This window comes from Neisseria sp. 27098_8_139, assembly GCF_041433195.1.
Classification (GTDB): domain Bacteria; phylum Pseudomonadota; class Gammaproteobacteria; order Burkholderiales; family Neisseriaceae; genus Neisseria; species Neisseria subflava.
Map to the genome: position 1 here is coordinate 173,015 of NZ_JAPWBA010000003.1, position 57,215 is coordinate 230,229.

Consider the following 57,215-nt stretch of genomic DNA (forward strand, 5'->3'; position numbering starts at 1 on the left):
ACCCAAATACAAAAGCAGCAGGCAGATTCCGTAAGTCAGGGCCCCGGCAATCCGATAGCCGTCCGCCGATTCCACCGCTTTCACCAGCATCAGCACCAAGGCCGCCACTGCCAACAAGAAACCGGCCAAATGGCTGTACGCATTAAATCTCTCGCCGTGATACATAAACCATTCTCATTTATAAAAGACCAAAGTGTACGCCAAGACAGGCGCTTCGTCAGAGAAATCGGGTTAAAAATAAGTTAAAGCGTAAAGGCCGTCTGAAAAACACGGCCTTGCAATATAACAAAAACATCTTTGCAACAAACAAACCATTCTTTCCCTTTTTCAGACGGCCCCTATATATTTCAAACCCGAACAACACGGCAACGCCATCCGCCCCTGCCGTGTTGTTTGCTTTATTATTCTTGCAAATATCATTTAACAACAAAAGCTTAATCAACCATCCTTACAAAGCGGCAAACAATAAAACATAAACAAACATGGTATAATAAACGCTTACAGGCAGAGATTTAGACAAAATCTCAGGTCGTCTGAAGGAGGAGAAACATGAATCGACGCGTTTATATCGTACATGGCTTTGAAGGCAATCCGCACGGCAACTGGTTTGACTGGCTTTGCGCCCAAGTCAAAAGCACCGGCGCACAAGCAATCTCCCTTACCATGCCCAATCCCGACAAACCAAGCACGACCGCGTGGCAGTTTACCCTTGACCAGCACATCGGCAAGCCTGATGCCCATACCTTCCTAGTCGGCCACAGCCTCGGTTGCATTACACTCCTTCACTTCCTCAGCCGCCAACAGCCGCAAAAAATCGGCGGTCTGTTGCTTGCCGCCGGTTTTGCCGATATGCTACCGCCCCTGCCCACGCTCGATGCCTACATTAAAGCAGCGTCCCCCGATTTCGACATCCTGCGCAAAATCGATATGCCCAAACACTGCCTGGTTTCCGACAATGACACCCATGTTCCGCCCGAACTGACTTTGGACATGGCGGCCAAACTCAAAAGCCCTGTTACCCATATTCCAGAAGGCGGCCATTTGATGGCTTCGGACGGTTTTACCCAACTGCCGCAGGCTTGGGAAGCACTGAAACCCATGTTGACCGAATAAATACACACTCTAATCCTGTTTTCAGACGGCCTTGACTGTCTTCCCTCCCCATAACAGACCGTCTGAACGACAATAAAAAACAACCTGCCCTTTCAAGCAGGTTGTTTCTTTTTATGCCTTATTGACGGCAAATTTAATATTGCACTGTCCATTCAATCTCGCCGCCGGCCCTCATCGGTACAAGATCGCCATCGCCGTAAGGTACGCTGGCAGGAACGGTTTGCGTTTGTTTGACCAATGTGATGGTATCGGTATTTTCAGGCAGACCGTAGAAACATGGGCCGTTTTTAGAAGCAAAGGCTTCCAGTTTGTCCAGCGCGCCTGCTTTCTCAAACACTTCGGCATAAAGCTCGATGGCCGTCATTGCGCTGAACATACCGGCGCAACCGCAAGCATTTTCTTTGGCAGTTTTAGCATGTGGCGCAGAGTCCGTGCCGAGGAAGAATTTGTGCGCCTTATCGCCGGTAACGGCGGCAACCAAAGCCTGACGGTGGGTTTCGCGTTTGAGTACAGGCAAGCAGAAATGATGAGGGCGCACACCGCCGACCAAAAGGTCGTTGCGGTTGAGCAGCAAGTGTTGCGGCGTCACAGACGCGGCCACATTATCGCCTGCTTCCAATACCAGTCGTGCAGCCTCGGCAGTGGTGATGTGTTCAAACACGACTTTGAGGTTGGGCACTTGCGCCAAAACCGGCTTCATCACGCGCTCGATAAAGGCGGCTTCGCGGTCGAAAATATCGATTTCAGGATCGGTTACTTCGCCGTGAACCAAGAACAAAATGCCCTGTTTCGCCATTTCTTCCAACACGGGGATCAGCTTAAACAAGTCGGTCACGCCGGAATCGGAATTGGTGGTCGCGCCTGCTGGATAGAGTTTGAAAGCCACAATACCGGCAGCCTTGGCTTCACGCACGAGTTCGGGAGTAGCGTTGTCGGTCAAATAAAGTGTCATCAACGGCTGGAAGGCGCTGCCTTCTGGCAGGGCGGCCATAATGCGCGCTTTGTATGCTTGGGCATCGGCGACGCTGACAACGGGCGGCTTCAGGTTGGGCATGATAACCGCGCGGCCCATTTGTCGGGCGGTGTACGGGGCAACGGCTTTGAGCGCGTCGCCGTCGCGCAGGTGTAAGTGCATATCGTCGGGGCGGATGATGGTCAGGGTTTGCATAGCTTACTTTCGAGTGGTTTGGTGTGATAATGTTTCAGACGGCCTTTATTCGGCGGTAACGGTTTCTATTAATTTGGTGTTTCAATCGTCAACCGGCCTAAGGCAAAACGGGGGCCTTATTGTCGTAAGAATGATGGGTCAAATAAAAAACAGCCTGTACCGGAAAATGCTCGGACGACGTTGTTTTGACGGTCAGCAAGGTTTCTTTCGGACTGCCGGACGCACGCCATGCGTAGGAAATCTGACGCATAGGCAATGGGGTTTCCGCCAAATTATCGGCACGCAATTCAGCGTTCAAACCTTGCGGCGGATTTTCTGCCAAAGCCAAAAATTGTTTGAAAATCAGATGGTCGTCGGCTTTAGCCGTGCGCACGCTGCAACTGTCTTCAGTCAGGCTCAAATAATAATCTGCGCCGTTTTCCGTTTTCTTCCAAATACTTAATGCCTCCAAATCCATCATTCCGGCAGGCAAATCGGCAATATCCTTTTTCGACAATAAAACCAGTTTGTTGGCATTGGCAAACTCGCCGACAAGGGCGGCATTGCCGTCTGCGGCCACGCAGCTTTGGCGGAACAAGTCGGTTACATTTTGGGCATAATCGACAGCGTTCTGCGGCGAAACGCCTTCATTGCCGCATGCACTCAGGCAGACAGCCAATACGGCGGCAGACAACGCAACGGCTTTAGACATTTCAGACGGCCTTTATTTGTGCTTCAACACCAGCTTGAACACGCCGTCGGCTTCGCTCGATTCCAACAAAACATGTCCGGTCTGACGGCAAAACGCTTCAAAATCGCCGGGCGCGCCGCCATCGGTGGCCAATACGGTCAGCACTTCGCCTTCCTGCATTTGCGCCAAAGCTTTTTTGGCACGCAAAATCGGCAGCGGGCATTTCAAACCAATGACATCCAGAGTTTGTGTATTCATGATGAAAACTCGTCATATTAATCAGAATTAACGTCAATTATACCGCACTTACTTGCACCCCACCCTGCAAGCCCATAAAATAAAGCCGTTTTTCACTTTGGAGCTGTCTATGCGCCGTTTTGCCCTTCTTGCCCTCAGCCTTGCCGCGACTCAAGCATTTGCTTTGGGTTTCAGCCAAAAGGATACGCTGACCAACACGCGTTATCAGGAAAGCCCTGAAGAAGTTGCCGCACGCGAGTTTAAAGAACACAAAGCCGAGTTGCCGCCCCTGCCCGATACCCAATCGGGCGATTGGTTCGACCTCTATGTCAACGAAACCTACGGCAAGCAGCCTAAAATCCTGCTCAGCAGCCTGCAAATCATGCCTGCGCCTGACAACAGCATCCGCTACGTCTTGAACGTGCGCTCCGACAAAGGCTACGACAACCTCTCCGTCGAAGGCCTCTATTGCGCCCGCACATCCTTTACTTACAGCAAAGACAAGCGTTCGTCTTACAAAGTATTCGCTTACGGCGACACAGTAAACCACCGCTGGATTGAGCCGCGCAAAGGCGATTGGAAGCTGATCGGCAATGCGTTCAGCCGTAACGACGCCCTGCATACCGCCCTGTATCAGGCATTCTGTATCGACGGCATGCCGACAACGGTCGAAGGCTTGGTACAACGTTTGAAAGAACGCGGCGGCCGTCACGGTACAACGCTGACCAACCACGACAAATAAACTGCTTTAATCAACAAAAAGGCCGTCTGAAATTTTTCAGACGGCCTTGTCTTTCAAGACGGCTTAGAATTTGTGATACAGGCCCACAGAAGCGGCTTTTTGTTCAACGCCGCCTTTGTTGGCTGCAGTCAGACGGGTTTTGTTGCCGACTTTCAAATACGCCAGTTGGGCAACTACGCCGGTGCGTTTGCTGAAAGTATATTGGCCGCCGACAACAACTTGGTCGAATTTATCCACCAATTTCTCGCCGCTGTTCACGCCCTTGGTAGGCCAGCCGTGTGCGTAAGTAATGCGTGGGGTCACATTGCCCAATTTGTAGCCGACAGTTACCGCTGCATCAACCACTTTCACGGCTTCAGATTTGCCTGAATCGGCAGTGATGTCACTACCCTTATACTCATTAAAACCATCGGTGAAATAACCTAAATATTCGTTGGCTGTCTCATGGCCTTTGGCATAGTGTACGCCGCCGCCGACAAAGAGATTGTCTTTGTCGTAATAAGTTTCAACTTTGGCGATTTGTGCCGCTTTGACTTTGCCGGAATTGTCGGTGTACGCGCCGTTGTAGTGGCCGTAAGCCGCATTGGCAGTAAAGCCGTTTTTAGAGAAGCTCACGCCGCCGGTGTATTGGTCCTTAGCCGCTTGGGTGTGCGTGTATTTATCTGAAGGATTGCGGTTGTCGCGCGGTGCGTAAGACACGTTGAATTTGAATCCGCCAAAATCCGGGCTGTCGTAGCGTACAGCAGCATTGCGGTTGCCGGTACGGGTAAAGATGCCCAAGCCTGCGGCATTGGTTTTGTACATCCATGGATCAATGGTGTCCATTTCGTTCAGCATATTGCTGAGTTTACCGACACGGACTTTACCGAATTTACCTTGCAAACCGATGAAGGAATCGCGATTGGCAAAACCTTGTGAACCGCCGGTAATGGCTGTTTTTTGTTCAACTTGCCAGATGGCTTTCAAATCGCCGCCGAGGTTTTCGCTGCCTTTAAAACCGATACGGGAGGTATTGTCATTGATGCTGGTTGCGGTAGAGCTGGTTTCAGAACCTGCGTCACCTTTGATTTTTACTTGACCAACGGTCACGCTGCTTTTGATTTGACCATACAGAATCACTTCTGCAGAGGCAGCCAGCGGCAAACCGGCAATAACCAAAGCGATAATCGATTTTTTCATTATTCTCTCCAAAACAAAGTTAAAATCTCGTGAAAACACGTATAGCAATATTAATGTTTTCCAACGCTACAAACAACTACTTTCATCTTGATAGACACTTTTATTCATTAGAGTTTAGACTTTTTACAACATTTTCAAATAAAACAGGCCGTCTGAAAAAAATTTCAGACGGCCTCTCCCATTCAAAGTCATGGCAAGGACAATCATCCCTATTATTGTAATCATTTAATCAAAAATGATTGCTTGATAAATGTTTGCCATATATCAACCCAATATTCCCAAATTACCACTATTATTAACTTTCTTCTTATGAAGAAGCTTTTTTATATCAATAATTTATTTGGTATAAATTTTTCCTTTTACCTAATATGAATAAACAGGAGCCCTTATGTTGAACAAACATCTCTTTTTATCTTTGCTAATGGCTGTCTCTACTGCAACGGTATCCGCCGAAACTCATCATGCGCATTGGTCTTACACAGGTGAAAACGATGCTGCACACTGGGGCGATTTGAGTGAAGACTTTGCTGTCTGCAAAACAGGCAAACAGCAATCTCCAGTGGACTTCTCCACAACAAAAGCAGTAAAAGGCAAACAACTGACATACCGTTACAACGTTGCCGACTACAAAGTAGAAAATAACGGCCACACCCTTCAAGTCACGCCGCAAGGCAAGGCCCAAACCATCGTGATTAACGGTAAAACCTATACCTTTAAACAATTCCACTTCCATACTCCGATCGAACATACTTTCAAAGGCAGACATTTCCCGATGGAAGCGCATTTCGTCCATCAAGCCGAAGACGGTACTTTGGCAGTCATCGGCTCTGTATTTAAACCGGGCAAAAACAATCCTGCCTTATCCGCACTCACTGCCAAAAAACTGAAAGCAGGCGAATCCGTAACGTTAAAAAACTTGAATATCCAAGCCCTGCTGCCTAAAGATAGCAAGTCCTTCCAACTGAAAGGCTCGCTGACAACGCCGCCTTGCAGCGAAAACGTTACCTGGGTTGTCTTAGAAACTCCGGTTCAGGCAGATGCGGCGCAGTTTAAAGCCATGCGCGACATTATCGGCGGCGAAAACAACCGTCCCGTACAACCTTTAAACGACCGTGAAGTCAATGGAGACAAATAACTGCTAAGGCCGTCTGAAAAAAAAGCACCCGGATAACGGGTGCTTTTTCAATCACATCAATCAGGCTTTTTTGTTACCCAACGCGGCTTTCACAAACGCGCTGAACAAAGGATGGCCTTTGCGCGGATTGGAAGTAAATTCCGGATGGAACTGACATGCAAAGAACCAAGGATGATTTGGCAATTCGATGGTTTCAACCAAACGCTCGCGGCCTGCGGATACGCCGCCGATGACCAAACCGGCTTTTTCCAACTGAGGAACATAATTGTTGTTGACCTCGTAGCGGTGGCGATGGCGTTCGCGGATATGTTCGCTGCCGTAGATTTTTGCGGCAAGGCTGCCCGGTTTGAGGTCAACTTCTTGCGCACCCAAACGCATGGTACCGCCCAAATCGGCAGATTCGTCGCGGGTTTCTACGCTGCCGTCGGCAGTTTGCCATTCGTCAATCAGGGCAACGACAGGCGCGGCGCATTTCAAGTCAAACTCGGTAGAGTTCGCACCTTTCAAGCCTGCAACATCGCGGGCGTATTCGATCAGGGCAATTTGCATGCCCAAGCAGATGCCCAAGTATGGTACGTTGTTTTCACGCGCATAGCGTACGGCGGCAATCTTGCCTTCCACGCCGCGCGAACCGAAGCCGCCCGGTACCAAAATCGCGTCCATGTCTTTGAGCATGGAAACGTCGCCATTGCCCTTCTCGATGCTTTCGCTGTCAACAAAGGTAATTTGTACGTCGGTTTCAGTGTGAATACCTGCGTGTTTCAGGGCTTCGATCAATGATTTGTAGGACTCGGTCAAATCAACGTATTTGCCGACCATTGCGATTTTGACGGTATGTTTCGGATTTCGAATCGCGTGAACGATTTTCTTCCATTCGGTCAAATCGGCTTGTTTGACATTCAGTTGGAGCTGCTCGGTAATAATGCTGTCAATGCCTTGGTTGTGCAGCATTTCAGGGCATTCGTAAATACTGTCCACATCGTAACTGCCTACGATGGCACGTTCTTCAACGTTACAGAACAATGCAATCTTACGGCGCTCGTCCGCAGGCATTTCTCTGTCCATACGGCAGATCAGGATATCCGGTTGCAAACCGATGCTCAACATTTCTTTAACGGTATGCTGGGTCGGTTTGGTTTTGATTTCACCGGCGGCGGCAATGTAAGGAACATAGCTCAGGTGGGCAAACAATGTATTGTTGCGGCCGAGCTGGCTGCGCATTTGGCGGATGGCTTCCAAGAAAGGCAACGATTCGATGTCGCCGACTGTACCGCCGATTTCGACAATCGCCACATCATAACCGGCCGCGCCTTCGTGGATACGGCGTTTGATTTCATCGGTAATGTGCGGAATCACTTGTACGGTACCGCCCAAATAGTCGCCACGACGCTCTTTGGCAATCACGTTTTCATAGACTTGGCCGGTACTGAAGCTGTTGCGGCGGGTCATGGTGGCGTTGATGAAACGCTCGTAGTGACCGAGGTCGAGGTCGGTTTCCGCGCCGTCATCGGTCACGAATACTTCGCCGTGTTGAAATGGGCTCATGGTACCCGGGTCAACGTTGATATACGGGTCGAGCTTAAGCATGGTCACGTTCAAGCCACGCGACTCGAGAATAGTAGCAATAGAAGCGGCGGCGATACCTTTACCCAAAGAAGATACAACGCCGCCGGTTACGAAAATAAATTTAGTCATGATGTGATACCCATGTTGGAATGTGTGATTTTAACTTGAAGCAGCATATTCTGGCAAACGGCAAAAGCTTCAGGCCGTCTGAAAATAACGTTTTCAGACGGCCTTATCATACTGTTTCTAGTATATCAGCGCAGCTCGCGGCGCAGGATTTTGCCAACGTTGGATTTTGGCAACTCGTCGCGGAATTCGATGTCTTTCGGCACTTTATAAGCAGTCAGTTCTTTGCGGCAGAAATCGATAAGCTCTTCCTTGGTCAAAGATGGATCTTTGCGTACGACGAAAACCTTAATCGCTTCGCCGGTTTTCTCACTTTCCACGCCGATACAGGCGACTTCCAAGACTTTGTCATTGCCGGCCACCACTTCTTCGATTTCGTTCGGATACACATTGAAACCGGATACCACAATCAAATCTTTTTTGCGGTCCACCAGCTTCAGCCAGCCTTTTTCATCCATCACGGCAATGTCGCCGGTCTCCAAAAAGCCGCGTGCATCGATTGCTTTGGCGGTTTCTTCAGGACGATTCCAATAGCCTTTCATCACTTGCGGGCCGCGCACCCACAATTCGCCCGGTTGTCCGATAGGCACTTCTTTGCCGTCTGCATCGCGCAATTCTATCTCAGTTGAAGGAACAGGCAGGCCAATACCACCGCTGTAAGCTTCGATATTCAAAGGATTACAACATACGCCCGGACTGGCTTCGGTCAAGCCGTAGGCCTCCACAATCGGCGTACCGGTGATTTTTTTCCATTTTTCCGCCACGGCTCTTTGCGTTGCCATACCGCCGCCCAAAGTCAGCTTCAAACGGGAAAAATCGACTTCGGCAAAATCTGGACGGTTGACCATCGCATTAAACAGGGTATTCACACCGATGAATACGCTAATCGGCTCTTTTTTCAATTCACCGATAAATCCTTTCATGTCGCGCGGATTGGTAATCAGGATGATTTTAGAACCGGTATTCGCAAAGATCATCAGGTTCACCGTCAAGGCAAAGATATGATACAGCGGCAACGCGGCAATGACCGTTTCTTTGCCTTCGTGCAGGCTGTTTTTAATCCATTCTTTTGCCTGCAACATATTGGCGCAGATATTGCCGTGAGTGAGGACGGCGCCTTTCGCCAAACCGGTCGTACCGCCCGTATATTGCAGCAAAGCAGTATCATCGCGCGTCAACTCGACTGGTTTGAACGAATTGGCCGCACCTTGCTTCAAGGCCGTCTGAAAAGTCACGGTATTGGGAATGCGGTATTCCGGCACCATTTTTTTCACTTTGCGGATGACGAAGTTCATCAACGCGCCTTTAATCATGCCGAACATCTCGCCGACCGACGCGACAATCACATGTTTGATTTGCGTACGCGGCAACACCAACTCCAACGTATTGGCAAAGTTCTCCAACACGACAATCGTTGTCGCGCCACTGTCTTTCAACTGATGCTCCAACTCGCGCGGCGTATAAAGCGGATTGGTATTCACTGCCACCAAGCCTGCCTGCAAAATACCGAAAAGCGCAATCGGATATTGCAAAACGTTCGGCATCATAATCGCCACACGCTCACCGCGCGGCAGTTTCAATACGTTTTGCAGGTAAGAAGCAAAATCGGTAGCCAACTTGCCCACTTCGGCATAAGTCAGCGTTTTGCCCATGTTTTGAAAAGCAGGTTTATCCGCGAATTTCTCGACACTTTGACGGAATACGTCGCTGATGGAGTTGTATTGAGAAATATCGATTTCAGAGTTTACGCCTTGTTCATAGCTTTTGAGCCAGAGTTTTTCCATATTGATCAGTCTTTTATTTAGTCGTTTTTTGAAATCGAGGCCGTCTGAAAGGCTTTATTTCAATCCGCCGCTTCGTTTTCAGACGGCCCTTTTATTAAGCAGTAATAATGACAGGCTTGTCGGTGGACATGATGATACCGCCGCCCAAGCACACATCGCCGTCATACAGTACCGCAGATTGTCCGGGAGTTACTGCCCATTGTGGATCGTCAAAGACAAGCTCGATGGTTTCATCATTCAAGTAACGCAACGTACAAGGTGCGTCAGCCATACGGTAGCGCGTTTTGCAGGTATAGCGTCCTTCTTTCGGGCGTTCGGGCAATGTGAAGCTCAAATCGTTCATCACCAGGCTTTGTGTATAAAGCAAAGGATGGTTATGACCTTGGACGACAATCAGTTCGTTTTTAGTCAAATCCTTGGCCGCGACAAACCATGGCTCGCCTGCGCCGCCGATACCCAAGCCTTTGCGTTGGCCCAGCGTGTAAAACATTAAGCCGACGTGTTCGCCGACTACTTTTCCTTCAGGGGTAACCATTTTGCCATTATTGGTCGGCAGGTATTTTTGCAGAAATTCGCGGAACGGACGTTCGCCGATAAAGCAAATACCGGTACTGTCTTTTTTGGTTGCAGTCGGTAATTTGAATTCTTCGGCAAGACGGCGGACTTCAGGCTTTTCTAACTCGCCCAATGGGAAAATCGCGCGCTCAAGTTGGAAAGGTTTGAGGCGGTACAAGAAATAGCTTTGGTCTTTGTTTTGATCCAAGCCTTTGAGCAGGTAATGCACGCCGTTGCGAACTTCTTTGCGGGCATAGTGTCCGGTGGCAATGGTATCGGCGCCCTGCTCAATGGCATAATCCAAAAAGCATTTGAATTTGATTTCGGCATTGCACAAGACGTCCGGGTTTGGCGTGCGGCCTGCGCTGTATTCTTTGAGGAAATAGGCAAATACATTGTCTTTATATTGCGCGGCAAAATTGACGATGTCGATATCGATACCGATGATATCGGCAACGGCAATGGCATCAAAGGAGTCTTGTTTGATGCTGCAATATTCGTCGTTGTCGTCATCTTCCCAGTTCTGCATGAACACGCCGCTGATTTGATGGCCTTGCTGTTTGAGCAGGGCCGCGGTAACAGATGAATCGACGCCGCCGGAGAGGCCGACGATGATGTTTGTTGGTGTGTTAGTAGTATTCATGAGGGGAATGTGGGTTTCAAATGCATTTTTTAAAGCGTGATTTTAGCACATTTTGATTTAACGACAGAAAAGGCCGTCTGAAAGCCTAATGACTTTCAGACGGCCTTTATATGAAAATTCAAGCAATTAGTGTTGATGCGCGCCACCGTGACCATGACCGTGACCGTGATCCATGCCGGATTGCGGTGCGGTTTTCACTTCCAGTTGTACGGTTTGAGGTTTGGCATTTTTGAATTTCAGGGTAACAGGTACTTTTTCGCCTTCTTTCAGCGGTTTTTTCAGACCCATGAACATAACGTGGTAGCTGCCTGGTTTCAGTTCGGTTACGCCTTTTGCTTCCAGCGGGATGCCGCCTTTAACTTCGCGCATGCGCATAACGCCGTTGTCGTTCACGTGAGTGTGTACTTCAATGCGTTCTGCAACAGGGCTGCTGCCTCCTACCAAGAAGTCTTGTTTGGCTTCATCGTTTTGGATTTTCATGAATGCGCCACCCATTTTCATACCTTCAACGGTAGAACGTGCCCAACCGTCTTCAATATGGATACCGGCTGCAGATACGGAAGTTGCCAAGCCTGCCAGAATCAGGGTTGCCATTAATTTTTTCATGTTTTGCTCCTTATGTTTGCCAAATGGCTGGGATATACAGCCTTCATCTTACAACCGAAGGCCGTCTGAAAACTTTGATATAGATTAAGTAATACTATCTAATCCTAATGAATTACCATATTACCACATTTCTAAGCAGTTAATGCAACAATCCAAACAATAAATAACATTAACAAAGCCATCAGTTGCGCGGCCGAACCGGCATCTTTGGCACGCTTGGCCAGCTCGTGTTTTTCAGTAGAGGTATGGTCAACAGCTGCCTCGATGGCGGTATTAAACAATTCGGTAATCAGTGAAATAAACGATGCGACAACAAGCACCATTTTGGTGACCGGGCCGAAATCAAGGAACAAAGCCAAGACAATTAAAATCAGGTTCAGCCAAAAAACTTGGCGAAATGCGCTTTCATAACGATACGCGGCAGCCAGTCCGTCTTTGGAATAACCAAACGCATTGATAATGCGCTTGATACCGTTTTTTCCTTTTTTCTCGGAAGCGTAGGAAGATGGTTTCATCATATACTCAACATAAAAAGGCCGTCTGAAAAAAACGGTCGGATCAATTTTCAGACGGCCTTTGGATTTATTGTTTTGCCCAAGATGCCACGACATCTGCGAACATGGCGGCAACGTCGAAATCTTTTTGCTTCATGATTTCTTGGAAGCCGGTCGGGCTGGTTACGTTGACTTCGGTCAGGTTGCTGCCGATGACATCCAAACCAGCAAGCAAAATACCGCGGTGCTTCAATTCAGGCGCAAGGGTTTCTGCAATCTCACGGTCGCGCTCGCTCAACTCCTGCGCCACGCCGCGGCCACCGGCAGCCAAGTTGCCGCGTGTTTCGCCATTTTGCGGAATGCGCGCCAAAGCATACGGAACAACTTCCCCGCCGATAATCAGAATGCGCTTGTCGCCATGTACGATTTCAGGAATATAACGTTGCGCCATGATGGTGCGTGAATCAAGCTGCATCAGGGTTTCCAAAATACTGCCGATATTGGGATCGGATTCGGTCAGGCGGAAAATGCCCATACCACCCATGCCGTCCAAAGGTTTGATGATGATGTCGCCGTGTTCTTTCAAAAAGGCACGGACATCGGCGGAACGTGTGGTAACCAAAGTCGGCGCGGTAAACTGGCTGAAGTTCAAAATCGCCAATTTCTCATTGAAATCGCGCATTGCCTGCCCGCTATTAAATACTTTTGCGCCCTGCTGCTGTGCCAACGTCAAAAACTGGGTCGCATACAGATATTGCATATCAAACGGCGGATCAGTGCGCATAATGACCGCATCGAAATCTTTTAAGGCCGTCTGAACTTTTGCCTCTGCTTTAAACCATTCATGATCGTCATCGTTCTTCGCGCCGACAAACTCAAATGCCGCTGCCTGAGCCACCACCAAGCCTTCACGGACGGACAATTCTCCGCTCAAGGTATGAAAAAGCTGCCAACCGCGCTTTGCCATTTCACGCATCATGGCGTAAGTAGTGTCTTTATAGGTTTTAAAACTTGCCATCGGATCGGCGATAAACAGGACTTTCATCAAAATTTCCTTGTAAACAGACAATATAATCATACCTTGTATTCTGCCTGCCTGAAAAGGTGGCAAAATATAGAAAAGGCCGTCTGAATTCTATTTTCAGACGGCCTTGAGGCTTTTAGGCAGCTGCCAAATGCAAGAGTTCGGCGGCATGGCTGCGTGTGGTATCGGTAATGATTTCGCCACCCAGCATACGCGCGATTTCCTCAATGCGCTGATGATGGTTCAAGACGCTGATTTCGCTGACGGTTTGTTCGCCTTCGCTATGCTTGCGCACCTGCCAATGGTTTTCACCGCAAGAGGCGACTTGAGGAAGATGGGTTACCGCCAAGACTTGATGTTTTTTACCTAAGGCACGCAAAGCTTTACCGACCATTTCAGCAACGCCGCCACCAATACCGGTATCCACTTCGTCAAAAATTAATGTCGGCACTTGCGTGTATTGGCTGGCAACCACTTGCAAAGCCAAGCTGATACGCGCCAATTCGCCGCCGGAAGCCACTTTATTCAAAGGACGGGACGGATTGCCTTTATTCGCCGCCACTTGGAATTGCACCTGCTCCAGACCATGTGCGGTCGGCGAAGACGGCAACAAGACGATGTCAAAACGTGCGCCTTTCATGGCCAAATGCTGCATATGCTCGGTGGTCTCTTCGCCCAAACGGCCAGCAGCCTGATGGCGCATGGCGGAGAGAATATGCGCGGCTTCGTGGTATTCGGCAAGATTGCGTGCGACTGTATTTTCTAAGACTTCCAAATCGGCAGCCGCTTGCAGGTTTTGCAGGCGCTCGTCGATTTCTGCCAACTTTTGCGGCAACTCTTCCGGCTCAATGCGGTATTTGCGCGCCATGCTCATCAATTCGCCCATACGGCTTTCTTGTACGGCCAATTCATTAGGATCGATATCGCTGCGACCGGCCACATCGCGCATATTGGCACTGATTTCCCCCAACTCAGCTTCAATACTTGCCAACATATTCAAGCTCTCGGCAAAGCGCGGTTCAATGTTTTGCAGATTGCCCAGCAGTTTTTGGCATTGGTAGATTTGACGTTGGATGCCGTTGTCCCCGTCTATACTGTCGCCTACTTGTTCGGCGGTTTGCAGCAACTCGGCCGAATGCACCAGGTTGTCGTGGCTTTGGCTTAAGGTTTCCCATTCATTGGGTTTAAGCTCCAATTGGTTCAATTCATTGAACTGCCATTCCAAACGCTCGCGTTCGATGGCCATGGTTTCTGCCTGCTCTTGCGCTTCTTGTAATGCCTTTTTCGCATTGACCCAATTCTGATAAAGCTGCTTGACTGTTTCTGCCTGCTCTTTGCTGCCGGCAAACGCATCCAACAGCTCACGCTGTGCGGACTCTTGATTCAATGAGTGATGGGCATTTTGGCCGTGAATATCGATTAACTGCTCGCCGATGGCTTTCAGTTGCGCCAATGTTGCAGCCTGATTATTGATATAACTGCGGCTTTTACCCTTGGCATCGATAATACGGCGGATGCTGAGCTCTTCCGCATCTTCTTCCAAAAGGCCTTGCTCCTGCAGCTGCGCTTTCAGTTCGGGCAAACCGCTGATGTCGAACAAAGCCGACAACTGCGCTTCTTTGGCGCCGCTGCGCACTTGGCTGTAATCGGCCTTATCGCCCAACAATAGGCCAATCGCATCCAGAGTAATCGATTTGCCTGCACCGGTCTCGCCCGTCAATACGGTAAAGCCGTTTTGAAAATCAAGATTCAGGTTTTCAACAATGACAAAATCACGCAAAGAAAGTGCCAACAGCATTGTAGTATTCCTTAGTAAATTATCCGCACCTATGCGGAATAGCTTTAGATAAGCTGATTATAACTAAGATTTTTTATAGTTTGAATCAGATTTTTCTTATAATTTATCTAAGATATTTATTTTAAACAAATTATTTTTTAAGCAGGCAATAAAAAGGCCGTCTGGATATTGCCACATGTTCAGACGGCCTAAATTTATTTTACTCTGCCAGCTCTACTTGTTCATGCCCCATCAATTCCTGCCCCACTCCGGCAAGCAGGTTCAGATAACGCTCATACTGCTTGAGCATATCGGCAATCAATTCTTTTTGCGTCATATATTGCACATCGTATCCATCGCGCCCATCCGAGAAATACGTCAACGGTATGAACGCTGCCGCATATTTGAAATGAGGTAGGCTGTCTTCACGAATCAACTGGTCGGTAATTTCCTGCTTTACGGATTTAATCCCATAGACAAAATCCCTTACCGTCCCTTTATGTACCACCAGCTCCACCGACGTCTCATCCTGTTGCAACAGGCAACGGATTTCTACGTCCATATTGTATTTTTCGGTCAATTCGTCTTTCAATTCCTGCATTGCCGGAAGCGCCGTATTTTTCATAAATTTGATGATATCGACTTCCTGCGTCTGATTCATCATTTGGCCAAGGCGTTCCCTCCAATGATCGCCCGACCAGAAAATACTGCCCGGATTGACGGCGGTTGCAAAACATTTGGCATCGTTGTTCAGGGCTTTCCACAAAGAAACCATCATAAAAATCATCAACACAGCAAACGGCAGAGACGCAATCAGAGTCATGGTTTGCAAGATAGGCAAACCGCCGGCACCCAGCAACACAATGGCCACAGCCGAAATCCATACGCCCCACATAACATCATGATGTTATACAACAATAAAGGCCGTCTGAAACACGATTGTTTCAGACGGCCTTTACATTCAAATCAGTTAATCAGTCTGCTTCCTGATTCAACTGCTTCTTCAGCCTCCTCATCGCCTGTCGGCGGCGTTTCCATCAAATCAGGCAACACCAGCTCGCCCAATTCAGTCAGCGGCGGCAATTCTTCCAAACTTTCCAAACGCAAATCGCTTAAGAATGTTGCCGTTGTCGCCCACAAAGCCGGACGGCCGACAGAATCACGGTGGCCGATGACTTCAATCCAGCCTCTATCCTGCAAGGTTTGCATGACATTTTGCGACACCGCCACGCCGCGTATGCCTTCGATATCGCCACGCGTTACCGGTTGCTGATAGGCAATAATCGCCAGCGTTTCCATCACGGCGCGGGAATAACGCGGCGCGCGCTGCTCTTGCAGGCTGCCCAGTCGTTCAAATGCGGCTTGGGCGATTTGGAAGCGCCAGCCCTCATGGGTATGCACCAGTTGCAAAGCCCTGCCCTGCCAACGGGCCTTCAGTTGCGCCAATACGTCAATCAGCTTGTCTTGCGACAACGGCGGCACGCACAATTCGCGCATGGCTTTTTCGTTTAGGGGTTCGATTTGCGTCAACAGCGCCGCTTCAATCAGCGCATCGGGAGAAAGTTTTTCAGTCATAATAAAATCAATGTTCAGACGGCATAAACAGCCAAAGGCCGTCTGAAAGACAATATGGTCAACGGTTTGTTACGCGCTCAAATGCGCTTTCAGTTTTTCTTCGTCCAAAAACCAATGGCAGATTTCGGTATCGCCATCCAGCAAAACAGGCACCAGCTCATTGTACTTTTCTTCTAAAACCGGATCTTCATCAACATCGACAATATCCAGCTCAAATCCAAACTGCTCCTGATAAGGCTTTAATTGTTCGCGCATTTTGTGGCACAGGCTGCAATATTCCCGAAACATCAAGGTCAGTTTCATGGCGGTTACTCTCGGAGGGACAAAAGCGGCCATTGTATAGCAAAATGCCTCCAAACCATACAGGCATGACAAAGGCCGTCTGAACAGGCGCGAAACGAAATCAAGGATTTCTGTCACGCCTTCAGACGGCCTTTGTGTATATTCTAAAATTAAGACTGAACGTTGATTCCGGCAGTCACGGTATTTTGGGCACTGCTTGCAGTCAAAAATGACGCTGCCAATTCGCCGCAACAACCGCAACAAGTCGCTACACCTAATTGAGCCTGCAAATCGCTCATGGTGGTTGCACCGGCGGCGATGGTCTCTTTGATGTCGTGGTCAGTAATGGCATTGCAGATGCATACGAACATGATGTGCTCCAATTATTTTGTTACCCTCTGTAATTGAGAGTAGGATTTATTCTTAAACGTAAATATAAATAAAAACGGTTTGCATTGCAATATTGACACAGCCCTTTTACTTTGAAATTTTTCTATGAAATTTTATATTTTGATTGATATTTTATAATTCTGAAGTTTGATAAGCTTTCAGACGGCCTTAATAACAAAAAGCGGCATCTTCGAGATGCCGCCTTTATTTATGAACGGGAATGGTGTTCATCGACCATGTTTTTCAAACGGATATTGGCAACATGGGTATAAATCTGCGTGGTGTTGATATCGGAATGTCCCAACATCATCTGGACTGAGCGCAAATCGACGCCGTGATTGACCAAATGCGTGGCAAAAGCATGGCGCAAACCGTGCGGGCTGAGCGAAGCAATACCGGCCGCTTCGGCATATTCTTTGACTATCATCCATGCAAGCTGACGGCTGATGCCGCTGCGTTTTTGGCTGACAAACACTTCGTCGCAGATTTTGTTTTTCAGCAACAACGGGCGTGATTCGTTGCAATAGCGTTCTACCCAATATGCCGCCTCCTGTCCCAATGGAACCAGACGCAATTTGTCTCCCTTGCCTATGGTACGGATACTGCCGCGATGTAAATCGATATCGCTGAGCGTCAATTTGACGGCTTCGGTCACGCGCAAGCCTGTTGCATACATGACTTCGAGCAAGGCTTTGTCGCGCAGTCCGTGCGGCGTTTCCACATCCGGCGCAGCCAGCAGCGCATCGATTTGGGCTTCGGTAATCAGCATGGGCAGTTTGCGTTCCGATTTCGGCGCTTTGAGAAAACGGGTGGGATTGTCTGCTCTTTGGCCCGTTTCTTCCAGCCAGCCGTACATGCGCTTGCAAGCCGACAAGGCCCGTGCTTGGGACGTGCTTTTTTCCCCCTCCGCATACACGGCATCAGACAGGGCAAATTCATCGGCACTCAACCAATCCTGCCCGTCCTCGGCCAAACGCGCCGCAACTTTAACCAAATCACGGCGGTAACTTTGCAGCGTATTGTGGCTGAGCCTGTCTTGCAGCCAAAGGGATTCAAGCAGCTTGTCTATTAAATCGTCCATATTCATCAAACTGTATTGAAAGGCCGTCTGAACGGCATGACTTTACATCCGTTCAGACGGCCTTAGGTTTTCAAGGTTCTATTAAGAAGCTTGAGAGATTGTATCCAGCACTTCCTGCGCGTGTCCGGCCACTTTGACTTTGCGCCACTCATGGGCGATTTCGCCGTTTTCGTCCAGCACAAATGTGCTGCGCTCGATGCCGAGGGATTCTTTGCCGTAAAGCTTTTTCAGCTTGATCACGTCAAACAGTTTGCAGACGGTTTCTTCTTTGTCGCTCAACAGTTCAAACTGGAAGCCTTGTTTGGCGCAAAAATTCTGATGCGATTTGACACCGTCGCGCGAAATGCCGACAACGGTATAGCCCAATGCTTTGAATTGCTCCAATCGAGCATTGAAATCTAAGCCTTCGGTGGTACAGCCGGGCGTGCTGTCTTTAGGATAAAAATAGACAACCAACGGCAAATGTTCGGCGGAGTTAAAATCGCTGCCGGAAGAAGATGGGAGTGTGAATTGATATTTTGACATATTATTCCTTTCAGACGGCCTAAACCTAGCCTGCGTTTATTTTTCGCTTAAATTCAAATAACTGCGCGTACCTTGAAAATCTTCCAATGCGCGCAACAAAAGCTGGAAGTGGTCGTCATTGCCAGCCAAATCCAACTCATCGGCATTGACGGTCAGCAAAGGTGCGCTTTGATACAAATGGAAGAAATGGCTGTATTCGTCATGCACCCGTCCCAAATAGCCTTCGGGAAACAAGCTGATAATGCCTTCGTGACGTTTTTGCAGGCGTTTGCGGTTGTTTTCGACGGCGGTTTGCAGATAAATCACCACATCAGGTTCCGCGTATTGCGGCAGAATGCGTTGCTTCATATCGGCAAAAAGCTGCTGCTCGTCATCATTCAAAACGATAGGCGTAAAAATACGGTCTTTTTCCGGCAGAAAATCAGCCACAACCATTCCGCCTTGCGCGCATTGTTCTTCAATAATATTCACGCTTTCAGCGCGGCGCGTCAGGAAGAAAAGTTCGGCAGCCAAGCCATTATTGGAAACATTGCTATAAAACTTCATGAGAAACGGATTGTGATCCGGGTTCTCCGACAACAGCAACGCGCTGAAATGCTCTGCCAAGCGGCGGCTCAAAGCGGTCTTGCCGCTACCGATGGCGCCTTCGACAACAATATAACGAGGATTCATAGTAACTCTTTGTAATGTGTTTCCCAACAATATTTTATAGCAAAAAAGGCGTGTCCAACACGCCCTTTCTTGTTTTCGTCCGTTTTTCAGACGGCCTTTATTCTTTCAGCAGGCGAATACCCTGCCCGCCCAAAGCCTGAGCCAAATCAGCCGCACGGCCATGCTCGCCCAACTCGAAATCCGGAAGGATTTCAGCCAACGGCAACATAACGAAACTACGTTCATGCGCGCGCGGATGCGGCAAGGTCAGATGCGGGTCATCGCTACGAATACCGTCAAAATCGATAATGTCCAAATCCAAGGCGCGCGGCGCATTACGGAAGGTACGTTCGCGCCCAAATTCGGCCTCGATGCGGTTTAACTCTGCCAACAGCGCTACGCCGTCCAATGAAGTTCTCACAGCACACACGGCGTTCACAAAATCAGGCTGATCATCATAGCCGACCGGCGCAGTCAGATACAGGGAAGAAGCCTTTTCGAGCCGGATATGCGGATGCGCGGCCAATTCGGCCAAAGCAGCGCGAACCTGTTCGGCCGGATTGGCAAGATTGCTGCCCAAAGCGATAACGGCAAAATGCGGATACATTTCAGACGGCCTCTTTTAAAACGGCAGCGTTTTGGTTTTGGCTAGGAAAACAATCGTGGCAACACACGACATGGACAAAACGTAGACAATATAGAATTTCGGCGAACGCGGACGCGAACGCATCATAATCATGCCCAACACAATATAAACCAGCAACAGCAGGATTTTCATGCCGAGCCACGGCGCATTGAACGGCGAAAAATGGGTAATCTTCATCAGCCACAAGCCGGTAAACAGCAACATGGTGTCGTTCAAATGCGGCATGGCTTTCCAAATGCCTGCCAACGGCTTCTCAGGATGACGCCAGAGCAGGAAAAAACGAATGTTGAACAACAGGATGGTGATGGCAACGAAAATCTGATGGCTGTATTTTACAAACAGATATTGCATGGCAGTTTCTTATGTTGAGAGTTGAAAAACAAAGCAGCTATTTTACCGCAAACATCTATTTCTGACGCAACTTTTCAATTGCCAGCAGATAGGGCGGCGCATTACGGCGGTTGACAAAGCCATAGCGTAACACGGCAAAAGCTTCCTGCGGCAAAGTTTCCGCCCATTGCACAATCGCTTCAGCCTCTATTCGGCCGGCTTCATGTCCCGGATACAATACCGCCACGGCAAGCCCGCCCTCTTTCAACAAACCCAAAGTATCCGTCAGCGCACGGATACTGCTTGCCGCTTCAGTTGTACAGCTTTTATCGCCACCCGGCAGCCAACCGAAATTAAATACTGCGGCATCTAAAGGCTCGTCGATATAAGATAAAAGGTTTTCATGGCCGTCATGTATCAGGGCTACCCGACCATCTACGCCGTTTTCTTTCAGACGGCCTTGGGTCTGCATTAATGCTTTAGATTGCACATCAAACGCCCATACCCTACCCGTCTCGCCAACCAACTGTGCCAACAGCAAAGTATCATGCCCGTTTCCGGCCGTCGCATCCAAAGCGCGGCCACCTAATTTTAAGGCTTGTCGTAACAGGGAGTGTGCAAAGGGAAGAATGTTTTCAAGCAGCATGATAAAGGTCGTCTGAAAATAAAAATACCCTACCGCGAAAGCGGTAAGGTATTGAAAAACAGGAATGCGTTACATCATTTATTCGGCAGGTTGTTGCACAGTCTCAACTTGAACTGGAGCAGCTGCGGCAGCAGCTTGAGGTTGTTTGTTTTCGTGTTGCAGGCTGACTGCGCGTGCAGGAACGATTGTTGAGATAGCGTGTTTGTAAACCATTTGAGTCACGGAAGTATTACGCAGCAGAACAACGTACTGGTCGAATGATTCCACTTGACCTTGCAGCTTGATGCCGTTTACCAAGTAGATTGAAACCGGAACGTGCTCTTTACGCAACGCATTCAAAAAAGGATCTTGTAACATTTGTCCTTTAGCTGTCATATTCTTGAGCTCCATTATTATGATTGTAAAGACGCCAAAATCGGCGTTTGATGGGATTGTAGCCCCGAATAGGATAAATTACCAACTATTTTTTTCTATCACACCGTTTAGGAATCCAGTAATAAGGGAACTTCCCGTCAAACCGACTGTTTCATTTCCATATTCACAACAATCCCAAATCCAAATTTAATGTTTTTTTTAAATTCGGCAAGCCCTATCGAAAATATGCCATAAAGCTCTAACAAGCTGTTTTTCATTATAAAAAGGCCGTCTGAAATTGTTCAGACGGCCTTTGTGCTTATTTGCTAAATTGTTTTTTCACGCTGACTTTGGTTTTCTTCTTGAAGCGGTTTTTCTCTTCCTTGCGGCCTTCGCGTTTCTCAATACGGTTGCTCAAGCTGACACGGCGCAGCGGTTTTTTCTTCGGTTTGTCTTCCGCATTTTCATACGGGTTTTCCGAAACATTGTATTGAATTCTGAGCGGCGTACCTTGCAGATTGAAGGCTTTGCGGAATGTTTGGGTCAGATAGCGTGTGTAGCTGTCTGAAATCGCGTGCAGCGAATTACCGTGAACCACAATCACCGGCGGATTCATGCCGCCTTGGTGGGCATAACGCATTTTCGGACGCACCAAACCAGCACGCGGCGGCTGTTGACGCTCAATCGCGCTTTGCAATACGCGTGTAATTTTCGGCGTCGGCATCTTAATCATCGCCGCATTATAGGCAGCCTGAATGCTTTCAAACAAACCGTCTATACCGCGCTCTTTCAACGCAGAAATAAAGTGAAACTTAGCAAAATCAAGGAAATACAGTTTGCGGTTGATATCGCGTTTCACTTGCTCGCGGCGCTCTTCGCTGATACCGTCCCATTTATTGACCGCCACCACCAAAGCACGGCCTGCTTCCAAAGCAAAACCTGCAATCGTCGCATCTTGGTCGGCGATATCTTGTTGAGCGTCCAATACCAAGACAGCAACGTTTGCCGCTTCAACCGCCTGCATGGCTTTGATAACGGAGAACTTTTCCACCGCTTCATCCACTTTGCCGCGACGGCGTACACCTGCGGTATCGATGATGGTAAACGGTTTGCCTTCACGTTCAAAATCAATATGGATACTGTCGCGCGTCGTGCCTGCCATATCGAAGGCAATCACGCGCTCTTCGCCGAGAATGGCGTTTACCAAGGTCGATTTACCGACATTCGGACGGCCGATAACGGCAAAAACAGGATGTTTGGCTTCTTCCTCTTCTTTTTCAGGCTCAGGGAAGGTTTCCAAAATATCTTCAATCAGATAATATACGCCATCGCCGTGCGCACCTGAAATAACATAAGGGTCGCCCAGGGCAAGTTCGTAGAACTCGGCGGCAAGCACGACCCTATTGCCACCCTCGCCTTTATTCACAGCCAAATAAACAGGACGCGGACTTTGGCGCAAACGGTCGGCAATAATTTTATCTTGCGGCGTCAAACCGGTACGACCGTCCACCAAAAACACAACCGCATCGGCTTCATCGACAGCCTGCAAGGTTTGTTTTGCCATTTCGTGCAAAATACCGCTGTCCACAACCGGCTCAAAACCGCCGGTATCGATGACCAAATAAGGTTTGCTGCCGACTTTGCCATGACCGTAATGGCGGTCACGCGTCAGGCCGGGCAAGTCATGCACAAGCGCGTCTTTGGTGCGTGTCAAACGGTTGAATAAAGTAGATTTGCCAACATTGGGGCGGCCGACAAGCGCGATGGTTGGTTTCATAATTGAGTCTTTCTGTGTCAAGTGCCGCCTAAAAACGGGAGCGGAACACAAGCAGGTGTTTTAAAAACACGGTTGATAAGGATAAGTGTAGGCCGTCTGAAAAGTCATTGCAACTTCAGACGGCCTTGATTTCAAACAAACTTATTTCAAGCTGTCGATTTTCATTTGCAGCAATTCGCGGCCTACTGCGGTTTGCGGCATTTTGCTCAAAGCAGCTTCGTAACTTTGTACGGCTTCTTTGGTTTTATTTTGAGCAACGTAAACATCGCCTTTGGTTTCCAACATCAAAGGCTCGAAATCAGCCTCAACCTGAGTATTCAGGGCATTGATGGCGGCATCGTATTTTTTTTGCTGCAATAGGGTAACGCCCAAACGCTGCGCTGCCAAAGCTTGAACCAGCGGTGCGTTTTGATTTTTCAGCACCCAATTCAAATGACCTTCCGCCACATCATAACGGCCGGCATCAAACTCGGTTGCCGCTACCATCAAAGTGGCTTGGGCTGTCGAAATAGAATCAGGATAGTTTTTTTGCAATTCGGCCAAATCGGCGTTGATGGCTTTTTGGTCGGTTTTTTGCTGTGCCTTTTCCACCATTTGCGCCAATACGGCGGCAGCTTCCTGATCTTTTGAAGCTTTTTGGCCTTGGTAAATGGTGTAACCCAAATACCCCAAAGACGCCACGATCAGCAAGGTAAAAATCCAACGGCCGATGCTTTTCCAAAAATATTTAAAGTTGTCTAACTCTTGTTGTTCTTCCAAATGGGCTGCCATTTATGCGTTCTTCCATTGTTGTAAAGTGTCTGTCAAATCAGCGGCGGCAACGGTTTGTTGTTCGTGTTTGCCCTGCATATCTTTCAGGGTAACCGTACCGTTTGCCAGCTCATCCTGAGCCACAATCAGGGCAAAGCGTGCGCCACTGTTGTCTGCTTTTTTCATTTGCGCTTTCAGGCTCTGATAGCCGGAATGCTGCATCACATTGAAACCTTGAGCGCGCAAGGCTTGCGCGTATTTCATCACCTGCAAATCCGCACCTTCGCCTTGGTGCATTGCATAGACATCAGGCGCAGCGTTCACTTCCAGCGAGCCGTATTCGCTCACCAAAAGCAGCAGGCGCTCAATACCCATCGCAAAGCCGATAGACGGCGCAGGCTTACCGCCAAGCTCTTCAATCAAACCATCGTAACGGCCGCCACCGCACACAGTCGCCTGCGCGCCGAGTTTGTCGGTCGTCCACTCAAAAACCGTCTGATTGTAGTAATCCAAACCACGGACCAAGCGCGGATTTTCAATATATTGAATACCCAAACCGTCCAACATCGCCTTGAAGCGTGCATAGTGGTTTTGCGAAGCCTCGCCCAAATAATCCACCAGACGCGGCGCCGCGTTGCAGATTTCCTGCAAATCAGGATTTTTCGTATCCAAAACGCGCAAAGGATTGGTTTTCAGACGGCGTTTGCTGTCTTCATCCAGTTGCGCCTCATAGCGGGTCAAATATTCAACCAATGCCGCACGGTGTGCCGCGCGTTCCTCACGGTTGCCCAAACTGTTGATTTCCAAAGTCAAGTATTCGCGAATACCCAATTTTTCCCACAAATCGGCAGACATCGCGATGATTTCCGCATCAATATCCGGCCCTTCAAAACCCAAAGCCTCGATACCAACCTGATGGAACTGACGATAACGGCCTTTTTGCGGACGCTCGCGGCGGAACATCGGCCCCATATACCACAGCTTTTGCGGGCTGTTGTACAGAAGGTTGTGTTCGACCACCGCACGCAGACAAGAAGCCGTACCTTCAGGACGCAAGCTCAAACTCAAAGAATCGTTTGAATCGGAGAAGGTGTACATTTCCTTACCGACCACATCGGTTTCTTCGCCGATGGAACGGACAAACAAACCGGTTTGCTCGACAATCGGCGTGCGGATTTGCTGATAACCGTAAGCGCGTGTCCAACGGCCGACCGTATCTTCAAACGCCTGCCAAAACGCAGCCGTCAGTTTGAAATCTTTTTGTTCGACAGGTAAAAGGTCGTTCATACCTTTTACAGATTGAATTTTTTGTGCCATTTCAATATGGGATAAGCGAAAATCAAATAGTTGGGCATTATAGCTGATTTTTAAGGGTTTGTGAGGTTGGGAACAAATCAAAAGGCCGTCTGAAAATCGGTTTTCGCATTCAGACGGCCTTCGGTTTTAAACAGGTTTACCTTGCTGTTACCGTTTTGGTGGCGGCGATTTTTTCATCGGCATAGTGCACCACATCTTTGATGACTTGTTTTTGTACGGCGGAAATCAGGGTTTGCATATAGCCATAGTCGGGCTTGCCGTTTTTAGATGGCAGGAAAACAGTATCTGTTTGAATTTTCTTATTGCTGATACTGTCTCCCCAAGAATATTTATGACCTAAATTCCGTTCAATACAGGAAATGATGCACAATTGATTTAGCTTGCTGGCTTCTTCCTTTTCCTTCAAATATAAACATAAATTATGACTGTCGTTAGAATAAAAATCTTCTGCCTGATAGGTAACAACAAATGTCTTTCCACCAATAAAAATACAGTTACCCTTATCTATCAGATTTTCTCTGTGGGAAATATAAGAGCTAACTGCGTTATTTTCTCGGCTTGCTGACAAATAAGGCGTATTACCACTGTTTGGTGTTACATCGCGAGAAAGGATATTGTTTGTATTTTTCACCGTAAATAAATCCACAACCTTATATTCGATGAACGTGATTTCTCTATTTTCCAACGCTGCTAATGCTCGCTCTTCTTCCGTCGTCAGCGTGTAGTCTTTCAGCCCTGCGGCTGAAAGGTAGGCTTCCAGCTCGGCGGAACGCCGAGCTTCCAGCTCGGCGGAACGCCGAGCTTCCAGCTCGGCCACGAAATTTTCAATAAAGTCAAGATTTATTTGACCATTTTTGATGGGAAGATGAACTTTTGTAGAACGCATCTCCTTTCTGTTAAATTTCACTCCGTAATCATATTTTTTGGTTGTCGCAATTCTGCTTGCCGTAATGATTATATGTGCAATTGCCCTGTTGAATCTTGCCATTATAGGCTTGGGGACAAAATGTTGAATATGCGAATAACCGATAAAGGCCTTCTCTTGATAAAACATTGTATCCGCACCAATCGTTGTATCAGAACAAGTTATCGTATTTCCTATATTATTTGCCGGCAGCTTGGAAAATCCCATTACTCCATTATCCACGGAAGAATTTGAAACCAAAGGTACAGTACCATTTACTGAAATAATTTCTTCATTACTCAGCCGATAATATTTTGTCGGATTGATTTCAAATAAATCTCCTAGTTTAAACTCTCCCCACTCAACTTCATTCAGCATCTCAGTCAAGTGGATATCTACTTTCCCAGAGTATCATCTTCCTTATTTTGGCGTTTTAACAGATTGGAAACTTCCCAGGCGAGATAGTCACTGACGGTTTTTTTGAAATCATCAAGCGTCGGCTTTGTGTCAATTGGAGCAGATTGGTTCCAGTCCGCTCCATTTTTCGGATTGATCGTGCCTTCGTAATACTCTTTCTCGCTGAAAATATTGAGTTTCTTCTTACCGAAGCGGACTAAATTTACCAATTCCGCATAACGACCTCGTGCATTGCCAGTATCTTTGAGATTATTGCTGGCTTTTTTGCGGTTGGTACGGGTATAACCGTCATTTGAAAAATCGATAAATTTAACAGTTTCGTCTTTCTCATGCGGTTCGCCTACTTTGAAAACATAAATATTGGTTTGCACGCTGGATTTACCAATAAATAAATCAAGAGGCATTTTTATGCTAGCAAGCAGAGTATTGTTTTGCAGAATCCGCCTGTTAATTTCTCGGGCTTTTCCTGAACCTGCGGAATTTTGAATAATGATGGCGGCGTAGCCTTTTTCCATCATGTTCAATGCACGTTCAACAAAGTTCATGCCGTTGCCGTTGGCAGAATACGGAGGATTAAGGATAAAGGCATCAGCGGGGAATTTATGGTCGGTTTTACCGAAGCCGTATTTGCCGTCAAAATCGGTCAGTGAGTCTTTGTTTAAGATATTGGAGCTGCCGTCGCCCATCAGAATCATATTCAAAATGGCAAGCATATAGACGCTGGAAAGCAACTCCAAACCCAAAAGCTGTTCAGCTTTGATTTGGGCTTCTTTTTCTCGTAGTTCTTGTGGGGAATCTATGCTGTTTTTAGCATCTATCAGCATTTCATTCATGGCAGCAACCAACAACCCGGCTGAACCTGTGGCGAAGTCCCAAACATAGGAATCTTTATTAACGCGTGCAAGTTTGGCAAGTAATGTGGCGACATAAGACGGGGTCAGCACCACGTCGTTGAGCTTATCTTGAGTAAAGCCCAGCCATGAGTACATTTCGTTAAAGAGCTTACCGGTAAAATCGGTAGTCAGCCCGATTTTGTAGTAGATGCCCAAGTCATCGACAATTTTGGTAAAGACACGTTTTAATTGGGTTTCGCCGCTGTGAACTTTGTTGATGTTTTCGGTCAGAAGGGTATTGGATAATGTGCGTAAAATCATCTCTTTCTTTTCTTTGGGTAGTGCTTTTTCTTCCAAGAAAGACTCGATTTTACGCACAAGAATGTCGCCGTCGCGCCAGCCGCGTTCGTTTGATGATTTGAGGTCGGATTTTTCCAGCGGCGCAACTTTTCCGGGTATGCCGATGGTAGCGATGATGGCGGCAGCAACGAGATAGACACGGTCGTTTTCGCCTAGGCCTTTTTCGTTTTGGTAGATGTCGTTGTTGAGCTTGGTCAGGCTGGCATCAATTTCTTTTTCACGCTTTTCTTTGAGCTTGTCCAATTCTTCGGGCGTTAGCGAGAGTTCTTCGACTTGGCTGATGAAATCTTCAAAGTGTTCTGCCGCCAAAAATGAGAAGTCGTCAAAATCGCCGACGCGCTGCCCTATGCCTAAATTGTTTTTAGACACATAATACACGCCGATTTCATGACGAATTTCTCCCTGCTCGTCTTTGTAGCCCGTCATACCGACAGCGATGATATCAGTGTAACTAGTATGGTGCAGTACGGCATTGGCGTAATGTACCGCGCCGTTTACGGCATAGCCGTTGATGTTTTTGAAAATTGGCTCGTTTTTAGCGTTGCGGTTTTCGACATTACCGTCAGCATCGAGTTTTTCCAGTTTGTCTTTATGACCTTTATATTCGATAAGTACGGGGTAGTAACGCCCGTTTTTACTACTTTGTAGCAATAGCTTCACATCGGGACGGTTTCCGCCAATGCCGCCATTTTTGGAATAATAGTCGTCTAGGGCTTTGTCGATTTCAGTATTTAGACTTGCTTGTTCAAGTCTGTAATCGAGCTTGTAGGATTTCAGCCAGCCGTTGGCAAGGTCAGCGATATTGGGTTCAATGGATTTGTTGGATTTTTTGCTTGCTTGGGTCATTGGTTTTATCCGACATATGAAATGTGTAAACAACCGCTATGATAATATACTCGCCCCTTTCATGCTTGATTTATTCCTACTAAAGTCGTTTGAAAACCATCCTCAAAATTTTCAAACAACCTTTAACTTGAATAGTTAATCTGTTTGCAATATCAAATCCGGAAAAGATGTCGTTCCTATTCTTCCTGAGAAAATACAGTTTTCCTACTCTACAACAGGTTGTCCTTTATAAAAGATAGATTTCCATCTACAACGAAAATCATGATAAAAAGTGCAATATCGCGTCAATAGCAATCAAAAGGCCGTCTGAAAAAATCCTAAAAACCGAGTACAATCCGCCGCATGAAAAAACGTACCAATCCCCTCCCCCTTTTAGACGGTGTCAAACCCAGCTACTTGGTTTTGCCGCATGAAAAGCAGTTTTACGGCTTGCCGCTGCTGCATTTTTTATGCACTCATTTTCCCTTTGTCGGCGAAGAAAACTGGCGACGGCGGCTGAACAGCGGTTTTGTGGTGGGCGCGGATGGCGTGCCGTTTGATGAGAATACCTTGTTCGAACCCGGCAAGACGATGTTTTATTACCGTGAAACCAGCCGTGAGAGCGAGCCGCGTATTCCGTTTGAAGAAAAGATTTTGCATATTGATGAGCATTTGATTGTGGTGGACAAACCGCATTTTCTGCCTGTCATCCCCAGCGGCAGGTTTTTGCGGGAAACCCTGCTCACGCGCCTGCGTTTGCGGCCTGAATTGCAGCATTTGAATGTTGAAGACATTACGCCGATTCATCGCTTGGACAAAGATACGGCAGGCGTTATGCTGCTTTCGCTCAACCCTGCCACGCGTCGTGATTATCAGACCATGTTCCAAGAAAAAACCGTACAAAAAACCTATGAAGCGGTGGCGCCGACGCGGACGGATTTGGACTATCCGCTGGATATTTCGTCACGAATGGAACGAGGCGAAAAATTCTTTCTCACGCGGGAAACGGAAGGCGAACCCAACGCCCACACGACCATCGAGCTTATCGAAAACCGCGGTGCATTCAGCCTCTACCGCCTCACGCCGCATACCGGAAAGAAACACCAGCTCCGCGTGCATATGATGAGTTTGAATATGCCGCTGATGAACGATGCGCTTTACCCTACCCCATTGGCGGCCGGTGATGAAGACTACGATAGACCTTTAAAACTTCTGGCCAAAAGAATAGAGTTTACCGATCCTGTCAGCAAAGAAATCCGCGTATTTGAAAGTAGCTTTATGCTTTAAGTTATTCAATCCAATAAAAAAGGCCGTCTGAAATTGTTCAGACGGCCTTTTGTCACGGAATCATTTGATTAGTGATGAATGCAGCTACACTCTTTGTTCATATCAATCACCATGCGGCCGGTAATTTTACCTTCGCGCATTTCTTGGAAGATGGCAGGCGCTTCATCCAAAGCACGCAACTGGACTTTAGGCACAACCAAGCCTTCTGCGCCGAATTGGAATGCTTCTTCCAAATCTTTACGGGTACCGACCAACGAGCCGACCACTTCGATGCCGTCCAAGACCAGACGCGGGATGGACAGGTCCATAGATTCGGGCGGCAGACCAATGGCAACGACGCGGCCGCCTGCACGGACGCAGTCCACGGCAGAATTGAACGCGGCGGCGGATACGGCGGTGACAACGGCTGCGTGTGCACCGCCGGTTTTTTCCTGAATCACTTTGGCTGCGTCTTCTTTGGCGGCGTTGATGACTAAATCTGCGCCGCTTTCTTTAGCGAATGCCAGTTTTTCATCGTTGATGTCGATGGCGACAACGTGTGCGCCGAATACTTTTTTCGCGTATTGGACACCCAAGTTGCCCAAACCGCCCGCGCCGTAAACGGCAATCCATTGTCCCGGACGCACGCCGGAAACTTTCACGCCTTTGTAAGTGGTTACGCCGGCGCAGGTGATACTGGAAGCTTGTGCAGGGTCAAGACCGTCGGGTACTTTGACAGCGTAGTCTGCATCGACGATACAGTGGGTCGCCATGCCGCCGTCGGCGGTGTAGCCTGCGTTCAATACGGAGCGGCACAAGGTTTCGCGGCCGGTATTACAGTATTCGCAAGAACCGCAGCTTTGGAACAGCCATGCAATGCTGACACGGTCGCCAACTTTCAGATTTTTCACACCGTCGGCAACTTCTTTAACCAAACCGATGCCTTCGTGTCCCAACACACGACCCGGTTTGTCGCCGTAATCGCCTGCCGCAACGTGCAAGTCGGTGTGGCACACGCCGCAATACTCGACTTCCACCAACGCCTCACCGTATTCCAGCGGACGCAGTTCGCGTTCAACAACTTCTACATCACCTGCTACATTTTGATTCACAACAACTGCTTGCATCTTCATGGTGTTCTCCTTGGCATTCGTCAGAAATCCGTAAAAGGTCGGGTAGGAGGTAACCCCCCCTGTAAATGAGAATACTCCTCTTCATTTCGCTGTGTCAACACCCTATCTTTTTGAAAAATAAGGAATAAAATGTTATACCATAACATTTTGCCTGCCTGGGAATATGCCCACCAAGACGCTGAAAAATTCTTACACGTATCATGTAAAAAAGGTCATCTGAAAACTTTAAATACATTAACAAATCCGCTTCATTTCCATACAGGGTCAAGCCTTATCGGATTGGATTTCCTATTTTAGAAAATTACATATTTGGAATTTTGAGAACGTTATCATTTTTAGTGCTTGAACTGAAAGAGAAAAAATACTATTCTATTTTCAGACGACGTTGGAGATACGTCTGAAACCTCAAGAAGACAACCAAGGAGACAGCATCATGGCAAAAGATTTAAATGTGTTTGATAAAGAGTACGGCCTCTTGATTAACGGCGTGTGGACGAAACCCGGCGCGCTTTTGGATTCATACAATCCTGCCAACGGCGAATTGCTGGCTAAATTTACCGACGCATCCGATGCCGATGTTGATGCCGCCGTCACCGCCGCGCAAGAAGCGTTCAAAACATGGCGTAAAACCACGACTGCCGAACGCGCGGCCATTTTGAACAAAATCGCCGACGTGATTGATGAAAACGCCGAATTGTTTGCCCTGCAAGAAACTTTGGACAACGGCAAACCCATCCGCGAAACCCGCGCCGCTGACATCCCGCTGGCTTCCGACCATTTCCGCTATTTCGCCAGCGTGATCCGCGGCGAAGAAGGCACTGCGACCCAACTTGATGCCGAAGACCTGTCCATCGTTTTGCGTGAACCGATCGGCGTGGTCGGCCAAATCATTCCTTGGAACTTCCCATTCTTGATGGCCGCATGGAAAATCGCTCCGGCATTGGCCGCAGGTTGTACCATCGTCATCCACCCTTCTTCCAGCACTTCATTGAGCTTGTTGTCCCTCGCTCAAAAAATCAACCACTTGCTGCCTAAAGGCGTGTTGAACGTGATTACCGGCCGCGGTTCTAAATCCGGCGAATACATGCTGCACCACAAAGGCTTCAACAAACTGGCCTTTACCGGCTCAACCGAAATCGGTCGCCGCGTCGGTATTGCCGCCGCCGAATTGCTGATTCCATCCACTTTGGAATTGGGCGGCAAATCTGCCAACATCTTCTTCGACGATATGCCTTTCGACAAAGCCCTCGAAGGCGCGCAAAAAGGTATTTTGTTCAACCAAGGCCAAGTATGCTGCGCCGGTTCGCGCATTTTTGTACAAGAAGGCATTTACGACAAATTCGTCAATGCGTTGGCTGAAGAATTCAAAAAAATCAAAGTCGGCCTGCCTTGGGAAGACGACACCCAAATGGGTTCGCAAGTCAATGCCGGTCAACTCGAGACCATTTTGAAATACGTCAAAATCGGTGAACAGGAAGGCTGCCGCATCATTACCGGCGGTAAAAAAATCGAAGGCGAATTGGGCAAAGGCGAATTTGTCGAACCGACCTTGATCGAAGCCGGTAGCAACAACGCCCGCGTTGCCCAAGAAGAAATCTTCGGCCCGGTTGCCACCGTGATTAAATTCAAAACCGAAGAAGAAGTCATCAAAATGGCCAACGACAGCGAATACGGCTTGGGCGGCGCGGTGTGGAGTACCGACATCAACCGCTGCCTGCGCGTTTCCAATGCACTGGAAACCGGTCGCGTTTGGGTGAACTGCTACAACCGCTTGCCCGCAGGCGCACCGTTTGGCGGCTACAAAACTTCGGGTATCGGCCGCGAAACCCACAAAATGATGCTCGCCGCCTACACCCAAGTGAAAAACATCTACATCAGCACCCGTGAAGAACGCGAAGGCTTCTATTGATTGAATGTTCGCATGATAGCGGTTTGAACATGATAGGGCAGTTTGAAAACTTTTCAAACTGCCCTATTAATTACACAATACCTTTTTTAGGAGATAAATTATGTCGAAACACAAAATCCGTTACATTCTGCCGTTGCTGGCAATAATGACATCTACCACCTGTATCGGTGCGGCAGGGTCGTCTGGAAAAGCTGCAAATGCCGTTAAACCGAAACAGGAAAAGAATCTTTGTCCCGAACCTGTTGACCAAATGGATGAAGATTGTTTAGAAATTACTCTGCTGAAACTTGAAAACAAACTGGAAATGAAGTACAAAGATTTATTTCGACGTGCCGCTACCAAAGACCAAAAACTTCATGGTATGACAAAACAGTATTTTACAAGCATCCGCTCGAAATGGGAGGCTTACAAAGAAGAACTTTGCGACGACCCAACGGTAACGACCGATTTGAAAACACCTGCGGACAGGATTTATTCTCTTTGCGCCATTGAACAGACGAAACTTCATTTGAAGGCATTGGAACGTTTTTAATTTTTATAGGAGACTGATATGTCGAAACACAAAATCCGTTACATTCTGCCGTTGCTGGCAATAATGACATCTGCCGCCTGTGTCGGTGCGGCGGGGCCGTCTGAAAAGGCTGTTCCAAAGGTAACAAGGCAAAAACAGGACAGTAAGGACATTTGTCCTCAGAGCATGATGAAAGACATAGACGGACAAGGCTATGAATGTGTAGATATTTTCAGTATGAGGTTGGAAAAGCAACTGAATAATAAATACGAAAATCTGCTGCACCGTATCGATTCAAAAGACCCCAAATTGAATGGAGTATCCAAAGAATATTTTTTGACTATCCGTAAGAATTGGGAAAGTTATACGGAAATGCTGTGTTCAGACCCATCCGTTACGACGAAAGTTCGTCCTCTTGCAGGACGCTACATCCGTATTTGCAGATTCGAGCAGAATTTAAACCATTTGAAAGCGTTGGAACGCTTTGAAAATTCTTTATAAAGCTGATAGATAGTTAGGAGGCTGATATATTGAAATCCAACAACCGTTACATTCTGCCGCTGCTAGCCGTGATGGCATCCGCCGCCTGTGTCGGTGCGGCGGGGTCGTCTGAAAAAACTAACGAAAAAGATGCAAAGCAACAGAACAGGGCTATTTGTCCAGAGCCTGTCAATCTGATGAGTGATGATTGCTTGAGTATTACTTTAGGGGAATTCGAGGACAAGCTGAAGAAGAAGTATGAAGAATTATTTCGACGTGCAGTAGCCAAAGACCGAAAATTGCACGGTTTATCCAAACAGTATTTCACAAGCATCCGCTCAAAATGGAAGACTTATCAGGACGAACTCTGTGATGATCCGACGGTAACGACTGATTTAAAATCACCGGCGGACAGAGTTTTTTATATGTGTTATATTGAACAAACACAACATCATTTGAAGTCATTGGAACGTTTTTGATTTTTTTAGGAGACTGATATGTCGAAACACAAAATCCGTTACATTCTGCCACTGCTAGCCGTGATGGCATCCGCTGCCTGTGTCGGTGCAACAGGGTCATCTGATAAAGCTGCGAATGCCGTTAAACCGAAACAGGAAAAGAATCTTTGTCCCGAACCTGTTGACCAAATGGATGAAGATTGTTTAGAAATTACTCTGCTGAAACTTGAAAACAAACTGGATATGAAGTACAAAGATTTACTTCGACGTGCCGCTACCAAAGATTCAAAGCTACATGGGCTGTCCAAACAGTATTTCACAAGCGTCCGTTCAAAATGGAAGGCTTATAAGGAGGAACTTTGTTCCGACCCGACAATTACAACCGATTTGAAAACTCCTTCAGACAAAATCCTCTATCTGTGTGATGTTCAACAAACACAATATCACTTGAAAGCATTGGAACGTTTTTAATTTTTATAGGAGACTGATATGAGTCGTTTTACAGGCGGAGACCATCTGAAACCGGAAGACGGTTTAAAATACTATATCCATCAAGCCATGATGGTAAACGAATTGTCGGGAGGGCACGGCGCGTACAAAATATCGAATGCGGAGAAGGCTGCCAGCGGTCCGAGTTTCGGCCCTATCCAATACGACATAGGCGGCAATGACAAAGGACAGCAATTATTGGAACGGATTGCGCGAGAAGCAACAGACTCAAAAGGCAACCGTTTTATTTCCGATAATGAAATAAAGCAGATGCAAATCCATCTATACAAGCCATTCAATAAAATGTCTGCCGAAGACAAACAGGTGTATCAAAATCTGAAACCGAAATTGAATCAGGCTTTGGCTTCCGAAGCGGGTATTTCATTAATCAATCGGGATTATGTTAAAGTTCTGAACAAAAAAACCGATAAAGTAAATGAAATTATCTCGAACGTTCAAAATCCTGAAAACAAGAAATTTCTACAATCTGATATACAGGCCCAAGTTTTTATCGCTGATATACGCAACCAATATGGCAAAAAAGTAAACGAAGCTTTGGTGGAGTTCCTCAGCCAGAGTAAAGAAGATAACGGAGTAAGGCTGCCGGGAGGACGACAGGTCAAAGTCGAAGGCAAACTGGATATGGAAGATTTAAAAAACTTCCGTATGAATACGGCTTACGGTGTCAAACATCCCGCCGATGCCCGTCGCAGAGACAAACACATCGAGGACGTTACCGCTCCGACCCGTGAAAAATCGCTATCCCAAGCAGATAAATTCCATGCCTTAGTTCAAGGCTTGCTCAACGATAAGGACGGCTCTTTCGCCAAACAGGTTTTGGCAGAGAACCGCGAAGTTGTTGATGCTTTCAATGCAAAAGTACAGGAAAGAATGGAACAGGAACGGCAACAAACGGCAGCGAGGGAAATTTCTGTGCAGCAGAATCCTGCAGAAAGGGAATTGGGAGGACGGTCTTTCGGCTAATCGTTTCACATGAGGCCGTCTGAAACCTGTTTCAGACGGCCTTGCTTTATTCTGTTTCTTAATAAAGCTTCATATCTTTCTCAAAAAAAGCCCCATTACTTTTTCTCCGGCCACAGCCAGCAAGGCTCCGGCCACAACCACCATGGCACCCACATAGCTGACGATATTCATATCCGAAGCGGCAAAATAATCGGGGGCGAGATGATGGCCGATGGTGGAAAATATCATGGTGAACACAGGAATCAGCGTGGTGACGATACTGACTTTTGAAGCGTCCCAATGGTTGAGCGCTTCGCCGAATGAACCGTAGCCGATCAGCGTGTTCAAGCAGCAATAGATAAAGCAGCCCCATAAAAACGGATTGCCGATATGGGCGATTTGCGACGGTTCGGCAAACGGCAGGAAAACAAAGCTGCTGCAAAAATAAATCATCAACAGGATTTGTTGCGAATTGAAATGTTTGGACAGAAGTTTTTGCGCCACGCCGTAGCACACCCAAATCATGCTGCCCGAAGCCGCCATCATCACGCCAACCGCGTAGCTGCCCAAGCTGAAAAGTTCGCCGAATTTATCGTTGAAAAACATGGCCAAACCCGTCAGCAAAAGCATCAAGCCGATTTTTTGCCAGTGCGTAAAGGCTTCTTTAAACACGCCTACGCCGACCAAAATCATGGTAAAGGGTGAGAGCTGCCACAACACCTGCGTGGTGGTCGGCGAAATATAGTGCAAACCCAGGGCAACGAGAACGAAGTTGGCGGAAATGCCGATAATGCCCAGCACCAATAAAAACAAGGTCTGCTTGGAAAATTCAGACGGCCTCGGCAACTTGCCGGTCAGCCCCAACAACGCAAACAACACCAGCGAAGCCACTAAAAAGCGTACCCACACTAAAGTGGGTGCATCAACGGCTTTTAAGGCCTGTTGGGCGATGACCGGCAGCGAGCCCCAAGTCATGGTGGCAAGCAGCGCCAATGAAAAGCCAAGCCAAGGTTTTTGTTTCTTCATTTTTCAGACGGCCTTTGTTTACGCGGCTTCCCAGTAGTCGATATAAAGCTGCAATTCAAGATTATTCCGCCATTCGTTGGCAACGGGGCGGTACACCGTGCGGATGTATTCGGGAATGTCTTCGCTGCAACGCCAAAACATGGCTTCAAATTCGTAGCCGTCTTTTTGCAGCCAGACTTTTTTGTGTTTGCCTTCCGCGCCCAAAGGCTGCTGGCGGACAACGTGAAATTCATCGGTAAAACTCGGCGGCGCGAAGCCTTGTCCCCAAACGTGGCGGGCGAGGTTTTGCGCCTGCTCCAGCGTGATGTCGCAGGCTTTCAGGCTGCCGTCGGTGATGAAGGTTTGCGACAAATCGTCTTCGCACACCATTTCGCGCACGGCTTCTTCAAAGGCCGTCTGAAACGCGGGAATGTTGTGTTCAAGTATGCTCAAACCCGCCGCCATTGCGTGTCCGCCGAATTTCAAAATCAAATCGGGATGGCGTTTGGACACCAAGTCCAAAGCATCGCGCAGGTGTAGGTTGGGAATGGAGCGTCCCGAACCGCGCACTTCGCCGTTATCGGCAGGCGCAAACACGATGGTCGGACGATAAAAACGGTCTTTGAGGCGGCTGGCAACGATGCCGACCACGCCTTGATGGAAATCGTCGCGATACGCCACCAAAGTCGTCTGACCTGGAGGCAGGGTTTCGGGAAAGGCGTTCAGCGCGTCTTGTAGCATGGATTGCTCGATTTCGCGGCGCTCGATATTGAGGTCGTTTAACTGCGCCGCCAGTTCCTGCGCTTCGGCATCATCTTGCGCCAACAGACAGGCAATGCCGACCGACATATCGTCCAGCCGTCCGGCCGCATTGATGCGCGGTCCCAACGCAAAGCCCATATCAAACGGCTGAGCCTTGCGCCAATCCCGTCGCGCCACTTCAAACAAGGCGCGGATACCCGGGCGCATTTTGCCCAAACGCATCCGTTTCAAACCTTGCGACACGAGGATACGGTTGTTGTGGTCTAGAGTAACGACATCGGCGACGGTACCGAGTGCGACCAAATCCAAAAGATCGCCCAGATTCGGCTCTTTCAGGCCGTCTGAAAAATAATGGCGGCGGCGCAGTTCGGCACGCAAAGCCATCAATACATAAAAAATCACGCCCACGCCCGCCAAACTTTTGCTTTGGAAACCGCAGCCTTTTTGGTTCGGATTGACGATGATGCAGTCAGGCACGGTCTCGGCAGGCAGATGGTGGTCGGTCACAATCACATCCAAACCCAATTCCTGCGCACGCGCCACGCCTGCAATGCTGGCGATACCGTTATCCACCGTCACCAATAAATCCACACCTTGCTCTGCCGCGATTTCAGCCAGCTCGGACGTTAAGCCGTAGCCGTGTTCAAAACGGTTGGGCACAAGGAAATCAACTTTCGCCCCCATCGCCGCCAAACCGCTCATACCGACGGAACACGCCGTCGCACCGTCGGCATCATAGTCGGCGACAATCAGGATTTTTTCCTGACGCTCAATCGCATCCGCCAGACGGCCGGCGGCGGCTTCGCAGTTTGTCAGCGTTTGATACGGCAAAAGCGCAGCAAGCTTGTCGTCCAATTCGGCCGGACTTTGCACATCACGCGCAGCGCACAGCCGCGCAATCAAAGGATCGGTACCGGCAGTAAGCAAGTCGTTAAAAACAGTCGGATTAATGGAACGTGTTTGGATTTTGACGGACATGGCGTGTGGGATTAAATAGAGAAAAATTAATATTTTTGAAGCGTTTATTTTAAGGAGGAGGCCGTCTGAAACCTGCAATCGGTTTTCAGACGGCCTTAAGGTTTATTGCCCTTCTTCTGAAACTTCGGATTGACCGGCCTCCATCACTGCTTTAATTTCTTGGAACAGCGCGCGGAAGTTTTTCGGCGGTTTGTTTTGTTCCTGCTCTTTTTTGGTGTTGCGGATCAAGGTACGCAATTTACCGGCGTCGGCTTGCGGGAAATCGGCCATAAATTGGGTAATCGCGCCATTGTCTGCCAACAGTCGGGTACGCGCCTGCTCGACGCGTTGCAAAAAGGCATTGTGCGCCGTATTGTCGCCGCGCAGTTTGGCCAAATAGGCTTCGATGGGCGCAGGGTCGGTATCGCGCATCAGGCGGCCGATAAATTGGGCTTGGCGTTTGAGCGCGCTGTTGGACGTGATTTTTTTATAGGTGGCGATGGCCTCGAACAGCTCTTCGTCCAAGCCGATTTTTTTCAGCGTATCGCTGGAGAGCTTGGTCAATTCCATACCCAAAGCCTGCAAATCGTTCATCTGCTTTTTCATTTGGGTTTTGCTGACCCATTCGTCTTCTTGTTCAAACATTGTGTTTCCCTGATTTTCTGAATCTGCCTATTTTATCAGTTTTCAGACGGCCTTTCCGTGCGATTTTTGCAGAGGCCGTCTGAAACGGTTAAAATGCCGCAAAACCCTGTCAGGAAACCTTTTTATGCTGTTTAACCACACACCGGACGAGCTGTTGCGCTTGTGCGGACACACGCTGGATTTGGCCAAACAATCCGGCGCCACCTCGGCCGAAGCCGATTTCAGCGAGTCGCTCGGTCAAAGCGTCAGCGTACGCTTGGGCGAAATCGAACAAATCGAGTTCCAACAAGATAAATCTTTAGACATTACAGTCTATGTCGGCCAACGCAAAGGCCGCGCCAGCACTGCCGACTTCTCCGAACGCGCCCTGCAAGATACGGTCAAAGCCGCCATCGATATTGCACGCTATACCGCCGAAGACGATTGCGCCGGCCTTGCCGATGCTGCCTTGATGGCAACCCACATCGGCGACCTCGACCGCTACCACGAATGGGATTTGAGTACCGAATCCGCCATCGATTTGGCCAAGCAATGCGAACAGGCCGCTCTGTCAACGGACAAACGCATTGAAAATTCCGAAGGCGCATCGGTTCATACCGGCCATTACCAATACGTCTATGGCAACACCCACGGCTTTGCCGCACACCAGCAAAGCACGCACCACAGCATTTCTTGCAGCGTGGTCGCCAGCGACGAACACGGCATGCAGCGCGACTATTGGTACGATTCTTCCTGCCGTCACGAAGACATGGACGCGCCCGAACTCATCGGTAAAACCGCAGCCGAACGGACTTTACGCCGTCTGAACAGCCGCAGCGTCCCGACCAGCAGCTATCCCGTACTGTTTGACACCACTGTCGCCGTCGGCTTAATCGGCCACCTTATCGGCGCACTCAGCGGCGGCGCGCTCTACCGCCAAAGCAGCTTCCTGATTGACAGCATCGGCAAACAGGTGCTGCCCGAGTTTCTCAGCCTTCGTGAAGAACCGCATATCCTGCGCTCGTTCCGCAGCACTTATTTCGATGCCGAAGGCGTCGCCACGCAGCCGCGTTTTGTGGTGAAAGACGGTATCGTCGAGGGCTATTTCCTCAGCAGTTACAGCGCGAAAAAACTCGGCATGCAGACAACGGGCAACGCCGGCGGCGCGCACAATCTGTATCTGAACCACACCCACGCCACGCAGGCCGACCTGTTGAAAGAAATGGGAACAGGTTTGCTGGTTACCGAATTGATGGGACAAGGCGTCAACGGCATTACCGGCGACTACTCGCGCGGCGCGGCCGGTTTTTGGGTAGAAAACGGCGTCATTGCCTATCCGGTTCAGGAAATCACCATTGCCGGACGCTTGCAGGACATGTACCGCGACATCATCGGCGTGGCAGACGACGCATTACGCCGTTCGTCCAACCAAATCGGCTCCATCTTGGTCTCTAAAATGACGGTTGCCGGCAACTGATTGAACTAAATATACAAAAGGCCGTCTGAAAGATATCTTTTCTTTTCAGACGGCCTCGCCGTTATCTACTTCCATAAAAAACACATCATGCATATTGTCGTTATCCCCTCTTGGTATCCTTCTTCCGAAACCGACGTGGACGGAATCTTTTTCCGCCTCCAAGCCCAAGCCCTGCAACGCGAAGGCATGAAAATCGGCATGGTCGTACCCATGTTCCGCTACTTGAGAAGCCAGCCGAAAACCATCTTCTCGCGCTTCTACGGCCTGCGCCGCCATCAGCAAGGCGGACTCAACACTTACGCCTACGACAGCATGTATTTCTTCCCGCGCTGTCCGGTTGTCGATATCGACCGCATCCGCTGGGTCAACGCAGGCATGAAGGCTTTTGAAGCCTATATCGCCGACAACGGCAAACCCGACGTAATTCACGCCCATTGCGTCAACTACGCCGCCATTTTGGCCTGTGCCATCTTCAAAAAATACGGCATTCCCTATGTGATTACCGAACACAGCAGCGCCATTTCACGCGGTCTTGTCCGCAAAAACCAATGGCCGTCCATGCACGAAGCCGTGCGCCACAGCGCAGCCCGGTTCGCCGTCAGCCGTGATTTCTGCCGTATTCTCGAAAAAACCTACGCCGGTACAGACTGGCAATACCTGCCCAATATGCTAGGCGGCAATTTTGAACAGGATTTCGAGTTCCCCGAAAAAAACAATCAAGACTTCACCTTCTGCAGCGTCTCCCACCTGCGCCACCTCAAAGGCCACGACCTGCTCCTGCCTGCTTTTGCAGAAGCACTCAAAACCTATCCGCAGCTCAAACTCAAAATCGGCGGCGGCGGCGCAGAAGAAGGCCGTCTGAAACAACTGGCAAGCGACTTGGGCATCAACCACGCCGTTACCTTTACCGGCGCATTGACCACCGACCAAACCCTAGACCTTATGCGCCACAGCAACGCATTCGTCCTCGCCAGCCGTACCGAGACCTTCGGCGTCGTCTATATCGAAGCACTGTCGCAAGGTTTACCCGTTATCGCCACACGCTGCGGCGGCCCCGAATCCATCGTCACTTCCGACAACGGCCTGCTGGTGCCAATCGAAAACATACCGGAGCTGACCAAAGCATTGCTCACCCTCTACGAAAACCATGCACAATACGATCCCGTCCGTTTGCGCCAAGATTGCCTGCAACAATTCGGCAGCCGTGCCATTGCGCAACACCTGATCAACACCTTCCAAAAAGTGCTTAATAAGTAGGCATAAACCATACAGGCCGTCTGAAATCCTTCAGACGGCCCGTCTTCTTCCAACAAGACAAATCTAGTGTAAAATTAAGACAATAACTAAACTTTTTGATTTAAAATCAGTCCAAGGAAAAACTGTTACCTATAATAATATCCCCACATACATTATGCGCTATTACGGAACGATTACTCGCTGGAACAGCAAGCGCGGCTTCGGCGCCGCTACCATAGAAGACACAGGCCAAGAAATCTTTCTTGCCCTTGCCGCCTTCACCACCCTTACCCGCCTTCCGGCCGAAGGGCAACACATCTCCTTCAACATCACAGAAGGCCGACGCGGCCGCAAAGAAGCCGAAAACGTCTGCTTCGCCCTCGATTGCGCCGACTGCTTCGATGTCCTCGTCCCTCCCCCCGAAAAACCCCTCGCCGGCAAACAAGCCATCATCGGCCTGATTGCCGTTATCTTCGTCTGCGGCATTTTCGCCACCTTGTGGTACGGCCTCCACTTTTCCGATAACACACCGGAAGAGCCGGCCATCAAAAAACAAGAAACCATGGTTCACGAAGTAGCCGCGAAAATCGAAGCGGAACGCAAAGCATGGCGTGATGCCGTCAACCGCAGCAACCAACGCTCGGGGCAGCCTCAACGCGCCAAAGATAATACTTCAAAACAATAACGCTTTATCCAATACAAAAAGGCCGTCTGAAAAAATGGGAAGATGAAATTATAGATTTCTTCCTCATTCTTTCAGACGGCCTTTGTTCTTATCTCAATTCGGCTCTGCCATTTCCAACGCCCGTTTGATGTCCACGGCGACGACGCGCGATACGCCTTTTTCCTGCATGGTTACGCCGACGAGCTGCTCTGCCATTTCCATGGTCAGGCGGTTGTGGGAGATGTAGAGGAACTGGGTTTGCGCCGACATTTCTTTGACCAGGTTGCAGAAACGCGAGGTGTTGGCGTCGTCCAGCGGGGCGTCGACTTCGTCCAAAAGGCAGAAGGGGGCGGGGTTGAGGCTGAACAGGGCGAACACGAGGCTCATGGCGGTGAGGGCTTTTTCGCCGCCGGAGAGGAGGTGGATGGTGCTGTTTTTCTTGCCGGGCGGGCGCGCCATGATGGACACGCCGGCGGTCAGGAGGTCGTCGCCTATCATTTTGAGGGTGGCTTCGCCGCCGCCAAACAGGGTCGGGAAGAAGGTTTGGACTTTGCCGTTGACGGCGTCGAAGGTTTCTTTGAAACGCGCTTTGGTTTTGTCGTCGATTTGGGCGATGGCTTCTTCCAAAAGGGTGATGGCGGCCTGCACGTCTTCGCTTTGGCTGCGGTAGTAGCCGTCGCGTTCGCGCGCTTCTTCGAGCTCTTGCAGGGCGGCGAGGTTGACGGCGCCGAGGGTTTCGATTTGCTGGGTGAGGCTGCCGATGCTGCTGTTCAATACTTTCGGCGATTCTTTCGCCAACGCTTCGAGCGCGTCCAAATCGGCGGCGCGTTCGGTCAGGTTTTGATGGTAGCGTTTGGCGTTGATCAGGGCTTCCTGCTGCTGCAACAGGGCGGTTTGGGTGGCTGCCTGAAGCTGCGGCAGCTTGGTTTGCAGGGTTTGTACGCGGGCGTATTGTTCCCTGCCCTGCTCCTGAATCTGCGCGAGTTTTTCCTGCACGGCGATGTATTCTTCGTCCAGCGTGTGCACGGCTTCGGTCAGCTCGTCGAGCTTGATGTGCTGCTCGTCGTTTTGGAACTCGGTTTCATAGGCGAGGGCAAGCTCTTGCTGGCGTTCCTGCCAGTCTAGGGTTTGCTGTTCGAGCCGGGCGATTTGCTGCTGGTAGTTTTGTTTTTGCTGGTTGAGCTTGTGGACGGCGACTTCGGCAAGTCCGTATTGGCGGTTGGCTTCCAACAGGGCAAGCTGCGCCTGTTTCAGACGACCTTGCTGCTCTTGGCGGCTGTGTGCGGTGGTTTGCTGCTGGTGTTCGAGTTCGGCGGTAGCTTCCTGCAAAGTAACAATGTCGTCTGAAAGCCCGTCAGACGTGTGTTGCAATACGGTCTGTTCTTCCACCAACTGCGCCAGTTCGCGGGCGATGTGTTCACGGCGGATTTGCCCTTGGTTGGTGCGCGCCAAGAGTTCGGCGGCGCGTTGCTGCGCTTGGCTGTATTGGCGCGTGTGCTGCTGTTGCTGCTGCATCAGGTTTTTGTGCTGCGTTTCAGACGAGCGCACGGCTGCCTCCGCCTGTTTGAACGCGGCTTCGGCGGCGGAGAGTTCGGGGGCGAGGTTTTCCAGTTCGGACGCGATGCCGTCGAGGCGCGCTTTTTGGGCAATCAGGCTTTCCTGCGCGGGTTTGGCATAGAGCAGGACGCTGACTTTATCGACCTGATGGCCTTCGGGCGTGAGCCAGATTTGATGCGCGCCCAAATCGCTTTGATGCGCGAGGGCGTAGCTCAAATCGGGCGCGCACAATACGCCGTCGAGCCAGTGGTGCAATGCCGTCTGAAACGGCGGCTGCGCTTGGATTTGGTTCAACAATGCCTGTACAGGCAGGGATTTTTTGATGCCGCCGGAGAGGTCGTCTGAAAGCCATGCCGCCTGCCCTTGCGGCAAAGGCGCGGGCGGAACGAAGCCGTTCGGTACGGCGCGGGCGTGCAGGCGTTCGGCAAGGATGACGGACAAGGCGTGCTGCCACTCGGCGGGCGCGGTGATGTGTTGCCACAGTTGCGGCGCGGCGGCGTGGTCGGTTGCCTGCCAGAAGTCGGCGGCTTCCTGCTGTTGCGACAGGATTTGAGACAACGCCTGCTGCTGCGCCTGCAAGGTGATGTGTTGCTGCTTCAGGCTTTGGAAGCGATCTGAGGCCGTCTGAAACGCCTCGCGGGCCGCGTGTAAGGCTTCTTCGGTGGCAATGATTTGTTCTTCGTAATGCTCTTGCTGGCTTTGCAACAAGGCGGCTGCTTCCTGCGCGGCGGCGGTTTCGGCCTCGTCGGGCAGGTTCAGGGCTTGGTTTTCCTGTTTCAGACGACCTTTGCGCTCTTCGTGCTTGGCAACGGTTTGTTCGGCATGGGCAAGCTGCTGCTGCTTCAACGCCAGTTCGCGGCGGATGCGGTTTGCCTCGTCCTGCTGGGTTTGGAAGGCGGCATTGAGCGTGGCTTGAGCTTCTTCCAATTCGGGCAGACGCTCTTCGTGTTCGGCAACCTGCATCGCCCATTCCGCCAATTCGGTTTGCTTTTCTTCGGCCTGCAACTCGTTTTCTTCAAGCTGCACGCGGATTTGCTGCTGCTCCTGATGGATACGTTGCAACTGCGCCTGCGCCGCCTGCTTGTCGCGTTCGATGCGTTGGTGCAAGTTTTGCTGATGGCGGATTTGTTCTTCCAAACGGGCAATCTGCTCGCGCAACACGCCACGCTTGTTGCTCAATTCGTGCACCGCCTGCTGCTGCGACTGTTCGGCGGTCTGCAAGGCGTGTACTTCGTCATTTAACGCCTGAACCTGCGCGGCGGTTTCGTCCTGCTGCGCCTGCAAAGACTGATGCTGCACGGTCGCTTTGTCGGCGGCGGCAAGCGATTGCTGCCATTGGGCGTAATCGAGCAAATCCTGCTGGCGGTTCAACTGCGCGGTCAGGGATTTGTAGCGTTCGGCGGTTTCGGCTTGTTTTTCCAGCTTTTCCACCTGACGCGCCAACTCGTTCTGCAAATCGCCCAAACGCTGCAAATGCTCGCGCGTGTCTTTCAGACGGCCTTCCGTCTCCTTGCGGCGTTCCTTATATTTGGACACGCCCGCCGCTTCCTCGATATAGGCGCGCAACTCCTCCGGCCGCGCTTCGATGATGCGCGAAATCATCCCCTGCTCGATAACGGCATAACCGCGCGCGCCCACGCCCGTACCCAGAAACAAATCGGTAATGTCGCGGCGGCGCACGGTCTGATTGTTGATGAAATAAGTCGATTCACCCTGACGCGTCAGCTGCCGCTTGATGCTCACCTCGGCATACTGCCCCCACGCGCCCTGCAAACTGTGGTCGCTGTTGTCAAACACCAGCTCCACCGAAGCCCTCGGCGCAGGACGGCGCGTTGCCGCACCGTTAAAAATCACGTCCTGCATACTCTCGCCGCGAAGCTGCTTCGCCGAAGCCTCGCCCAACACCCAGCGCACCGCGTCAATCACATTCGACTTGCCGCAGCCGTTCGGCCCGATAACCGCAACAAGCTGCCCCGGCACATGAATCGTGGTCGGGTCGGTAAAAGATTTGAAGCCGGAGAGTTTGATGTGGGTCAGGCGCATGGCAATGTTTCGAATCGGAAAAGAAGGCGTATTTTAACGGAAATACGCTGATTCGTTGAGAGAAAATCTGACGATTCAAATCAAATAAAAAGGCCGTCTGAACTTTCAGACGGCCTTTTGTTTTTTAACTTGGATTACACCGATACTGCTGCTTTGATGTGCGGATGCGGATCATAGCCTTCCAACTCGAAGTCTTCAAATTTGAAGGCAAACAAGTCTTTGACTTCAGGGTTGATTTTCATGGTCGGCAGGCTTCGGAAATCGCGGCTTAATTGCAGTCGGGCCTGCTCGATATGGTTGCTGTACAAATGGGCATCGCCAAACGTATGGATAAACTCACCGGCTTCCAGTCCGCACACTTGCGCCATCATCATGGTCAACAATGCGTAGCTGGCGATGTTGAACGGTACGCCAAGGAAAATATCGGCGCTGCGTTGGTAAAGCTGGCAGGACAGTTTGCCGTTGGCAACGTAAAACTGAAACAGCGCGTGGCAAGGCGGCAAGGCCATTTCGTCGACCAAAGCGGGATTCCATGCGGACACAATCAGGCGGCGCGAGTCGGGATTTTTCTTGATTTGTTCCACCACATTGGCAATTTGGTCGATATGGCGGCCGTCGGGTGCGGGCCAGCTGCGCCATTGGTAGCCGTAAACCGGGCCTAAATCGCCGTTTTCGTCCGCCCATTCGTCCCAAATGGAAACGTTGTTGTCTTTCAGATATTTGATGTTGGTATCGCCTTTGAGAAACCAAAGCAGCTCATGAATAATCGAGCGAAGATGCAATTTTTTGGTAGTCAACAGCGGAAAGCCTTCACTCAAATCAAAACGCATTTGGTAACCGAATACAGAACGCGTACCGGTGCCGGTACGGTCGGATTTGTCGATGCCATTGTCGAGAACATGGCGCATAAGGTCGTGATAGGCTTTCATGGGTTTCCTTAATGTATGTGTTGTGGGAATTTGATGCGTATTGTACCGAATTTTCAGACGGCCTGCCTCTCTGTCTGCAATGGACCAACCCTTCCTCTAGGCTTAGTGTATATCCGTTAATAATGTTGACAATTTAGCATTTATTTACAAGAAATTTTGAGCCAAATAAAATTTTTACAAAAAAATTTTGAAATTTTCTAGTTTAATTACTTAGAACTTTATGGCTTATTATTTTTAATATATGAAATATAATCAATAATTTTCAATAATTCTAAAAATATAATTCTAATTTTACAAATTGGTAAAAAAATAATGTCAACAATCCTGCTAAAATTTTTCTTGGCAAGTAAATTTTTTACAGTTATATTTCGAAACATAAATATTGAAACATCTCACTCAATAGGAGTAGAAAAATGACTGACCTGAACACCCTGTTTAACAATCTTAAACAACGCAATCCCAACCAAGAACCCTTCCACCAAGCCGTTGAAGAAGTACTCATGAGTTTGGATCCGTTTTTGGCGAAAAACCCGAAATACACCCAACAAAGCCTGCTTGAGCGTATTGTTGAACCGGAACGCGTGATTATGTTCCGCGTCACTTGGATGGACGACAAAGGCCAAGTTCAAGTCAACCGCGGCTACCGCATTCAAATGAGCTCCGCCATCGGCCCTTACAAAGGCGGTTTGCGCTTTCACCCTACCGTCGACTTGGGCGTGTTGAAATTCCTCGCTTTTGAACAAGTCTTCAAAAACGCGCTGACCACCCTGCCTATGGGCGGCGGCAAAGGCGGTTCCGACTTCGATCCTAAAGGCAAATCCGATGCCGAAGTAATGCGCTTCTGCCAAGCCTTTATGACTGAACTCTACCGCCACATCGGCGCCGACACCGACGTTCCTGCCGGCGATATCGGCGTAGGCGGCCGCGAAATCGGCTATCTGTTCGGCCAATACAAAAAAATCCGCAACGAATTTGCTTCCGTCCTGACCGGCAAAGGCCTCGAATGGGGCGGCAGCCTGATTCGCCCTGAAGCCACCGGCTACGGCTGCGTGTATTTTGCCCAAGCCATGTTGGAAACCCGCAACGACAGCATCGAAGGCAAACGCGTGTTGATTTCCGGCTCCGGCAACGTGGCACAATATGCAGCCGAAAAAGCCATCCAACTGGGTGCAAAAGTATTGACCGTTTCCGACTCCAACGGCTTTGTCCTCTTCCCTGACAGCGGTATGACCGAAGCGCAACTTGCCGCTTTGATCGAGCTGAAAGAAGTACGCCGCGAACGCGTGGCCACTTACGCCAAAGAACAAGGCCTGCAATACTTTGAAAACCAAAAACCGTGGAACATCGCAGCCGAAGTCGCCCTGCCTTGCGCCACCCAAAACGAATTGGACGCAGATGCCGCCAAAATCCTGCTGGCAAACGGTTGCTATGTGGTTGCCGAAGGTGCGAACATGCCGTCAACTTTGGGCGCGGTCGAACAATTTATCAAAGCCGGCATCCTCTACGCTCCGGGCAAAGCCTCCAACGCCGGTGGCGTAGCAACTTCAGGTTTGGAAATGAGTCAAAACGCCATCCGCCTGTCTTGGACCCGTGAAGAAGTCGACCAACGCCTGTTCGACATCATGCACAACATCCACGAATCCTGCCTGAAATACGGCAAAGTCGGAGACAAAGTGAACTATGTCAATGGTGCGAACATTGCTGGTTTCGTCAAAGTAGCCGATGCCATGTTGGCACAAGGTTTCTAAACCCCTATCCAGCCAAACCAAAGGCCGTCTGTTTTCAGACGGCCTTTTTTCTTTTCATGCAAATTTTATACGCCCAAATAACCTTCCCTGCTGGAAAGCCACCTTGCCAAATGCGCTTCGACGATTTCGGGGTTTTGTTCGATTAACATGGGCGCGATTTCGCGCGCTTGTTCCAAGAGGTGCAGGTCTTCTTCAAGGTTGGCGAAGCGCAGCATGGGGACGCCGCTTTGGCGCGCGCCGAGAAATTCGCCGGGACCGCGGATGTTGAGGTCTTGGCGGGCGATTTCGAAGCCGTCGGTGTGTTCGTAGATAACTTTCAGCCGCGCTTTGGCGAGTTCGCTCAAGGGTTCGGCAAACAGGAGGACGCACACGCTTTCTGCCGCGCCGCGCCCTACCCGCCCGCGTAATTGGTGCAGCTGCGCCAAGCCCATGCGTTCGGCGTGTTCGATCACCATCAGGGCGGCGTTGGGCACATCTACGCCGACTTCGATGACGGTGGTGGCAACCAAGACGTTCAGACGGCCTGCGGCAAAATCCGCCATGACTTCGGCTTTTTCAGCGGCCTTCATGCGCCCGTGTACCAAGCCGATGCTGAGTTCGGGCAAAGCTGCCTGAAGCTGGGCTAGGGTTTCGGTGGCGGTTTGCAGTTGCAGGGTTTCGCTTTCTTCAATCAGCGGGCAGACCCAGTATGCCTGCTGCCCTTTGCGGCAGATGTTGAGAACGAAGCCTTCGACTTCGGCGCGGCGGACGTTGTTGACGAGGCGGGTTTTAATCGGGGTACGACCGGGCGGCAATTCGTCGATGACGGACACGTCCAAGTCGGCGAAAAAACTCATGGCAAGCGTGCGCGGGATGGGCGTGGCGGACATCATCAGCTGGTGGACGTCGCGCCCTTTGTTTTTGAGGGCAAGGCGTTGGGCGACGCCGAAGCGGTGTTGTTCGTCCACAATCACCAAACCAAGATTTTGAAACTCGACGTCGTCTGAAAACAGGGCGTGCGTGCCGACGGCGATTTTGACGGTGCCGTCGGCGAGTTTGGCTTTGACTTCGTCTTTGGCTTTTTTGCGCTGGCTGCCGGAAAGCCAGACGACTTCAAGGTCCAACGGCTCAAGCCATTGTTTGAACTTGATGAAATGCTGTTCGGCAAGGATTTCAGTCGGCGCCATCACAGCCGCCTGCGCGCCGGATTCGATGGCAGTCAGCGCGGACAAGGCGGCGACGATGGTTTTGCCGCTGCCGACATCGCCTTGAAGCAGGCGGTGCATAGGATGGGTTTGCGCCATGTCGCGGCGGATTTCGGACACGACTCTTTCTTGTGCACCGGTCAGAGCAAACGGCAAGGCGTGGCGCAGGGCTTGGGTCAGCGTGCCGTCGCCGCCCAATGCCGTGGCTGAGCCGCTGACACGCTTCTGCCGCGCCAAGCGCATGGAAAGCTGTTGCGCCAAAAGTTCGTCAAATTTGAGCCGCTGCCATGCGGGCAGCGCGCCGTCGGAAAGCTGGTGGATGGTAAAACTCGGCGGCGGAGAGTGCAAAAGGCGCAGGCTTTCGGCGAGGTGCGGCAGTTTCAGACGACCCAATAAGGCATCGGGCAGCGTGTCGTGCAGCGGCGTAACGTCCAAGGCCGTCTGAATAATGCGACGCAAAGTAGGCTGGTTCAAACCATTTACGGTCGGATAAATCGGCGTGAGGCTTTCCGCCAAACCGCTGCTCTCGGCATCGCGGATTTTGGGATGAATCATCTCGTCGCCGTGAAACCCGTGTTTGATTTCGCCCACGGCGCGGATGCGTTTGCCGACCGCCATCTGTTTCTGGTTGCTGGCGTAAAAGTGGATGAAACGCAAAAAAAGGACACTGCCGGAACCGTCGGCAATTTGGACAATCAGCTGTTTGCGTGGCTTAAAAGTTACTTCCTGATGGATGACCTCGCCCTCGACCTGACACGGCACGCCGATCGGCGCATCCTTAATCGGCATGATGTGCGTCTCGTCCTCATAACGCAACGGCAGGTGCAACACCAAATCCCACGCGGTATGGAGGTTGAGTTTCTCTAGCTTCTTGGCGGAAACATCGGTAATTTTGAGCTGTTTTTGGGTTTCGGGCGTCATCTTAAAAGGCAGCTGATTGAAAGTTTGCTGTATTTTATCCGAAAACAAAAAGGCCGTCTGAACGCAATGTTTCAGACGGCCTTAATTTAGGTATAACGCAATTAAGCGTTAGCTTCCTGTTGTTGTTGGTAGATTGCTTCAAAATTGATCGGAGCAAGCAGTACAGGTGGGAAGCCGGCGCGGGTTACGCTGTTGGAAATGGCTTCACGTGCGTAAGGGAACAGGATGTTCGGACAAGCAACGCCCAACAGCAGTTGTACGTCTTCTTCAGGAATGTTTTCCAAACGGAAGATGCCGCTTTGGGTAACTTCGTTCAAGAACATGGTACGCTCTTCGTTCAGTTTGGCAGTCACGGTAACGGTAACGTCAACGCTGTAGAAACCATCTTCCAGTTTGGTGTTACCGGTAGAAACGCGCATATCCACTTCAGGCTCGCCTTGTTCCAAGAAGATTTGTGGCGCGTGAGGCACTTCCAAAGACAAGTCTTTTACATACAGACGCTCAACGCTGAATACAGGTTGCAATTCTTCGCTCATTTTATTTTCCTAAGTTAAGGGTTAAGGATTCAGTAATTCGTCCAACTTGCCTTCCTGCTGCAAGCGGTACAAATCGGTAAAGCCACCGACATGGGTGTCGCCGATAAAAATCTGCGGCACGCTGCGCTGGCCGGAAAGCTGCTGCATTTCGGCAAAAACTTCCGGATTGCCGTCGATGCGGATTTCGTTGATTTCTTTCACACCCACCGCTTGCAACAGCCTTTTCGCCATGGTGCAGTACGGACAATACGGACCGGTATAAACAGTAACGGTTTGCATGATTTCTTCCAAAATACCAATGTTCATGACTATATGGGCATAAGCGTTATTTTACAAGTATTCCCGCCGTACGGTTGTAAAAAACATTCAGACGGCCTCTTGGCCATAAACATTTGTGCAGATGCGGAAAAACCATAATTAAAGTATGATAAGCGCTTTCGCAGAATGACTTTTGCCATTTGTTTTTTGGAGAAGAACACATCGCAAAAGTTTTTCTATTCAAAATCAGGTATCCCCATGCTTTCAGGAATCCCCATCCCCAAGGACGCCGTGCGTCCGCCCGAAACCGTCCTCGTCAACATCACGCCGCAAGAAACGCGTGTGGCTGTTTTGGAAGAGAACAATATCTGCGAGCTGCACATCGAGCGCAACAGCGGCCATAGCTTGGTCGGCAATATTTATTTGGGCGTCGTCAAACGCGTCCTCCCTGGCATGCAAAGCGCGTTCATCGATATCGGCTTGGAACGCGCCGCGTTTCTGCACATCGTCGACGTCCTCGAACAACGCCGCAATCCGGACGAAACCCAACGCATCGAACACATGCTCTTTGAAGGCCAGTCCGTCTTGGTTCAGGTCATCAAAGACCCCATCAATACCAAAGGCGCGCGGCTTTCCACCCAAATCTCACTGGCCGGCCGTTTCCTCGTCCATCTTCCGCAAGAAGACCACATCGGCATTTCCCAACGCATTGAGGACGATGCCGAACGCAGCATCCTGAGGGAGCGCCTCAACAACCTGCTGCCAGAAAACGCCTGCCACGGCTACATCATCCGCACCAACGCCGAAAACGCTTCCGATGCCCAGCTGCAATCAGACATCAACTATCTGACCAAAGTGTGGGAACACATTCAAAAACAGGCGAAAATCCAACCGCCTGAAACCCTGCTGTATCAAGATTTGCCATTAAGCCTGCGCGTATTGCGCGATATGTTCAGCCTTGATACGCACAAAATCCTGGTCGACTCGACTGAAAACCACCGCCGCATGACCCAGTTTGCCGAACAATACGTTCAAGGCGCATTGGGCAGAATCGAGCTGTTCAAAGGCGAACGCCCCCTATTTGAAACCCACAACATCGAGCAGGAAATCGCCCGCGCCCTGCAACCGCGCGTCAACCTCAACTTCGGCAGCTACCTCATCATCGAGTCCACCGAAGCCATGACCACCATTGACGTAAACACCGGCGGCTTTGTCGGCGCACGCAATTTTGATGAAACCATCTTCCGCACCAACCTCGAAGCCTGCCACACCATCGCCCGCGAACTTCGCCTGCGCAATCTCGGCGGCATCATCATCATCGACTTCATCGATATGGCGCAGGAAGCCCACCGCGAAGCCGTCCTGCAAGAGCTTGCCAAAGCCCTCGCCTTCGACCGTACCCGCGTTACCCTCAACGGTTTCACCAGTTTGGGTTTGGTCGAGCTGACGCGCAAACGTTCGCGTGAAAACTTAAGCCAAATCCTCTGCGAACCCTGCCCTTCCTGCCAAGGCCGGGGCCGTCTGAAAACGCCGCAAACCGTGTGCTACGAAATTCAGCGCGAAATCGTCCGCGAAGCGCGCCGCTACGATGTCCAAGCCTTCCGCATCTTGGCCGCTCCGAATGTCATCGACTTGTTCTTAGACGAAGAATCGCAATCGCTGGCAATGTTGATAGACTTTATCGGCAAACCGATTTCACTGGCAGTCGAAACCGCCTACACGCAGGAACAATACGATATTGTGTTGCTGTAAAGATAAAAGGCCGTCTGAAAACTTTTCAGACGGCCTTCTTGTTTGAGTAAATAAAGATTACGGTTTCACTACTTTACCGTTGATTTTGACGGAAGTCAGTTTCAGGTTGTAGGTTTTACCGTCATCGGTATAGCTGATTTGCGCAGGGATATTGTCGATATCGGAAGCAAACGAGTAAGTAACGGTATCGTCGCCGCGGCGGACGCGATATTTGCTCACAGGCGTTGTACCGCCGTTCAGTTTATAGCTTTCGTTGCCGATTTTGTTCATGCTGCCGACAGTGTACAGTTTTTTACCGTTGGTAATTTTCAAACCTGACGGCAGGCGTACATCATTGGCAGCCAGTTGCCATGCCAAAGTGAACAAGTCCATGGCCGGGCCGGATTTTTCGGTTTTCAAATCACCTGCTTTGCCGTAAGTGATGTTGCCGCCGGAGAATTTGGCCTCGGCATACACTTTGCCGCCGCGTACATCTTTGTAGTAAGACGGATGCAAGGTCGTGCCGCTAATGCTGCCGCCGGATTCAAAGCGGATATTGTAAAGCGGTACTTTGATGGTAGAGACGATTTTGTATTGGTTGCCGCTGCGTGTGAAGGTCATGGTCGCAGGAATACCGTAGCTGCCTGAGTATTGCAAAACGGCAGATTGCGGCAATTCAGCGGCTTGCACGCCGACGGAGGCTGTGAGCAGGGAAAGTGTCAGCAGAGTTGTTTTAATCGGATTCATGATGTTTTCCTTGTGTGTATGGTGTTTCAATCAAGCCAGCAGGCTTTGACCGGCGGCATTGCGTTGTGCATTCAAAACGCGGTTGCCTTCGATTTTCAGACGGCCTGCAACAAAATCGGCAACGGCTTGCGGAAACAGCTGGTGTTCAACCGTCAGCACGCGTGCGGCAACGTCGTCGGCGGTATCGCCGTCCAAAATAGGGACAATGCCTTGCGAAATAATCGGGCCGCAATCCAGCTCAGGGGTTACGAAATGGATGGTGCAGCCTGCCACTCGGCAACCTGCTTCCAATGCGCGTTCATGGGTATGCAAACCGGTAAAGGAAGGCAGGATGGACGGATGGATATTAATCAGGCGGTTTTCATAATGGGCGCAGAACTCCGGAGTCAAAATGCGCATAAAGCCCGCCAATACGACCAAATCGGGCTGATAGGCATCGATTTTTTCCATCATGGCCTGATCAAATGCCAGACGCGAGTCGAAGTTTTTATGGTTCAAACTGTCGGTGGCAATACCGCGCTCTGCCGCCCATGCCAATCCGGCTGCGGTCTCGTTGTTACTCAATACGGCTGCAATGTTGGCATCGGGAATATCGGCATTCACAATCGCCTGCATATTGCTGCCGCGTCCGGAAATAAGGATGACGATATTTTTCATCATAATTCCTTGTTGGTTTAGAACAAAGGCCGTCTGAAACGGAATTTTTTCAGACGGCCTTTTATCCGTTGTTTAAGGGCGTAAGCCTTGATTCGGATTATTGAACTTTTTGTACGTCAACTTGTACTGGTTGTTGTGCGGCAGCATCAGGCGCGCCGACTTTAACCAGTTTCACGTCGAATACCAAAGTGGCGTTCGGGCCGATTTTATCGCCGGCGCCCACTTCGCGGTAAGCCAATTTAGCCGGGATGTAGAATGTTGCTTCGCCGCCTTCTTTCAAGAGTTGGATACCTTCAGTCCAACCTGGAATGACTTGGCTTACAGGGAAGCTGACTGGGCCGCCGTTGGCTTTGCTGCTGTCAAATACGGTACCATCAATCAGACGGCCTTCGTATTCAACGGTAACCATGTCGTCTTTAGTCGGTTTTTTACCTTCGCCTTCTTTGGTGATTTTGTATTGCAGACCGGAAGCGCTGGTTTTTACGCCTTCTTTAGTCGCGTTTTCTTTCAAGAACGCTTCGCCTTTTTCCAAGTTTGCTTTGGCATCTTCAGCACGTTTGGCAGCCGCTTTTTCTTGTTGCTCTTGCAGGAATTTCATCATCACTTCCTGAGCTTGGGCTTCAGTCATTTTAACTTCTTTGCCTTCAAACATGGCTTCCATGGCTTCGGTGAAGACTTTCAAATCGATTTCTGTGCCTTGGTCTTTCATTTGTTTCAATGAACGGCCGATGTCCACACCCATTGCGTAGCTGGCTTGTTGGGCAGTAGAACCGATGGCGGAAGCATCTGCAGTCGCATTTGAAGCTGCGGAAGCAGCAGGAGCATCTTTGGTGGCAGTGTCTTTTTGTTGGTTGCAAGCAGTCATCGCCAACAGAGCAGACAAAGCCAATGCGCTGAATTTGAAAGTTTTGTTCATGATTATGTCTTTTCCGGAAAGGTCAAAAAAGGGGATTATAGCTGAGTTTGATTGAAATGGAATCAAGGTGGATTAAAATTTGTAAAGGCTCTTATCAAAAACATCAAGGCCGTCTGAAAACAGGTTTCAGACGGCCTTGTCTTAGCTATCGGTCAACCGATTAATACCAACCGCGCAGTTTCATTGCTTTTTCAACACGACGGATACTCATCATGTAAGAAGCGGTACGCAGGTCGACATCGTATTCTTGAGCCAAGTTCCAAATATCGCGGAATGCACGGCGCAGAACCACTGTTTCTTTCTCTTGAACTTCGTCAAACTCCCAGTAGTAGCCTTGCAGGTTTTGTACCCATTCGAAATAAGATACAACCACGCCGCCGCAGTTTGCCAAAATATCAGGAACAACCAATACGCCGTTTTGACGCAGGATAACATCGGCTTCAGGAGTAGTCGGGCCGTTTGCGCCTTCAACCACGATTTTCGCGCGTACTTTACCGGCATTTTCAGAAGTCAGTTGGTTTTCCAGCGCGCAAGGGGCGAGTACATCCACATCCAAAGCCAAAAGTTCGGCATTGCTGATTTCTTTACCGTAGCCGGCCTCATTGGTGATGAAACCTTTGGTTTGGAATTCTTTGATGATTGCTTCCATATCCAAGCCGTTTTCGTTGTAGATGGCAACGTCAACAGTAGATACGGCAACGATTTTCGCACCAGCTTTATGTGCATAGTAACCGGTGTGGTAGCCCACGTTACCAAAACCTTGAATGGCGTAAGTAGCACCCTTCACGTCTTTGCCCAGTTTTTCCAAAGCTTGGACGGCAGCGAAGTTTACGCCGTAACCGGTGGCTTCGGTACGTGCCAAGGAACCGCCAAACTCAACCGGTTTACCGGTGAAGACGCCCGGTGCTGAATGTTTCACTACGTTTTCATAGGCATCAACCATCCAAGACATGATTTTGCCGTTGGTGTTCACATCAGGGGCAGGAATATCGATTTTCTCGCCGATCAGCGGAGAAATGGCTTCGGAATAAGCGCGGGCGATGCGTTCCAATTCCGCTTCGGAATAGTTACGCGGATCCAAAGTAATACCACCTTTACCGCCGCCGTAAGGAATACCGGCCACGCAGCATTTGATGGTCATCCAGATAGACAGGGCTTTAACCTCGTCCATATTCACATTAGGATGGAAACGTACGCCGCCTTTGTAAGGGCCGACGGCATTATTGTGTTGTGAACGGTAGCCGGTGAAATTTTCTACTGTACCGTTGTCGAGTTTGACAGGGAAGTTGACTTCCAAAACACGTTGTGGCTTTTTCAAGATTTCAAATACTGCTGGATCGGCATTCAGACGGTCGCAGGCAGTTTTCACTTGTTTTTGCGCAATTTCAAACGGATTCAGCGTTTCTTTTACAGCAGATGCGGACATGTATTTTTCCTTTTCATACATATGATTAGACGAGAGCCATACACGTTACTATATACAAAAACGGACAAAAATGTAATAGCGTGTAGTCGATAAAAAGCGAATCTATTCATTTATATATGAATTTAGTTTGAGGTCGTCTGAAAATA

The 57,215-nt window shown here is 49.6% G+C and carries 55 protein-coding genes and 1 pseudogene (1 of these 56 cut by a window edge); 15 read left to right on the forward strand and 41 right to left on the reverse strand.

Going from position 1 to position 57,215, the window contains the following annotated elements:
* On the reverse strand, positions 1–165 hold the 5' portion of the coding sequence (locus O3660_RS05325) for a hemolysin III family protein (protein ID WP_003684062.1). It extends 462 nt beyond the left edge of the window; only the first 165 of its 627 coding nucleotides appear in the window; it begins with the start codon at positions 163–165; its stop codon lies beyond the left edge, outside the window.
* 384 nt (positions 166–549) lie between these two features.
* On the opposite strand from O3660_RS05325, the gene O3660_RS05330 reads away from it, so the two are divergent.
* Positions 550–1,113, forward strand: coding sequence for an RBBP9/YdeN family alpha/beta hydrolase (locus O3660_RS05330; protein ID WP_371464628.1), 564 nt, complete (start codon positions 550–552; stop codon positions 1,111–1,113).
* 133 nt (positions 1,114–1,246) lie between these two features.
* Here O3660_RS05330 and pyrC read toward each other — a convergent pair whose 3' ends face one another.
* The 3 genes from pyrC to O3660_RS05345 form a co-directional block, all read right to left on the reverse strand.
* A complete protein-coding gene (gene pyrC, locus O3660_RS05335; RefSeq protein WP_371464629.1) occupies positions 1,247–2,281 on the reverse strand; it encodes a dihydroorotase in 1,035 nt (344 codons plus the stop codon).
* Between the two features lie 97 nt (positions 2,282–2,378).
* Positions 2,379–2,972 carry a hypothetical protein gene (locus O3660_RS05340; protein ID WP_371464630.1) on the reverse strand — a complete coding sequence of 198 codons (594 nt, stop codon included), beginning with the start codon at positions 2,970–2,972 and terminating at the stop codon, positions 2,379–2,381.
* A 12-nt stretch (positions 2,973–2,984) separates the two neighbouring features.
* Positions 2,985–3,209, reverse strand: a complete 225-nt coding sequence (locus O3660_RS05345) for a sulfurtransferase TusA family protein (RefSeq protein ID WP_003681929.1) — start codon at positions 3,207–3,209, stop codon at positions 2,985–2,987.
* Positions 3,210–3,318: 109 nt separating this feature from the next.
* Here O3660_RS05345 and O3660_RS05350 point away from each other — a divergent pair, with 109 nt between their 5' ends.
* Entirely contained in the window at positions 3,319–3,930 is a 612-nt protein-coding gene (locus O3660_RS05350; RefSeq protein ID WP_049350645.1) for a CNP1-like family protein, read from the forward strand.
* Positions 3,931–3,993: 63 nt separating this feature from the next.
* On the opposite strand, the gene O3660_RS05355 is transcribed toward O3660_RS05350, so the two are convergent.
* On the reverse strand, positions 3,994–5,109 hold the full coding sequence (locus O3660_RS05355; protein WP_049350646.1) for a porin: 1,116 nt from the start codon (positions 5,107–5,109) through the stop codon (positions 3,994–3,996).
* A gap of 388 nt (positions 5,110–5,497) precedes the next feature.
* Between O3660_RS05355 and O3660_RS05360 the strand changes: the two genes are divergently transcribed.
* Positions 5,498–6,244 (forward strand): carbonic anhydrase family protein, encoded by a 747-nt coding sequence (locus O3660_RS05360; protein WP_049350647.1) that lies wholly within the window; start codon positions 5,498–5,500, stop codon positions 6,242–6,244.
* A gap of 60 nt (positions 6,245–6,304) precedes the next feature.
* On the opposite strand, the gene O3660_RS05365 is transcribed toward O3660_RS05360, so the two are convergent.
* From O3660_RS05365 to O3660_RS05475, 23 genes and pseudogenes are all read right to left on the reverse strand, one after another.
* Positions 6,305–7,939 (reverse strand): CTP synthase, encoded by a 1,635-nt coding sequence (locus O3660_RS05365; RefSeq protein ID WP_049350648.1) that lies wholly within the window; start codon positions 7,937–7,939, stop codon positions 6,305–6,307.
* 125 nt (positions 7,940–8,064) lie between these two features.
* The gene (locus tag O3660_RS05370; protein ID WP_371464631.1) at positions 8,065–9,720 is read right to left on the reverse strand and encodes an AMP-binding protein; all 1,656 of its coding nucleotides are present in this window, start codon (positions 9,718–9,720) and stop codon (positions 8,065–8,067) included.
* Positions 9,721–9,814: 94 nt separating this feature from the next.
* A complete protein-coding gene (gene mnmA, locus O3660_RS05375) occupies positions 9,815–10,918 on the reverse strand; it encodes a tRNA 2-thiouridine(34) synthase MnmA (protein WP_371464632.1) in 1,104 nt (367 codons plus the stop codon).
* Positions 10,919–11,044: 126 nt separating this feature from the next.
* Positions 11,045–11,524, reverse strand: coding sequence for a copper chaperone PCu(A)C (locus O3660_RS05380; RefSeq protein WP_049350651.1), 480 nt, complete (start codon positions 11,522–11,524; stop codon positions 11,045–11,047).
* Positions 11,525–11,655: 131 nt separating this feature from the next.
* Entirely contained in the window at positions 11,656–12,039 is a 384-nt protein-coding gene (locus O3660_RS05385; protein ID WP_049350673.1) for a diacylglycerol kinase, read from the reverse strand.
* 67 nt (positions 12,040–12,106) lie between these two features.
* Positions 12,107–13,063: a glutathione synthase gene (gshB, locus tag O3660_RS05390; protein ID WP_049350652.1), complete on the reverse strand. Its 957-nt coding sequence runs from the start codon at positions 13,061–13,063 to the stop codon at positions 12,107–12,109.
* 115 nt (positions 13,064–13,178) lie between these two features.
* The gene (gene recN, locus O3660_RS05395) at positions 13,179–14,840 is read right to left on the reverse strand and encodes a DNA repair protein RecN (RefSeq protein ID WP_049350653.1); all 1,662 of its coding nucleotides are present in this window, start codon (positions 14,838–14,840) and stop codon (positions 13,179–13,181) included.
* A gap of 199 nt (positions 14,841–15,039) precedes the next feature.
* Positions 15,040–15,717: pseudogene (locus tag O3660_RS05400) on the reverse strand (BCCT family transporter); the annotation flags it as partial.
* Positions 15,718–15,785: 68 nt separating this feature from the next.
* The gene (locus tag O3660_RS05405; RefSeq protein WP_049350655.1) at positions 15,786–16,394 is read right to left on the reverse strand and encodes an SMC-Scp complex subunit ScpB; all 609 of its coding nucleotides are present in this window, start codon (positions 16,392–16,394) and stop codon (positions 15,786–15,788) included.
* 69 nt (positions 16,395–16,463) lie between these two features.
* Entirely contained in the window at positions 16,464–16,697 is a 234-nt protein-coding gene (locus tag O3660_RS05410; protein ID WP_036472354.1) for a glutaredoxin family protein, read from the reverse strand.
* A gap of 149 nt (positions 16,698–16,846) precedes the next feature.
* Positions 16,847–17,047, reverse strand: coding sequence for a (2Fe-2S)-binding protein (locus tag O3660_RS05415; RefSeq protein WP_003681978.1), 201 nt, complete (start codon positions 17,045–17,047; stop codon positions 16,847–16,849).
* A 227-nt stretch (positions 17,048–17,274) separates the two neighbouring features.
* Entirely contained in the window at positions 17,275–18,153 is an 879-nt protein-coding gene (gene xerD, locus O3660_RS05420) for a site-specific tyrosine recombinase XerD (RefSeq protein WP_371464633.1), read from the reverse strand.
* A gap of 75 nt (positions 18,154–18,228) precedes the next feature.
* Positions 18,229–18,672 carry a peroxiredoxin gene (locus O3660_RS05425; protein ID WP_003683206.1) on the reverse strand — a complete coding sequence of 148 codons (444 nt, stop codon included), beginning with the start codon at positions 18,670–18,672 and terminating at the stop codon, positions 18,229–18,231.
* Positions 18,673–18,708: 36 nt separating this feature from the next.
* A complete protein-coding gene (locus O3660_RS05430) occupies positions 18,709–19,344 on the reverse strand; it encodes a deoxynucleoside kinase (RefSeq protein WP_049350657.1) in 636 nt (211 codons plus the stop codon).
* A 97-nt stretch (positions 19,345–19,441) separates the two neighbouring features.
* Positions 19,442–19,930, reverse strand: a complete 489-nt coding sequence (gene folK, locus O3660_RS05435; protein WP_049350658.1) for a 2-amino-4-hydroxy-6-hydroxymethyldihydropteridine diphosphokinase — start codon at positions 19,928–19,930, stop codon at positions 19,442–19,444.
* 15 nt (positions 19,931–19,945) lie between these two features.
* Positions 19,946–20,320 (reverse strand): SirB2 family protein, encoded by a 375-nt coding sequence (locus tag O3660_RS05440; RefSeq protein ID WP_049350659.1) that lies wholly within the window; start codon positions 20,318–20,320, stop codon positions 19,946–19,948.
* A 55-nt stretch (positions 20,321–20,375) separates the two neighbouring features.
* Positions 20,376–20,945 (reverse strand): class I SAM-dependent methyltransferase, encoded by a 570-nt coding sequence (locus tag O3660_RS05445; protein WP_049350660.1) that lies wholly within the window; start codon positions 20,943–20,945, stop codon positions 20,376–20,378.
* A gap of 78 nt (positions 20,946–21,023) precedes the next feature.
* Complete coding sequence (gene hfq / locus O3660_RS05450) at positions 21,024–21,320, reverse strand: RNA chaperone Hfq (RefSeq protein ID WP_036493792.1); 297 nt, start codon at positions 21,318–21,320, stop codon at positions 21,024–21,026.
* A gap of 298 nt (positions 21,321–21,618) precedes the next feature.
* Positions 21,619–23,076, reverse strand: coding sequence for a ribosome biogenesis GTPase Der (gene der / locus O3660_RS05455; RefSeq protein ID WP_049350661.1), 1,458 nt, complete (start codon positions 23,074–23,076; stop codon positions 21,619–21,621).
* Positions 23,077–23,217: 141 nt separating this feature from the next.
* Positions 23,218–23,847, reverse strand: coding sequence for a tetratricopeptide repeat protein (locus O3660_RS05460; RefSeq protein WP_003683165.1), 630 nt, complete (start codon positions 23,845–23,847; stop codon positions 23,218–23,220).
* Positions 23,848–25,143 carry a histidine--tRNA ligase gene (gene hisS / locus O3660_RS05465; protein WP_049350662.1) on the reverse strand — a complete coding sequence of 432 codons (1,296 nt, stop codon included), beginning with the start codon at positions 25,141–25,143 and terminating at the stop codon, positions 23,848–23,850.
* 136 nt (positions 25,144–25,279) lie between these two features.
* Positions 25,280–26,425: a restriction endonuclease subunit S gene (locus O3660_RS05470; protein WP_049350674.1), complete on the reverse strand. Its 1,146-nt coding sequence runs from the start codon at positions 26,423–26,425 to the stop codon at positions 25,280–25,282.
* Positions 26,426–26,442: 17 nt separating this feature from the next.
* Entirely contained in the window at positions 26,443–28,503 is a 2,061-nt protein-coding gene (locus O3660_RS05475) for an N-6 DNA methylase (RefSeq protein ID WP_049350663.1), read from the reverse strand.
* Positions 28,504–28,845: 342 nt separating this feature from the next.
* On the opposite strand from O3660_RS05475, the gene O3660_RS05480 reads away from it, so the two are divergent.
* Positions 28,846–29,769, forward strand: coding sequence for an RluA family pseudouridine synthase (locus O3660_RS05480; protein WP_049350664.1), 924 nt, complete (start codon positions 28,846–28,848; stop codon positions 29,767–29,769).
* A gap of 68 nt (positions 29,770–29,837) precedes the next feature.
* Here O3660_RS05480 and adhP read toward each other — a convergent pair whose 3' ends face one another.
* On the reverse strand, positions 29,838–30,881 hold the full coding sequence (adhP, locus tag O3660_RS05485; RefSeq protein WP_080974610.1) for an alcohol dehydrogenase AdhP: 1,044 nt from the start codon (positions 30,879–30,881) through the stop codon (positions 29,838–29,840).
* Between the two features lie 433 nt (positions 30,882–31,314).
* Between adhP and O3660_RS05490 the strand changes: the two genes are divergently transcribed.
* The 6 genes from O3660_RS05490 (at position 31,315) to O3660_RS05515 (ending at position 35,712) form a co-directional block, all read left to right on the forward strand.
* Positions 31,315–32,790 carry an aldehyde dehydrogenase family protein gene (locus tag O3660_RS05490; RefSeq protein ID WP_049350665.1) on the forward strand — a complete coding sequence of 492 codons (1,476 nt, stop codon included), beginning with the start codon at positions 31,315–31,317 and terminating at the stop codon, positions 32,788–32,790.
* Between the two features lie 100 nt (positions 32,791–32,890).
* Positions 32,891–33,322 carry a hypothetical protein gene (locus tag O3660_RS05495; RefSeq protein WP_371464634.1) on the forward strand — a complete coding sequence of 144 codons (432 nt, stop codon included), beginning with the start codon at positions 32,891–32,893 and terminating at the stop codon, positions 33,320–33,322.
* An 18-nt stretch (positions 33,323–33,340) separates the two neighbouring features.
* The gene (locus O3660_RS05500) at positions 33,341–33,802 is read left to right on the forward strand and encodes a hypothetical protein (RefSeq protein WP_371464635.1); all 462 of its coding nucleotides are present in this window, start codon (positions 33,341–33,343) and stop codon (positions 33,800–33,802) included.
* 29 nt (positions 33,803–33,831) lie between these two features.
* On the forward strand, positions 33,832–34,260 hold the full coding sequence (locus tag O3660_RS05505) for a hypothetical protein (protein WP_308111466.1): 429 nt from the start codon (positions 33,832–33,834) through the stop codon (positions 34,258–34,260).
* An 18-nt stretch (positions 34,261–34,278) separates the two neighbouring features.
* Positions 34,279–34,710, forward strand: a complete 432-nt coding sequence (locus O3660_RS05510; RefSeq protein ID WP_308111467.1) for a hypothetical protein — start codon at positions 34,279–34,281, stop codon at positions 34,708–34,710.
* 87 nt (positions 34,711–34,797) lie between these two features.
* Positions 34,798–35,712 (forward strand): hypothetical protein, encoded by a 915-nt coding sequence (locus O3660_RS05515; RefSeq protein ID WP_371464637.1) that lies wholly within the window; start codon positions 34,798–34,800, stop codon positions 35,710–35,712.
* A 69-nt stretch (positions 35,713–35,781) separates the two neighbouring features.
* Here O3660_RS05515 and O3660_RS05520 read toward each other — a convergent pair whose 3' ends face one another.
* The 3 genes from O3660_RS05520 to yjgA all read right to left on the reverse strand — a co-directional run bounded on the left by O3660_RS05520 (position 35,782) and on the right by yjgA (position 39,060).
* Entirely contained in the window at positions 35,782–36,717 is a 936-nt protein-coding gene (locus O3660_RS05520; RefSeq protein WP_308111469.1) for a DMT family transporter, read from the reverse strand.
* An 18-nt stretch (positions 36,718–36,735) separates the two neighbouring features.
* Entirely contained in the window at positions 36,736–38,436 is a 1,701-nt protein-coding gene (gene recJ / locus O3660_RS05525) for a single-stranded-DNA-specific exonuclease RecJ (RefSeq protein WP_371464638.1), read from the reverse strand.
* A gap of 102 nt (positions 38,437–38,538) precedes the next feature.
* The gene (gene yjgA / locus O3660_RS05530; protein WP_049329878.1) at positions 38,539–39,060 is read right to left on the reverse strand and encodes a ribosome biogenesis factor YjgA; all 522 of its coding nucleotides are present in this window, start codon (positions 39,058–39,060) and stop codon (positions 38,539–38,541) included.
* 124 nt (positions 39,061–39,184) lie between these two features.
* Between yjgA and pmbA the strand changes: the two genes are divergently transcribed.
* The 3 genes from pmbA (at position 39,185) to O3660_RS05545 (ending at position 42,437) form a co-directional block, all read left to right on the forward strand.
* Positions 39,185–40,516 carry a metalloprotease PmbA gene (pmbA, locus tag O3660_RS05535; protein ID WP_049329877.1) on the forward strand — a complete coding sequence of 444 codons (1,332 nt, stop codon included), beginning with the start codon at positions 39,185–39,187 and terminating at the stop codon, positions 40,514–40,516.
* An 87-nt stretch (positions 40,517–40,603) separates the two neighbouring features.
* Positions 40,604–41,773 carry a glycosyltransferase gene (locus tag O3660_RS05540; RefSeq protein WP_371464639.1) on the forward strand — a complete coding sequence of 390 codons (1,170 nt, stop codon included), beginning with the start codon at positions 40,604–40,606 and terminating at the stop codon, positions 41,771–41,773.
* A 154-nt stretch (positions 41,774–41,927) separates the two neighbouring features.
* Positions 41,928–42,437, forward strand: a complete 510-nt coding sequence (locus tag O3660_RS05545) for a cold-shock protein (RefSeq protein WP_137040460.1) — start codon at positions 41,928–41,930, stop codon at positions 42,435–42,437.
* A gap of 93 nt (positions 42,438–42,530) precedes the next feature.
* Here O3660_RS05545 and smc read toward each other — a convergent pair whose 3' ends face one another.
* The gene (gene smc, locus O3660_RS05550; RefSeq protein WP_371464640.1) at positions 42,531–46,016 is read right to left on the reverse strand and encodes a chromosome segregation protein SMC; all 3,486 of its coding nucleotides are present in this window, start codon (positions 46,014–46,016) and stop codon (positions 42,531–42,533) included.
* Between the two features lie 134 nt (positions 46,017–46,150).
* Positions 46,151–46,945, reverse strand: coding sequence for a thymidylate synthase (locus tag O3660_RS05555; RefSeq protein ID WP_036491762.1), 795 nt, complete (start codon positions 46,943–46,945; stop codon positions 46,151–46,153).
* Positions 46,946–47,358: 413 nt separating this feature from the next.
* Here O3660_RS05555 and gdhA point away from each other — a divergent pair, with 413 nt between their 5' ends.
* Positions 47,359–48,693 carry an NADP-specific glutamate dehydrogenase gene (gdhA, locus tag O3660_RS05560; RefSeq protein ID WP_049322707.1) on the forward strand — a complete coding sequence of 445 codons (1,335 nt, stop codon included), beginning with the start codon at positions 47,359–47,361 and terminating at the stop codon, positions 48,691–48,693.
* 65 nt (positions 48,694–48,758) lie between these two features.
* Here gdhA and recG read toward each other — a convergent pair whose 3' ends face one another.
* The 3 genes from recG to grxC all read right to left on the reverse strand — a co-directional run bounded on the left by recG (position 48,759) and on the right by grxC (position 51,613).
* Positions 48,759–50,798: an ATP-dependent DNA helicase RecG gene (recG, locus tag O3660_RS05565; RefSeq protein WP_371464641.1), complete on the reverse strand. Its 2,040-nt coding sequence runs from the start codon at positions 50,796–50,798 to the stop codon at positions 48,759–48,761.
* Positions 50,799–50,899: 101 nt separating this feature from the next.
* The gene (secB, locus tag O3660_RS05570; protein ID WP_003745844.1) at positions 50,900–51,334 is read right to left on the reverse strand and encodes a protein-export chaperone SecB; all 435 of its coding nucleotides are present in this window, start codon (positions 51,332–51,334) and stop codon (positions 50,900–50,902) included.
* A gap of 21 nt (positions 51,335–51,355) precedes the next feature.
* Complete coding sequence (gene grxC / locus O3660_RS05575; RefSeq protein WP_003684090.1) at positions 51,356–51,613, reverse strand: glutaredoxin 3; 258 nt, start codon at positions 51,611–51,613, stop codon at positions 51,356–51,358.
* A gap of 237 nt (positions 51,614–51,850) precedes the next feature.
* Between grxC and O3660_RS05580 the strand changes: the two genes are divergently transcribed.
* Complete coding sequence (locus tag O3660_RS05580; RefSeq protein ID WP_049322706.1) at positions 51,851–53,344, forward strand: Rne/Rng family ribonuclease; 1,494 nt, start codon at positions 51,851–51,853, stop codon at positions 53,342–53,344.
* Between the two features lie 57 nt (positions 53,345–53,401).
* Here the strand turns inward: O3660_RS05580 and O3660_RS05585 are convergent, their stop codons facing one another.
* From O3660_RS05585 to O3660_RS05600, 4 genes are all read right to left on the reverse strand, one after another.
* On the reverse strand, positions 53,402–54,070 hold the full coding sequence (locus O3660_RS05585) for a membrane protein (protein WP_049322705.1): 669 nt from the start codon (positions 54,068–54,070) through the stop codon (positions 53,402–53,404).
* 30 nt (positions 54,071–54,100) lie between these two features.
* The gene (gene purN / locus O3660_RS05590) at positions 54,101–54,727 is read right to left on the reverse strand and encodes a phosphoribosylglycinamide formyltransferase (protein WP_049322704.1); all 627 of its coding nucleotides are present in this window, start codon (positions 54,725–54,727) and stop codon (positions 54,101–54,103) included.
* Between the two features lie 97 nt (positions 54,728–54,824).
* Positions 54,825–55,643, reverse strand: a complete 819-nt coding sequence (locus O3660_RS05595; RefSeq protein ID WP_049322703.1) for an FKBP-type peptidyl-prolyl cis-trans isomerase — start codon at positions 55,641–55,643, stop codon at positions 54,825–54,827.
* 160 nt (positions 55,644–55,803) lie between these two features.
* Positions 55,804–57,069, reverse strand: a complete 1,266-nt coding sequence (locus tag O3660_RS05600; RefSeq protein ID WP_003685975.1) for a Glu/Leu/Phe/Val dehydrogenase — start codon at positions 57,067–57,069, stop codon at positions 55,804–55,806.
* Positions 57,070–57,215 lie beyond the last annotated feature (146 nt).

Excerpts from the sequence above, each read along its gene's own strand:
- purN (WP_049322704.1), bottom strand. The coding sequence starts at position 54,727 with ATGAAAAATATCGTCATCCTTATTTCCGGACGCGGCAGCAATATGCAG.
- O3660_RS05380 (WP_049350651.1), bottom strand. The coding sequence starts at position 11,524 with ATGAAAAAATTAATGGCAACCCTGATTCTGGCAGGCTTGGCAACTTCC.
- O3660_RS05365 (WP_049350648.1), bottom strand. The coding sequence starts at position 7,939 with ATGACTAAATTTATTTTCGTAACCGGCGGCGTTGTATCTTCTTTGGGT.
- gshB (WP_049350652.1), bottom strand. The coding sequence starts at position 13,063 with ATGAAAGTCCTGTTTATCGCCGATCCGATGGCAAGTTTTAAAACCTAT.
- O3660_RS05425 (WP_003683206.1), bottom strand. The coding sequence starts at position 18,672 with ATGTCAAAATATCAATTCACACTCCCATCTTCTTCCGGCAGCGATTTT.
- O3660_RS05545 (WP_137040460.1), top strand. The coding sequence starts at position 41,928 with ATGCGCTATTACGGAACGATTACTCGCTGGAACAGCAAGCGCGGCTTC.
- O3660_RS05460 (WP_003683165.1), bottom strand. The coding sequence starts at position 23,847 with ATGGCAGCCCATTTGGAAGAACAACAAGAGTTAGACAACTTTAAATAT.
- O3660_RS05490 (WP_049350665.1), top strand. The coding sequence starts at position 31,315 with ATGGCAAAAGATTTAAATGTGTTTGATAAAGAGTACGGCCTCTTGATT.
- O3660_RS05370 (WP_371464631.1), bottom strand. The coding sequence starts at position 9,720 with ATGGAAAAACTCTGGCTCAAAAGCTATGAACAAGGCGTAAACTCTGAA.
- O3660_RS05585 (WP_049322705.1), bottom strand. The coding sequence starts at position 54,070 with ATGAATCCGATTAAAACAACTCTGCTGACACTTTCCCTGCTCACAGCC.
- recJ (WP_371464638.1), bottom strand. The coding sequence starts at position 38,436 with ATGTCCGTCAAAATCCAAACACGTTCCATTAATCCGACTGTTTTTAAC.
- O3660_RS05355 (WP_049350646.1), bottom strand. The coding sequence starts at position 5,109 with ATGAAAAAATCGATTATCGCTTTGGTTATTGCCGGTTTGCCGCTGGCT.
- O3660_RS05410 (WP_036472354.1), bottom strand. The coding sequence starts at position 16,697 with ATGAAACTGACCTTGATGTTTCGGGAATATTGCAGCCTGTGCCACAAA.
- O3660_RS05350 (WP_049350645.1), top strand. The coding sequence starts at position 3,319 with ATGCGCCGTTTTGCCCTTCTTGCCCTCAGCCTTGCCGCGACTCAAGCA.
- O3660_RS05600 (WP_003685975.1), bottom strand. The coding sequence starts at position 57,069 with ATGTCCGCATCTGCTGTAAAAGAAACGCTGAATCCGTTTGAAATTGCG.
- O3660_RS05470 (WP_049350674.1), bottom strand. The coding sequence starts at position 26,425 with ATGCTGAATGAAGTTGAGTGGGGAGAGTTTAAACTAGGAGATTTATTT.
- O3660_RS05500 (WP_371464635.1), top strand. The coding sequence starts at position 33,341 with ATGTCGAAACACAAAATCCGTTACATTCTGCCGTTGCTGGCAATAATG.
- O3660_RS05405 (WP_049350655.1), bottom strand. The coding sequence starts at position 16,394 with ATGACTGAAAAACTTTCTCCCGATGCGCTGATTGAAGCGGCGCTGTTG.
- O3660_RS05360 (WP_049350647.1), top strand. The coding sequence starts at position 5,498 with ATGTTGAACAAACATCTCTTTTTATCTTTGCTAATGGCTGTCTCTACT.
- hisS (WP_049350662.1), bottom strand. The coding sequence starts at position 25,143 with ATGGCACAAAAAATTCAATCTGTAAAAGGTATGAACGACCTTTTACCT.
- O3660_RS05580 (WP_049322706.1), top strand. The coding sequence starts at position 51,851 with ATGCTTTCAGGAATCCCCATCCCCAAGGACGCCGTGCGTCCGCCCGAA.
- O3660_RS05555 (WP_036491762.1), bottom strand. The coding sequence starts at position 46,945 with ATGAAAGCCTATCACGACCTTATGCGCCATGTTCTCGACAATGGCATC.
- gdhA (WP_049322707.1), top strand. The coding sequence starts at position 47,359 with ATGACTGACCTGAACACCCTGTTTAACAATCTTAAACAACGCAATCCC.
- O3660_RS05495 (WP_371464634.1), top strand. The coding sequence starts at position 32,891 with ATGTCGAAACACAAAATCCGTTACATTCTGCCGTTGCTGGCAATAATG.
- O3660_RS05515 (WP_371464637.1), top strand. The coding sequence starts at position 34,798 with ATGATGGTAAACGAATTGTCGGGAGGGCACGGCGCGTACAAAATATCG.
- adhP (WP_080974610.1), bottom strand. The coding sequence starts at position 30,881 with ATGAAGATGCAAGCAGTTGTTGTGAATCAAAATGTAGCAGGTGATGTA.
- O3660_RS05475 (WP_049350663.1), bottom strand. The coding sequence starts at position 28,503 with ATGACCCAAGCAAGCAAAAAATCCAACAAATCCATTGAACCCAATATC.
- pyrC (WP_371464629.1), bottom strand. The coding sequence starts at position 2,281 with ATGCAAACCCTGACCATCATCCGCCCCGACGATATGCACTTACACCTG.
- mnmA (WP_371464632.1), bottom strand. The coding sequence starts at position 10,918 with ATGAATACTACTAACACACCAACAAACATCATCGTCGGCCTCTCCGGC.
- hfq (WP_036493792.1), bottom strand. The coding sequence starts at position 21,320 with ATGACAGCTAAAGGACAAATGTTACAAGATCCTTTTTTGAATGCGTTG.
- secB (WP_003745844.1), bottom strand. The coding sequence starts at position 51,334 with ATGAGCGAAGAATTGCAACCTGTATTCAGCGTTGAGCGTCTGTATGTA.
- der (WP_049350661.1), bottom strand. The coding sequence starts at position 23,076 with ATGAAACCAACCATCGCGCTTGTCGGCCGCCCCAATGTTGGCAAATCT.
- pmbA (WP_049329877.1), top strand. The coding sequence starts at position 39,185 with ATGCTGTTTAACCACACACCGGACGAGCTGTTGCGCTTGTGCGGACAC.
- O3660_RS05540 (WP_371464639.1), top strand. The coding sequence starts at position 40,604 with ATGCATATTGTCGTTATCCCCTCTTGGTATCCTTCTTCCGAAACCGAC.
- O3660_RS05595 (WP_049322703.1), bottom strand. The coding sequence starts at position 55,643 with ATGAACAAAACTTTCAAATTCAGCGCATTGGCTTTGTCTGCTCTGTTG.
- O3660_RS05430 (WP_049350657.1), bottom strand. The coding sequence starts at position 19,344 with ATGAATCCTCGTTATATTGTTGTCGAAGGCGCCATCGGTAGCGGCAAG.
- O3660_RS05440 (WP_049350659.1), bottom strand. The coding sequence starts at position 20,320 with ATGCAATATCTGTTTGTAAAATACAGCCATCAGATTTTCGTTGCCATC.
- smc (WP_371464640.1), bottom strand. The coding sequence starts at position 46,016 with ATGCGCCTGACCCACATCAAACTCTCCGGCTTCAAATCTTTTACCGAC.
- O3660_RS05480 (WP_049350664.1), top strand. The coding sequence starts at position 28,846 with ATGAAAAAACGTACCAATCCCCTCCCCCTTTTAGACGGTGTCAAACCC.
- O3660_RS05340 (WP_371464630.1), bottom strand. The coding sequence starts at position 2,972 with ATGTCTAAAGCCGTTGCGTTGTCTGCCGCCGTATTGGCTGTCTGCCTG.
- O3660_RS05520 (WP_308111469.1), bottom strand. The coding sequence starts at position 36,717 with ATGAAGAAACAAAAACCTTGGCTTGGCTTTTCATTGGCGCTGCTTGCC.
- O3660_RS05510 (WP_308111467.1), top strand. The coding sequence starts at position 34,279 with ATGTCGAAACACAAAATCCGTTACATTCTGCCACTGCTAGCCGTGATG.
- folK (WP_049350658.1), bottom strand. The coding sequence starts at position 19,930 with ATGTATCCGCATTTTGCCGTTATCGCTTTGGGCAGCAATCTTGCCAAT.
- O3660_RS05445 (WP_049350660.1), bottom strand. The coding sequence starts at position 20,945 with ATGCTGCTTGAAAACATTCTTCCCTTTGCACACTCCCTGTTACGACAA.
- xerD (WP_371464633.1), bottom strand. The coding sequence starts at position 18,153 with ATGAATATGGACGATTTAATAGACAAGCTGCTTGAATCCCTTTGGCTG.
- yjgA (WP_049329878.1), bottom strand. The coding sequence starts at position 39,060 with ATGTTTGAACAAGAAGACGAATGGGTCAGCAAAACCCAAATGAAAAAG.
- O3660_RS05345 (WP_003681929.1), bottom strand. The coding sequence starts at position 3,209 with ATGAATACACAAACTCTGGATGTCATTGGTTTGAAATGCCCGCTGCCG.
- grxC (WP_003684090.1), bottom strand. The coding sequence starts at position 51,613 with ATGCAAACCGTTACTGTTTATACCGGTCCGTATTGTCCGTACTGCACC.
- O3660_RS05385 (WP_049350673.1), bottom strand. The coding sequence starts at position 12,039 with ATGAAACCATCTTCCTACGCTTCCGAGAAAAAAGGAAAAAACGGTATC.
- recG (WP_371464641.1), bottom strand. The coding sequence starts at position 50,798 with ATGACGCCCGAAACCCAAAAACAGCTCAAAATTACCGATGTTTCCGCC.
- O3660_RS05330 (WP_371464628.1), top strand. The coding sequence starts at position 550 with ATGAATCGACGCGTTTATATCGTACATGGCTTTGAAGGCAATCCGCAC.
- O3660_RS05415 (WP_003681978.1), bottom strand. The coding sequence starts at position 17,047 with ATGTTCGTATGCATCTGCAATGCCATTACTGACCACGACATCAAAGAG.
- recN (WP_049350653.1), bottom strand. The coding sequence starts at position 14,840 with ATGCTGTTGGCACTTTCTTTGCGTGATTTTGTCATTGTTGAAAACCTG.